Here is a 57,671-nt window from a genome sequence, read left to right as displayed (position 1 = left end):
GAGCAGGACAACTGCTCGAGGCCGCTTCACAAATGGGAACGGCATTACGAATTCCTGCAGATTCCACTCGCGGTGCTAAAGACGGTGAGCTCGTGGCTGTGGACATAACTAAATATCCAAATGACGAAAGCGGTACTCTCGAAGGCAAAGTGATCGAAGTGATCGGTAATGCCGAAGATCCTATCAATGATGTGAAGCGTGTGGCTCATCTTCAACAAATTCCGACCGAGTTTTCTGCGGCTGCTCTTCGGGAAGCCGACTCTTTACCAAGTGGAGTGACTCCCGAAGAAATTCAGGGTCGACAAGATCTTCGCGATTTGCCTTTAATCACTATCGATGGTGTGACTGCAAAAGATTTTGATGATGCGATTTACGTTAAAACCAGTCCCAAAGGTTTTCACTTATGGGTGGCCATTGCGGATGTGAGCCACTACGTGCGTCCAGGACATCCCATGGACAAAGACGCCTACGAGAGAGGGACAAGTACTTACTTTCCTAATTTTGTCATCCCGATGCTGCCAGAGAAAATTTCGAATGAATTATGTTCTTTAAAGCCTTTGGTGGATCGACTTTGTTTTGTCTGCGAAATGCAGATCGATTTTCAAGGGACCGTTGTTGATCATAAAATCTACGAAGCCGTGATGCATAGCCAGGCGCGCGTGACCTACGGGGAGGCCCAAGAGATCATCGAGGGACAACAGCATCATAAAAACCCGGCGGTGGAAAAGAATATTAAAACTGCCGCGGATTTGGCAAAAGTGCTCATGACGAAACGCTTCCGTGAGGGATCTTTAGAGCTGGAGGTTCCAGAAACTCAGGTTGTTGTGAATGCCGAAGGGTTTCCGACAGATATCATTCGCTCACAGAGAGTGTTCGCACACCGACTCATCGAAGAATTAATGCTCATCGCCAACGTGACGGTGGCGAAGCACCTTCACGATGCTGAGATTCCCGCACTTTACCGTATCCATGAACCACCAGACTCCGAAGACATCGATAAACTTCAGCGATTTTTATCAACCTTCGGCTCCAGTACGAAGATGGGTTCGAGCCAGTTGCAAAAAAAGCTGACCAAAGCTCTTCAAGAGTTTCACGGCAAGCCCGAGGGAATTGTCCTTAACATATTAACTCTGCGAAGTATGATGCAGGCGAAATATACGGGGAACAACGTCGGTCACTTCGGTTTAGGTTTTGAGTATTACACGCATTTTACATCCCCGATTCGCCGCTACCCTGATCTGATTGTTCATCGCCTTTTAAAAAGTTTAACGATGAGAGCCTATAAAACTCCTCCAATGGATGAGGAGTATATCAGTACATCGGGAACAATGCTCAGCGCTTATGAGCAGCGTTCAGTGAAGGCCGAGCGCCAAGTGATTTCGATTAAGAAAGCTCGTTTTATGCAGGAGCATCTTGGAGAAGTCTTCGAAGGGGTTGTCAGTAGCGTCGTGAAATTCGGAGTTTTTGTTCTTTTAAGACAATTCGACGTAGATGGTTTACTGAAAGTGGATCAGTTGGGTGATGATATTTTTGAATTCGACGAGGATGCCCTTATTCTCAAAGGGCGACGAACCGGGAAGACCTACAAAATCGGAGATGTTCTTGAAGTGCAAGTCGCTCGCGCCAACACCGATGAGGGACAGATTGATTTTGTTCTCGAAGGCGGTTCTCTTGACGACAGTCCAAGACGGCCGGCTCATGGAACTAAATCCTATGGAAAGTCGAAAGGAAAGAGACAGCCCGAACAGAGCGCTGCCGAGCGGGAGAAAAATAGAAAACGCTCCAACGACAATAATCCGAATCGTAAAGATAAAAAGTGGGCGGGAAAAAAGTCCGGCGGGAAAAGTAAAGACAGAGATCGGGACAGAGATCGTGATCGTGAAAGAAATCGTGATCGCGACAGAAGTGCTAAGGCGGGTGACAAACGATCCCCCAAGTTTCATGAAAAGCCCTCTGCAAAATCGGCAGCCAAGTCCAACGATAGAAATTTACAAAGGTCGAAAAAACTGAGAAGCGTCGAGGACGAGGAAAAAAACCAAAAACCCGTAGTCCCAGAGAAACAGCGTAGCGCCTTTAGTCGGTTCTTTTCGCGAAAGCCGGCAGAAGAAAAAATTAAAGAAGTGGAACGCTTTAAGCACAACTCTCCGGTGATCGATGTCGGCGCACAAAAGGGACCTAAAAAGTTCAATCTCGAAAGTCTCGATGTTAAGTCGGGAAGTAAGCCGTTTAAGGCGAGTTCACTTTTTAAAGCGAGTTCTCGACACACCGAGCGTCCCGGCGCCCACAAGAAAAAGCGCCGCTAAGGTCGCGCATCCGCGCGCGGGAAGCCTAAAAGCAAAAGGGCCAATGACGCCTCATTGACCCTTTTATTGTCATCTTGAGCGCTAGCGAAAGATCTCGAGAGATTCTTCGCTATGCTCAGATTGACGGATGTACTTCCCGGGTTTAACCGATCAGTTTCAACGCTAAGTTGGTAACGCTATTCGCTTGAGATAAAGCGGCGGTGTTCGCTTGCAACATGACATTGTTACGAGTGAGTTCAGCCGTTTCTTCAGCGATGTCCGCATCTCTGATTCTCGAATTTGCTGCTGATAGATTTTCATGGGCGATATTCAAGTTGTTGATGGTCGATACGAGTCGGTTTTGGAAAGCTCCAAGATCCGAGCGCATGGCGTTGGTGCGAGTGAGAGCATCATCGATCACCCCAAGAGCAGTTCTGGCTTCTTCTTTACCAACCGTGCTCTCCGCAGTGAGCCCTAGTGCGTCTACCGTTGAATCCGCGCGACCCGCATCGAATGTGATGCGATCTTGGAATGGATCGTTGTGCACGCCCACTTGGATATCAATAGCTCCGCCAAGGCCATTCAACAATTCTTGACCGTTGTATTCGGTGACTTCGGCCACTCGTTGAATTTCTTTTTTTAATGCTTGGAATTCCATATCAATAAAATTACGTTCAGTATCGCCGACCGTATCAGAAGCGGCTTGAACTGATAATTCACGCATACGAATTAACATATTCGAAACTTCGTTTAAACCACCCTCTGCGACTTGCGCTAAAGAGACACCATCGTTGGCGTTGCGGTTGGCTTGTTTAAGACCGCGAATCTGTGCACGAAGGTTTTCCGAAATAGCTAAACCGGCAGCATCATCAGCAGCGTTGTTAATACGATATCCCGAACTTAATCTTTTTAGATTGTTTTGCATAGCCAGGTTTGTGTTGAACAACTGGCGTTGGCTGTTCAAGGAAGCTAAGTTGGTGTTAATACGTAACGACATTATATCGCTCCTGTAAAAGTTACGACCAATCTTCCTTGAGGTCTTTCACTGTTTGAATCTTCCATCTATGAAGACTCTTGTTATTTTAAGTTTCCAGTCAAAGTTTTTTACAAACCTAAGCTACTGTATCCAATTGATCGGCAAACTATGATACGTTTTAAGTCTAGATTTGAGAAATTAGACCTTCGATCTAGTCTTTCGTATCAAGGTGAAACAATTATCTCGAAATTTTTGTGATTTTTTTAGTCAGCTCAAAATTAGACTAAAAATATTTTTTGAAAAACTCTAAAAGAGCTCAAGTTGGCAGTTACTGCGTCACTCCACCTGCGGGCATAAATGAGTCGAGCGCCGGCATTAATGCTCCCGCGGAAGGAATAAAGTTCGGGTCCCGTGTGGCAACAGGCTGTACTCTTGGCCCATCTCCTAGATTGAGAGTCACGTGGGCGTTGTCGAGGACGGCGATGATGGCGTCCGCGCTGTTGGTGGGAACATAGGCTGTGATACAGGTCCCCCCTTTTTTATCTTTTAAGCATTTAAAGCATTGCATCTCGATGGCTTCTCGGCCGGCGCTGTCGGAAAAAATATAGCGAACATTTTGCGTATGACGAAGAAGGCCGGTCGTAGCATTGTAGCTGGGATCGACGATGACGCGTGAAAGAAGGTAGTTAGATCCTTTGTCGGCTTTTTCTTGGTTGATCGATTTGAACGTGCATTTGTGATGGGTGACACGGCCGCCGTCCATCGTGTCGCGGCTTAGACTTTGTTCTTTGATAAATCGGTGGCGGCGGTCTTGGAGGAGGTGCGTGTCGAGAGCGAGCTGGCTACCGATGGGGAAGTGGGGTGCGCCGGTGGTGCTGGAGACGCGAGGGCTCGTGCTCTGAGGAGTGCGTTGAGAGGATTGGCAGCCCATAACTATTAATAGTGGCAAAACATATAAATAGGTTTTCATATCCTTAATTAAATCATGTCCCCTCTAAATTTTGAGTAAAAAAACCCGAACACTCACCAACCCTAGACCAAAAGACATGTCCGGCAGGTACGCCGATACTTTTTGAGAACCACTGCGTCGAATGCCGCAGTGGTTCTCAAAAAGTATCGGCGTACCTGCCGGACATGTTGGGGAATATGTCTGTAGGGTTAGGGATATTTGGGTCGATGTTGGGCTCACAACGACGAGGGGGGCATCTGACAGTGGCGCCAATCTTGCTCTCTGTATTTGTAAGTTTACATTTCGTAAGCCCGAAACATTTAGCGAAAGTAGATCCTATGTCTGAAACCCATCAAAAAGACGCTCCTCAAAAAGATAACCGTACCGACTTCATCAAAGAGAGTGGTCAAAAAGACAATACTCAAGATTCTCCTCTGAAAATTGAAGATCCTAAAGATTCTCAAATTGGCAATCCCGTGCGAAAAGACGGTGGTTCTCAAACGCAAACTGAATCTCAAACTGTTTAACCTTAAAAAAAACCGATTAACGAAAGTAGGAAACTATGACGAATTATAATAACGACGGTAAGAATAAAGAAGCTTCTCCCTCCGACAAGTCCAGCGCCCCTAAAGAGCAGCGTACTGACGGAAAAGTTCAAGAAAAGCAGAGCGAAGGTTCTCGTGATGAGTCTGCTTCTAAGAAGGAAGCTGCTCCACAAAATGCCGAAGCTAAAAAAGTATAGTTTAAGATTTTAATTAAGATTGAACTGAATGAAAGAGGCAGGGACGGTGTTCCTGTCTTTTTTATTTAACCGACAACTTCTTCTTCGTCTTCACGCTGAATTTGAATATTCATTTTAGGAATTTTCCGGTGAGAAGGCCCGTCCCCCTCTGTAAATATAATTTCGTTTTGCTGTAGGACAGAAGTAATTGCTGCGGTATCTATATTGACCGGTTTGCACATAGACCAGTGCTTCGAGACCGAATTTGTACAGTCCCGACAGGCCATATCTAGCAGTGCGGGGGAGTCGATCCCTTGAGATAATAGATAAGTGATATTCAAAGTCGAACTTTCCATCAAATGCCCTTCACCATCATATTTGGGCGTGATACGCGCTTTTGAAACCACAAAACTTTTACTTTTTGTTAAGCTCACGGACTGCCGACGAGATTTTTTATTCACCTCTCCGAATCGACACATATAGATTTGATTTTCGTGAGTCCCTTGTACAGTGGTGCTATTTGTTTGCCAGTCTATGGAAAAACCCTTCGGAAACATCACTGCGGATTCGATGGGGAGGTGAGAAATCCTTACGCGTGTGTTGTCGTAAAATAAAGAACAAGAGCTTAATGTAAGAAACGAGCATATATATAGTCTCAGACGCATACTTTCTCTCTTCCTCTTATAAAATTATCTAATTTTATCAAGGGATCATAGTCTAGTTGTTGAGCTAAGATCGAATTAATTCGATTTAATGTCCCCACAAAGGGTGCCTTAGTCTAGATTTACTAAAATGAGACGAAAACCTCTAAAGACTCAAAGTGAAACACCGATGAGTAATACAAGAGAAACCACTGGATGTGATATCTCTTTATGTGTCGAAGGATCGATGCGTAGGGTTCAAGGAGGATAGTCATGGGACTCAGGATTAATACAAACACAGCGGCTTTGAACGCACAAAGAAATTTGTACGGAACGAAGTTAGCACTTGATAAGAGCTTGGAGAAGTTATCTTCAGGTTATCGAATCAATCGTGCGGGCGATGATGCGGCAGGTTTGGCAATCTCAGAGAGTCTTCGCGGACAGATTCGCGGTTTGAAGATGGCATGGAGAAACGCACAAGACGGTGTCTCTATGATTCAAGTTGCCGAAGGCGGTTTGCAAGAAGTCAGTAACATCCTTATCAGATTGCGCGAACTCGGCGTACAGGGTGCTTCTGATACTATCGGACCTGTTGAGAGACAGCTCCTCAATGTCGAATACCAACAATTATTAGACGAAATTGATCGTATCGCAGACTCCACAGAGTTTAACGGAACTCCACTCCTCAGCGGAACAGGCGCAGTGCTTGATTTCCAGGTGGGAACTCGTAACGATCCAAATATTGATAGATTATCATTTGATGCCTCTAAAACAGACGCGAACAGTGCGGCCATCGGTGTAAACCTCACCACGGTTGCAGACAAAGCGTCAGCTCAAAACTCGTTAGCAGCTATTGACGAAGCGATCGTTGCTGTTTCAGCAATGCGCGCGGACTTTGGAGCTATGCAGAACCGACTGAACTCAACGATCAACAATTTGTCGATCTCACTTGAGAACATGGCCGCTGCAAATAGCCGAATCCGTGATGTAGATGTCGCGGAAGAAACGGCTGAAATGACCAAACAGAATATCTTGCTCCAAGCAGGAACCTCTGTGATGGCTCAAGCTAACCAGTCTTCTAAACACGCACTCCAATTATTGAACTCGGCCTTCTCTTAATTGAGAAGGTTGGTTTTGACTTAACGTAATGGATTGAACGCCCCCCTAAGGTGGTTCAACACCCATCCCTGTCTTTCCTGCGACTGGAGTCGTGTTTTTTTGCACGCCTCCAGTATTTTATTTTTTCTCCACCGTCAGTACTTTGTCTCAAGCGCCAAAAACCACTGCAATTTTAATAAGGGTCTAGGATAAATTTCCGAAGCGATTTTGAAATCTGTTTTTTCTTTCCGGACGCTTAAAACGCTCAGACAGGTCCTCGCTTCGCTGCGGAACTCGGTTTTAAGCATCCGGAAAGAAAAAACAGATTTCAAAATCGCTTCGGAAATTTATGGCACTGATTCTGCTTAATATAACTCCAGATGGGTCTAGGGGTTATGAAGCAATACTTTGGTTGGATATTTAAATTGGGTCTGGTCGCTTGCGGCTTTGGTATGGGTTTGGGCCGAGCTTGGGCGCAGAGTAGTGTGATTATTAATCACATTAATGATGTGACTCATTTTGAACTCCCAGAGGTTCATAGTGCGGATTATTCCTTGGTGCAAAAGTCGGATCATGTGGAGTTAGCGGTTTCTCAACTTGATGCCGTTTCGGCGAATTCGCTTCGCGGTTATAGTGATCAGTTCATTCAGAAGATTACCGTCGAGAAAAGTGCTTCGCTCAATAAAGATATTATTCGGATTTATCCTCAGAATCCAAACGTCGAGGTTTTTGATTACTTGACGGATACGCCAGTGGCGCTGTCTGTGGATTTTTATCTTGATGATCAAAAGACAGCGGCTAAAGCTCGGAAGTCGGCTCCCGAAACTGAGGAAGGTCCTACGTTGGCGGCGAAAGCCAGTAAGCGCTCTCCGTCGAGCACTGAATTTATAAAAATCGAGCCACCGAAGCCTACTAAAGTGGGGAATCAGTCAGTTCCGACAAAATTAGATTATACAAAACTCGGTAACACTCCTGATGTGATTGATCCTAAACTTAATGCTTTAGTGAAAAGTGTCACGGAAGAAGGTTTTGATCTTATTAACTTTGATGCCAATAAAGTGATTTTTAATCCAGATTCCATCATCGAAGCTCGAGGAAAACTCTTCCTCAAGTGGCCGATCCTACAAAGTGAAAGTCGGGATATTGATCAAATCACCCGAAAGAAAGTCGCTTACGAAATCGAAGACGCTGACGATAAAGAGACAAAACACGCCATTGAGCTTCACAAATTGTTCGTCGATGGACGCTATAGAGATTTTATTAAAGGTAAGAAGAATTTCTCGAAAAAGTACCCCAATTCGAAGTACGACCATATGTTAAAGTACATGCAGGCCGATTCTGTTTACGAATTATCGCGCATTGATACTTCTCGGCATTTAAAACTAGAAGCGCTCAATCTCTACGATGCTATCGTTAAAAAATATCCAGAGTCTCCTCTGGCCGAAAGAACCATTCTTTTCACGAGTCTTATTCGCACTCAAATGGGAGACCATATTGGTGCTATTCGCAGTCTTAAATATTATCAAACAAAATATTTAAAATCGCCGCTTCGATCGAATATTGATCTGTTATTAGCGCAAAATCTCTTAAGAGCTTCTGAATTTAAAGAAGCGACGGATATTTATTCGCGATTGATTTACGGAGCGGATCCCGAAATCAGAGTTGAAGCTGCCTACAATATTGGCGACGCGTTCTTTGAACGCAAAGAGTATAAAAAAGCTATTAGTCTTTACGAAACGGCATGGAAGCAATTTCCTAAAGACAAAGAACGTTATCCTAACGCTTACTTTAACAAAGCCGAAGCGGAGTTCGTCGAAGAAGATTACAAGGTGAGTTTAGAGTCGTTTAGAGATTTTCTTAAGCAATTTCCTCAACATGCCTACGCGCCCTACGCAATGACTCGTCTTGGAGAAATTTTTGAAATCGTAGGTGAGGATCCTGCGAAGTGGAGAGGGTATTACAACGAATCTGTTTTCCGTTACAAATCGACAGTAGGTGGTGCGGTCGCTAAAGTTCGCCTTTTATGGCATCAGGTCATCACCTCCGAAAATAAGCGACTTCAGTTACTTGTCGACGATATGACCAGCTACGAGAAAATGATCACGCTCCCACAGGCGGATGAATTTATGATCTTCCAGCTGACGGATGCCTATTTTAGCCGAGGCCTTTACAAAAGAGCGACGGATGAACTTTTAGCTTTCTTTAAGAAAGTCGAGCGTCCTTTGTACGTTGAAAAGTTCCAACGTCGAATCGGACGGGGTATTGCCTATCAAATTAAAGATCACATCGCCAAAAATGAACTCAAAGAAGCGTTTAAGGTTTATGAGAATTACGATGAAGTGTGGTTCAAAAAGTCCGAGCGTGTGGATTACGGATATCTTAAAGGTGTCGCTTACGAGAAAGCGAAAGTCTATCCGGCGGCGATCCAGGCCTATAATGAGTTTTTAAATAAATTCAACAAGCTTGCCGATCCCGAGTCCGTTCGTGTCTACGAGGGTTTGCCGACGGAAGATTTTATTCAGCTTCGTCTTGCAAAGAGCTACCTCGAAAATAAACAGTACGGTCTCGCTTCGGGAACGCTGACGAAGGTTAAACTAGATAAAATATCGCAAGAAGAAAAAGACGAGTTCCATATGGTTTCCGCTAAAATCGATATGAACAACGAGCGTTGGTCGGCGGCGATCGCGCATTTAGAGAAAATCTCTAAAGGTAACTTTGATATCGTGAACCTAAAAGCCGATGTTCAGGCTTCTCTCAAACAGCCACAAAAAGCTATTGATGAAATCGATAGGTATTTAGATTCAGAGAAAACCAAGAAGCAGGAGAAATTCCATCTTCTCAAGAGAAAGATTGCGTTGATGGATGACGCAAAGGCGCCAGAGGCTGAACTGTTTTCCTACATGGAGCGCTTTCACCAAGAATTTAAAGATACTGACTATAATTATGACGAAATAAAGTACAAGTTAGGCGCTCAGTGGGCTCATCAGAAAAAATTCAAAGAAGCTGAGGATGTTTGGTCTTCAATTTCCGAAGGTAATGTTTGGAAAAATCTAGCGGCGGAAGCTGTCAAAGACAAAAAATGGAACGATCAGTACAAAAAGTATATCGATCGTATCCCTGCGATGGCGGATAAAAAGGAGAATTCGAAATGAGAAATTTTGTAACTCATGATGCGGTAATGCAAAATATCTTAAAGCTCGTTGATAACTTGTCTATGAGCAAAGCGACTCTTTTGATCTCAGGCGAAAGCGGTGTCGGTAAAGAGCAACTTTCTCAATACATCCACGCGCAAAGCTTTCGTAGTAAAGCTCCGTTTATTGCCGTCAACTGCGCAGCGATTCCGAGCACACTCCTCGAAAGCGAACTCTTCGGATACGAAAAAGGGGCTTTCACCGGCGCACATCAAACAAAAATCGGTCAGATAGAAGCGGCCGATGGAGGTACGTTTCTGTTAGACGAGATCAGTGAAATTTCTTTGGATCTTCAGGGAAAACTTCTGCGTGTGATTCAAGAGAAAGAACTCACTCGCGTGGGCAGCACCAAATCTAAAGCCATTGATGTTCGATTTATCTGTACCACTAATCGCGATCTTAAAGAGATGGTAAAGCGCGGTGAATTCCGCAAAGACTTATTCTATCGAATTAATGTGATTCCCATTCGTATCCCTGCACTTCGTGAGCGCATTCAGGATATCGAACAATACTCACATCAATTTATGGAAAGAATTTGTAGCGAAAATAATTTGCCTCGCCGTCAATTCTCTAGCTGTGCGATGACCAAGCTTTTAAGTTGGAATTGGCCCGGGAATGTGCGTGAGCTCCAGAGTGTTCTCGAAAGAAGTATTTTGATGACGCAAAATACGGAGATCAAAGCCGAAGATCTTATGATCGAGGGTTATGCGGAATCTCGTATTCAATCTTTTGGCCCCGGGATGACTGTCCAAGAGGCAGAACGTTTACTTATTTTTAAAACTTTAGAATTTACAGGTGAAAATCGTACGATGGCCGCAAAGCTCCTTGGAATCAGCATCCGTACACTTCGTAATAAATTAAACGAATATAAAAAGGATGAAGTTCATGGCTGAAATATTTGATAAAACACTGAGAGCTTTGGCCACTTCGGCGAGAATGCGCCAAGTAAAGCAGAACGTAGTTTCTGCCAATATCGCCAATGCTGAAACTCCAGGATACAAGGCTAAGAAAATCGATTTCGAAGAGGCGCTGGCTCACGCGATTCGCACAGACGGGAATCATGTTGTGGAGGCCACGAACCCCGATCATTTTCCCGTTTCGCCGCGCGCTCTCGACAGCATGCAAGCTGAAATCTACGACAATCCAGAAGTGGAAGTTTCTAACGATGGGAATACCGTCGATCTTCAGCGGGAAATGTCGGACATGGTCGAAAACAACATTGCCTATCGTGCCGCGACTCAGCTGATCAATAAGAAATTAGCCGCTTTAAAGTACGCGGCAAATGATGGAGGCCGATAATGGATTTTGGCTCTGGTTTTAGAATTAGCGGTAGTGGAATGCGCGCCCAGCAGGTGCGCATGAATACGATTTCGAGCAACATCGCCAACGTGAATACGGTTCGCACTCCCGAGGGCGGTCCCTATCGCAGAAAAGACGTGGTTCTCGAAGCGACTCCAGACGCAAAAACCTTTGGTGAGGTTTTAAATCACGGCGCAGAGAGTTTAAATCGCGTTCAGGTGACAGATATCCATGTCGATACGAGCGCTCCAAATTTGAGACACGAGCCGGACCATCCTGATGCTGATGAAAATGGAATGGTGGCCTATCCCAACGTCAACTTAATGGAAGAGATGGCCAATATGATTCAGGCGACTCGGGCTTACGAGGCTAACGTCTCAGCCTTGAACGCGACCAAGGACATGGCTATGACGGCTTTGAATATTGGGGATTAATTTTTTAGGACGAATGAAGTAAAATAATCAAGAGGGTAGGTTAGACCATGGACGGTTTAAAAATTAGTGGCCAGAATGGCTTTATCAATACAAGTAAAGGTATTAACGACATCGTTAAACCGAATTCAAATTCTCCGTCCTCTGTTGACGGCGCATCGGAAACTTCATTTGCAGACACACTTCAAAATGCAGTGATGAAGGTCAATGATCTTCAACAAACTGCAGATGTAAAAATGCAGCAATTAGCCACTGGCCAAACCACAGATATCGCTGACGTTAAGATTTCCGCGGAAAAAGCGGATATCGCTTTAAGACTTATGACATCCGTCAGAAACAAAATGATCGACGCCTATCACGAAATCATGAAGATGCAGGTTTAAGGGGTAAACTGTGAAGAATTTGTTACAAACGTTGGTATCTCAATTGCGCGAGTTCTACAAGTCGCTCACTCCGATTAAAAAAATATCGGTGATTGGGAGTTTGGTCGTTGCCGTTACAGCTCTAGTGACGATCATGTTTATGGCTTCGTCGCAAGATTACGTTGTCCTTCTTAAGGATCTTACACCGGAAAAATCTCCATCGGTGATTAATATTTTAGATTCTAAAAAGATCCCCTATCAAATGAGAGACAGTGGACGTACGGTCCTTATTCCTAAAAACTTTCTACCTTCGACTCAGATGTTAATCATGTCAGAGGCGGGTAGTGGCGATTCGGCGGATAGCTTCTCTATCTTTGATAAAGCCAATTTCGGTGCGACCTCGTATGAACAAAAGATTCGCTACCAACGAGCTTTGCAGGGTGAGCTCATGCGTGCCATCAACAGTTTGGATCCAGTAGTGCGTTCCAAGGTCATTTTAGCGATTCCCGAGAAAAAAACGTTTTTGGAAGAGACTCGGAATCCGACCGCTTCTGTCGTGGTCGAAATGCGCCCGGGAAAGATGTTGACCGAAGATCAAGTTCGCGGAATTACCAACCTTGTGGCTAACGGTGTGGAAAACATGCGGGCCGAGGATGTTTCCGTGGTGGATTCTCGCGGTAAAGTTCTTTCTAAAAAATCAGATTCGTCCTTAGCGGATTCCGCCGAACTTATGGATGCTCGCCGTAAGATCGAAAACTACTTCCAAGAGCGTGTGGAATCCATCCTTACAAAAGTGGTGGGCGAAGGAAAAGTGATCGCCCGAGTCAGTGCCGAGCTGAACAATAAAAAAATCTCCATGGTTGAAGAGACGGTCGATGCGGACAAAGCGGCGATTCGTGCCGTACAGACGGAGCAGGAGTCTGTAGAAGGAAACCGCTCCAATCCTACAGGAGTGGCTGGAGCGCGAGCCAATTTGCCTGGAGCCTCTGAAGCCGGAGCTGTATCATTCAATCAAGATGTAAAGCGCGAGAGTAAAACAACAAATTACGAGGTTCCCAAAACCGTTCGCAACGTGATCGAAGGCGCCGGTGCAGTGAATCGTTTGAGCATCGCGGTCCTTGTCGATGGCGTCAATGTGACCTCAACCGATAAAGATGGGAAGGCGACGACGGAGTGGAAACCGCGGAATGCCGAGGAGATCGCTCGCTTCGAAAACTTAATTCGTAATGCCATAGGCTTTGACGAAAAGCGCGGAGATTCCGTCAAGATCGAATCGTTCCAGTTTGCCAAAGAAGACTTTACGGCCGCCGAAGAAATTTCCAGTGAAATTTATCGCCAAAAGTTGATTCGATTTGTTTTGAGCTGGGTGTTAGCGGCTCTCGGGCTCGCACTGGTGTATTTGTTCCTCATTCGACCATTCACAAGCTGGGTGACCGACAGCTTCCACGAATCGATCGACGATATGTTACCTAAAACGATCGAGGAATTGGAAGAGCTACAGTCCGTGGATAATAGTCTTCCAGGAATGTCTTCAGTTGTTCCAATATTACAAGAATCGATTGATCCGGAGAAAGCGGAAAGCGAAATTCTTAAGGATCGTATTATGACTCTGATCGAAGAAGATCAGGATAAGGCTGCCGGAGCGTTTAGCTTATGGCTTGTAAGGAGAGATGTGTAAATGAGTAGCAATAAAGCCGCCGCAAAGCTCAGAAAAGTAGAAAGCATCGATTACCGCAAGCTCAGAGGCTTCGAAAAAGCCGCCATTTTGGTTAATTATTTAGGGGTCGATGCGGCCAAGATCTTTTTTAAAAATATGGACGAAGCCGATTTAAAAAAATTGTTAGCAACGATGCACCATTATCGCATTGTTCCTATCGAGGTGACAAAGAAAGTTCTCGAAGAGTACTACGAGCTGGTCAGCGAAACTCAAGATTACATCTTCTCAGATAACGTCAGCTCCCGCGATACCATTCTTCAAGCGCTCGGCGAAGAAAAAGCCCGCGGAATTCTCGGCCAACTCGATTCAGCCAGTCGCCAATCTCGTACGCTAGAAAGTTTAGAGCTTGTGGATGCAAAATCCCTGGTGAACTTTTTGATTAACGAGCACCCGCAGACCATCGCGGTGATTTTAGCTCACTTAGAAATGGAAAAACGCGGGGAAGTTTTAAAACGTCTCCCGGAAGCCCTCCAAGGTGAGGTTGTACTTAGGTTAGCCAATTTAGATCACGTTTCTCCGGATCTTCTGGCGGAAGTAGATCTTGTACTTAAAGAAGAACTTCAAAACATCGGAACGACAGACAATGCTCACCTTGGTGGTGTATCGGTTGTGGCCGAAATGTTAAACTTAATGGACAAAGCCACAGAGAAGTCGATTCTCTCAGTCATCGAATCTCGCGATTCGGAAATGGCTGATGAAATTCGTAAACTCATGTTCGTCTTCGAGGATATCGGAAAGATCGACGACAAGGGTATTCAGCTTCTTCTCAAGGAAGTTCCCAACGACAAACTTCTTTTGGCTCTCAAAACAGCCAACGAAGATATCAAAGCAAAAGTGTTCAGCAACATATCGAAGCGTGCAGCAGAGATGTTGACGGAAGATTTAGCTTCGCTAGGACCGGTGAAGGTTTCCGATGTGGATGGAGCTCAGCTCGAGATCATCAATATCGCTCGTCGCCTAGAGTCGGAAGGCAAGATCGCAATCGCTCGCGGTGGATCGGAAGATGCCTTTGTTTAAAAAAGAAGAACAAATTGTTACTAATTACGTCCCTCAGTCCGTTAAGGACGAGAGGGCCGAGGTTAAAAAAGTCGAATTTATCGACTTTGTCGAGAACGCGCGCAAAGATAGCTTCGATCTCGATCCCCGTATTTCAGAGCAAATCGGCTTAAACGCCGTCAAAGAGAAAGAGCAACAGAGACGCTTCGATCTCGAAGTGATGAAATACGTCCAAAAGATCAAAGATGATGCTTATTCTCAGGCTTACGAAAAAGGCTACGCCGAAGGTGTGCAAAAAGGTAAAGACGAAACGATCGGTGCAGCTGAAGGCGAACTCAAAGAGACTTTTAAGACTCTTAAAAAATGGATGAGCGAACTCGAAGATCTCCGAGCTCAGGGTTACGCCGAAAACGAAAAAGAGATTATTCACTTCTCTTATTTTGTTGCCGAAAAAATTCTTATGCGTGAGATCGAAAAAGATCCCGAATTTGTAGTGCCGCTTATAAAGACAGTACTCGCTGGAGATTCCTCTAAAAAGAATGATGTTAAAGCCTATGTCTCTCGACGGGATTTTGATTTCTTAACAAATATTATTCAAAAACCTGAGTACACGGATATCGGTGCTATCAAGTTAGAAGCTAAGGACGAATTGCAGCCCGGAGACGTTGTGATTGAAACTCCTCAAGGAACAATTGACGGTACGCTTAAACAACGTTTGCAACGTATGAAATCTCTCATCAACGACAACACTCAATATGAAGATTGATTTTGATTCCTACAAACGAAAAATCGACGACCAAGATTATCTTAAAAAAACAGGATATATAACGGATGTCATCGGCAATATGGTCGTGTGTGTTTTACCGGAAGCTCATATTGGATCCGTTTGTAAAATTACTTCGCCTCTCAGATCTACATCGGTTTTGGCTGAGGTCGTCGGAATTCAAAAAGGAAAAACTCTTTTAGTTCCCTATCTTTCGATGGAAGGAATCGGGTTTGATAGCGTCATCGAGCTTGTCAGTTCTTCGAGCGAATGTAAGATCGGCCCGGGAATGCTGGGACGGGTGATTAACGGACTCGGCGAACCTATTGACGATAAAGGTCCCCTTCTCGCATCAAATACTGTTTCACTCTACAAAGCTGCGATTAATCCTATGGATCGGCGACAGATTGCTCATCCACTCGATTTGGGTGTGCGTACAATTAACGGTTTCTTAACCGTGGGTCGTGGTCAGCGTGTGGCCATCATGGCGGGTTCAGGCGTTGGTAAATCAGTCATCATGGGAATGATGGCGCGCTCTACAGAAGCTGACGTTAACGTCATCGCGATGATCGGTGAGCGTGGTCGCGAAGTGAAAGACTTTATTCACGATGTCCTCGGTGAAGAAGGCATGAAGAAATCAATTGTGGTCGCTGTGACCAACGATCAAAGTGCGTTGTTACGGCTTCGTGGTGCCTATCTTGCCACATCGATTGCTGAGTACTTTTCTGGACAGGGCAAGCAAGTTCTCATGATCATGGATTCTCTCACTCGATTTGCAATGGCGCAGAGAGAAATCGGACTTCAGGCCGGTGAGCCGCCGACGGTTCGCGGCTATACTCCCAGTCTATATCCCACGCTGTCCCGTCTTCTTGAGCGGGCGGGGTCCTTTGAATCTGGTGGTAGTATCACAGGCCTCTATACGGTTCTCGTTGAAGGCGATGATATGGATGAGCCTGTAGCGGATACGGTGCGTTCGATCGTCGATGGGCACATTGTACTTAGTCGAAAAATTGCTCAGCAAGGCACTTATCCTGCGATTGATATCTTGCAAAGTATTAGTCGTGTGATGGATAAAGTCTCTTCGCCAGATCATCTACAAGCAGCACAAATTCTGCGACGTAAACTAGCTCTTTATCGCGAATCCGAAGACTTAATTAATATCGGTGCTTATAAAAAAGGGATCAATCCCGAAATCGATGAATCTATCCAGTGTTACAACGATCTCCAACGTTACTTTAAGCAGTCGTTGAATCATCGCTCGACCTTTTCCGACTCGATCAACGAATTGATCGCCATTTCCCTAAGATACAGTAACGGCAAATGAAGAAATTCAACTACCGCCTCGACTCCTTTTTAAAGATTAAGCAGTTTGAGGAAAAAATTGCCTGGAATGAAGTACTAAAACAAGAAGGTCGTATTCTCTTATTGCGCGAGCAAATAGATACTATTCATAGGCAGATTCAAGTGTCGCGAGACACCGTGAGCCGCACAGGGACTGGTGATGGGAGTTTTCAGGTGAATACCGCGAACTTGCTTCATATGGGAATAGAGGGATTAGGTTTTCGAGTCAAAGAGATCGAAGCGCAACTTAAAAAAGAAATGTCGATCTTGCAGAAGTTAAAAGACCGTCACGCAGAGATGAAAAAAGAAGCGAAGACACTCGAAACACACAAGGACAAAAAGAAAGCGGCCTATAAAAAAGAGGTCGGCAAAAAAGATATTTTAAGACTGAGCGAAGTGGGAGCTCAGAGAATGGCAAAAAGGAAATTGGATGAATAACTATAACGATCACTTTAAAAAGTTGAAACAGAATCAGCAAAAGGCAGCTCCGCGCCCTAAGCTTCGTATCGATTATAGTTCTAACAAGCGCCAAGGGAAATTATCCTCGAGTGTGGGCTTAGGATTGATTTTAAGCCTGGCATTAGTTGCCGGTGGGTATGGTTATCTGTTTCCAGAAGACATAAATTACGTCCTCGACCATGTTGATATCGGCGTTATTAGCCAAAGTTTGGCTGCGGACACGACTCCCGCTGCGGCAACTCCTGCCGAGACCAAAGATCCTCAAGAGGAAAAAACAGGTGTAAGCGCTGCTGAGCCTAAAGGCGAGAAGGATGCGCGTAAGCCCAGCGCGGTTAAAGAAAACGCCAATTATATTGAACATTTGATCGCTAAAGAAGACGAGTTGAATTCTCGTGAGAAAAGACTCCAAGAGATGGAAGAGAAATTGCAGAAGGAGAAAGATGAGCTTCAAAAGAAGATTGATGAACTCGAACTGGCGCGGAAGAACATTGCCTCTCGTTTAGATAAGCGAGTCGCCGAGGATGAAGAGAACGTCAATAAGTTGGTCGGGGTGTATGCCAACATGAAGCCGCAAAGCGCAGCGATGATTATCACTAAGCTCGATGAGAACTTAGCCGTGAGCGTGTTAAAGAGAATGAAGAAGCAAGATGCGGGAAGTATTTTAAATTTTATAGAGCCGGCGAAGGCAAAAGTACTTTCAGAGAAATATTCGGGTTACTAAAAGGGGTTCGAGTGGTTACAGGGGCACAGGGGAAGAATAATATTTTAGTTCAAAAGCCGGGAGCTCACGCACCGGAGAAGTCTTCTTTAAAGAAGGCGGATCGTTCTTTTGAAAGAGAATTAGAGAAAACCCAAAAGAAAGCGCCTAAACGGAAAGAAGAGGAAGTCGCGGCTCAAGAAAGTCCACACCAGAACTCTCAGCAGCCCAAAACAATGAGGCCTTCTGATAAGTCAGAATCTCAGGGTAAACCTGTAGCCAAAGTGGACGCGACATCACCAGAAAAATCGAGCCCATTGATCACGAATGGAATGCCCCAAGACATCGTCGAAGGTGAGATCCAAGGAATGGACGGGATCCTTCCGCAATCAACACCGACAAAAGATCTTTTAGATTTAAATGTGACACAGAGTGAAATCATGAATATCGAAAACCCAGTTCTCGAAGGAACAGAGGGTATTGATATTTCTCAAATGGAAGCGGTATCTCCCCAGGAAGTATCGGAATTTGCGGATCTGTTAAAGCTCAATGAATCTTTGGGACTAAAAGCGCAACCATCGGTAGAGGGCGCTGCTGAAAACACGTCTATTCTTTCTCAGGACTCAGCCACTGCGGATATTCAAGTTGGCGCTCTCGATAGTTCTATCGGAAATAAAGAGGAGAACTTAAAGGATTTTTCGCAGGATGAGCAAAATTTAGCAGAAAGTTTAGCCGACGTGCGGGCCGATCAAATCGGAGTTCAGAACAAAGATAAAATTACAGATCAGTTTTCTAAAGTTCTCGAAGCGAAAGCCTCCGAGATGACTCAAGTGCAACAAAAAGAAAACTCCGACGCCGTTGTCACCAATGTGCGTACGATGATTAAAGATGGCGGCGGCGAAATGGTCATGAAGCTCACGCCTGAAGGCATGGGCACGATTGATCTAAAAGTGGGTGTTGATGCGGGAGTGGTGAGCATAGAGATGAAGGCTGATAATGCCGAAATCAAACGCGCTCTCGAAAACAATCTCTCAGAAATTCGTACGGCCTTAGAGGGCCAAAATTTAAAAATAGAAACCGTCAAAGTCGACGTGTCTGACTCATTTAAAGATATGCAGAACAACAATCCAAATCAGATGGATCAGCAGTTTGCGCGCAACTTCCTCGGCCAGTTCCGCGATGATCGCCAGGCTTTCCGTCAACAAACTATGGGAATGGAACTTGAACGATTCCCAACATCGGCGAATGGTCCGCAAGGACTTCATCCCGCTCAAACGCGTCCTGCAGGGAATGGTCGTTTGAACGTGGTGGCTTAAGGAGTAGAAAATGAAAGTCAATAGTCAGCCTTTTTCAGCAGCAGCAGATTCCGCGAAGGCGGGCGCTCCTAAAAAGAATTCCAATCAGCCCAGCGTCGGTGAAGTCGCCAACCAGATTTCTGGAAACGAGATGACCAAAACGGGTCGGGCTATCGAAGGAAAGGGAAATCCCAAGCTCGATAAGGATGCGTTCTTTAAACTGATGCTCACTCAAGTGAAAAATCAAGATCCGATGAATCCATTAAAAGAGCACGAGATGGCGGCACAGTTAGCGCAATTCTCATCCTTGGAGCAAATGTCGAACATTAAAGAGGTGCTCACCGACATGAACAAAAACCAGGTGAGTAATACTCAGTATCAGTCGCTGGATCTCATGGGTAAATATATTTCGGGTGACAGTAGCAAGATTGATCGCGCCAAAGGTGATAAAAAACACGAGATCAGTTTTGATCTCGCCGATGAAGCTGATGTGGTTCAGATTTCGATCACCGATCCTAATGGGAACATTGTCAAAGAGATGGAACTCAATCATCAGCAAAAAGGCCCAGTTAAAATCAGTTGGGACGGAAACGATAAGGAGAACAAAGTTCTTCCCGCAGGAAACTACAAAGTTTCTGTGCAAGCCGCTTCGGAAACCAAAGGGAAAGTGAATGTGAACACCCAGTTTAAAGGGCAAGTGACGGGTGTGAACTTTACAGACAAGGGGCCTATCTTAATGGTGGGCGCGCGCGCGATTGCGTTGAAAGATGTAAAGACAATTGAGATGAAGGAAGCGGGAGTAGATAAAGCGGGTCCGGCGAAACGTTCTTTAGGAATGGCAACGCCTTCGTCGTCTCCAATGGCTAAGAGTGCGCCTTCAATTTTGGGAGGAGAACAAAACCTCCCGATCGACTTAGCGGCTTTTGATGCGAAAAACTTAACAACAAAACTTAAATAAGAATTAAAAAAATAAAATAATAGAAAGTTAAAAGAGGGGGAGTTAAATGGGAATCACGTCGTCAATGACAACAGCGGTAGCGGGCCTTGCGGCCAACGGACAAGCTTTAGGGGTTACTGCGGATAATATCGCGAACGCGTCGACCAACGGTTTTAAAACAAGTCGTGCCGAGTTCCAGGATATGATGAGCCGTAGTATTCACGGGGCTTACAGTGGGATGCAAGTGGGTCGCGGATCCAAGGTGGCTTCGGTGACACCGGTCCTCGCTCAAGGGAATATCGATAATACCGGTCGCGATACAGATCTTGCGATCAATGGGAACGGTTACTTCGTTGTCGATGGGCCCACAGGACGTTCTTTTACTCGCAACGGAGAATTCCACTTTGATAAAGATGGATATTTGATGACCACAGACGGTTATAAACTCAAAGGATTTGAGATTAATGATACCGGTGAACTTACAAATAAAATGACGGATATGCAAATCCCTCGCAGTTTAGTTCCAGCGCGCGGAACTAAGCTTGTTCGCTTTGATATGAATTTGGACTCTCGTATGCCAGCAAGCCCTGATAAACAGATCAATCTTGCGGATCCTTACAAATCGGCAGACTTTACGACGGGTGTAGAAGTGCATGATAGCCAAGGGACTAAGCATTTACTCACTCTTGCATTCGTAAAGAAAGCTGAGGGTCAGTGGGAGTATAAAGCTTTAGCAAAATCTTCGGAAATCGCGGGTGCAGATCCTGCTCTTCCTTACGCGGAAGTGGCCTCAGGGGAAATGACGTTCACTCCCGAAGGTAAACTTCAAGAGGACAAGTTAAATCAAAAGAACTTCTCTTTCGTCGGCGCTATTCCTAACCAAGACATCACGTTTAACTTTGGTGACTCGATCGCCACGGGCGGAACGGGCCTCAAGGGTGTCAGACAATTTGGTCACGTGTCGGATTTAATGTCTTGGTCTCAAGACGGAGCGGGTGCAGGAACTTTAACGGGTGTTTCTTTCAGTGACGAGGGTGTTCTCACGGCGACTTACAGTAACGGGGAAGCCCAAGATTTAGCTCAGGTCGCTGTCGCGAAGTTCGAAAACCCCGAAGCTCTGTTTAAAGTGGGTAATAACAAGTTGAAGGAATCCAGAGAATCGGGAGGAGCCGCCATCGGTGCAGCGTCTCACGGTGGACGCGGTCAAATTCTAGCGAGCGCGCTCGAGAGATCCACAGTCGATCTCGCCAGCGAATTCGTAGACATGATCAAGACTCAGCGAAACTTCCAAGCCAACGCCAAGTCGATCACCACCGCCGACGAAATGTTAGCCGACGTGATCAACATTAAGCGATAATCGTTGATGCGATAAACAGTTCAACTAGAAAGGGGCCGCAAGCCCCTTTTTTATTTATAGGTAACAGTTCCCTTTTCGTAAATCATAGGTGACAGTTGCCTTTTTGTAGCGCAAAGCAAAAAATCTGGGATTTGCTAAATCATTCATCGGCACTTAATAAGTCCGATGCTTTAATTTTAGACATATCAATGTAATAAACAAAAGTAGTACCATAAATAAGTCTAGTTTTTATTCCACATTTATTATGATTTTCAATTCTAACTTTACATGAATATGTATTGAGTGAATTCTGCTGAGGTCTTAAATGTTAAAATAATATTTCTGGAGCCCATATGAATACTATAAATTTGTTATTGATATTTTTTTTGCACCAATTTTTAGTTACGGGCAATTAGCAAATACTGCTGATGTCGATATTATTAAAACTACCATAAATGGCAAACGACAGAACTTAGCCGTTGATAGAAGTTGTGTGAGTGTCGGGAGCGATTATTATTGCACTACGGATGTGGATCTCTATCTAGGTGACTCTGTGGTGCTACAGTACGGCTTTAACGCTGCTCATCCGGAGGGGTTTGGGGTAACAACTTACACGAGCCCGATGCCCGCGGGTTGGAATATTTTAACTGATTCCTGTTCGGGTAATAGTGCTCCTCCGCCAACAGGCAATACCTTACATTGCGTCGTAGATGCAGAATTTAATGCAACTACATTAGGTCCAAGTACGTTAGAGTATCAGGTCATAGAAACAGTCGGTTCAAACGGTGTTCAAAATTACTATGTCACATTAAATACTTTTGTCCACGAGCCCTGCGCAAAATGCGATGTGAAAGAGGCGGGATCAATTATTGGAGTCACTAAGCAGACTCTTTCTGAGCGCATTCCAATTGTAGGTACTGATTTTTTTCTGAACTATTCCAGTGACTACACTTCAAGTTACGCTACAGATCATACTGGCATAGGTACAATTCCTGAATTTAATAGGCATCTTTGGACCATTTCCCCGCAACATCATTTTCAAATATCGAATATGAAATTATTCAAAGGGGACGGTGAGAGCCAGGTCATGCGCCAGATTCGCGGTGTTACTTTTGTTCCACCGCTAATTACACAGCATGAATCAGTTAGTCCTGATGGAAAAGAGATATATTTTTTCGATACCTTTTCCGGAAGGCACTTGAGTACAAAATCCGCATTAACAGGAGTATTGAAATATCAATTCACATACAGCGGTGATAAGTTAATTTACATTGACGATACTTTTGGTAATCGAACGACGTTAAATTATAACGGATCAGGCAACTTGATAAGTATCGTTGCTCCCTACGGGCAAACAACTACTGTTGCGGTCAGCGGTACGGGAAGAATACTGTCTGTGACTAATCCCAATGGGGAAATCTATTCTTTGACTTACAAAACAGGTACAAAACTCCTAGAAACTTTTACAAAACCCGGCGGCCAAATTTCTACTTTTTCGTACGATAGCAATGGCCGCCTGATACAGGATTTGAGTTTTGGGGGAAATAAGTGGGAATTATCTAAAACAGGAACTGATAAATCTGGATCGGTTTCTCAGGAATCTAATTTAGGTACAGAAACAAACCATTACATCACACATTCCGGCGGAACATTGTATCGTAATTCGGTGGAACCCGATGGATTTTCAACTAATTACGTAGAGGAGTCTGATGGTGACATAAGTATCGCAAACGTCATCGAATCGAGGTTTAATTCTGTGGCCAGGGATGAGAGATTTTTCGGACAATTAAAGCGCATTTCTTCCGAGACTCATACGATTGGATCTAACATTAAATCCACAACCTATGGACAGAGTGTGACAACGGGTATCATCGATCCGCGATTCGCTCCATGGCTTCAGTATTTTACGGAAACGAATACTCGCACGGTAAACTCCAAAACATGGACCAATTTTTTCGACAAAGCCACTCGGACTTTCACAGATACCTCTCCTGAGGGGGCAATCGTCACGACCGAGTTAAATGCCAACGAACAACTCGCAAGTCTTCAGGTGGGATCCGATACGCCGTGGGACTAAACCTATGACGGCAATGGACGCTTAAGTAATAAAAAACAGGGATTAAACCAGAATTCCCTCACCTACACGTACAATGGATCTGGATACTTGTCCTCGATTGCAAATGCGCTCAGCGAGACTACTTACTTCGGTTATGATCTTGCTGGACGCGTAACCTCTATTACGCTGCCAGATTCCCGTGTGATCAGCAAAACATATAACGCCAATGGAGAGTTAGCGAGTATTACCCCGCCAGGCCGCCCGGCTCACGCATTTTTATATAACGCCTACGAAGAGCTTAGTGACTATCATCCCCCCTCCATCGGCGTAAGCATCCCGAAGAACACGACGTACACCTACAACGGTGATAAAAAAGTGACGTTAATTACATTACCTAACTCCACCACGATCGGGTTCTCATACAATTCAACGACGGGAAAACTAGCCACAAAAACCATCGCTGCAGGAAATTACGTTTACCAATACGATTCGACAACGAAACAGCTAGAAAAAATCGTATCGCCGAACGGACCAGCCTCAGTTTTCGATTATTACGGCCACGGAGTAAAAGATGACGAGCAACGAAGAAATTCCGACAACTATCTCTTTGGAAAAGTGGCCTTCACTTTTGACAGTGAGCACAGAATTAGCTCTCGGATCACGCAGCCAAGTTCTTCGAGTGGCGCGTCCACAATAAATTATTCATATAATGATGACGACGAATTATCCCAAGTCGGAGATCTAGCTCTTACTTATAGCTATCCATCGGGCCGCTTAAGCACAACGACGATTGGTAATATCACCGATACGAGAACATATGATGCAAACGGAAATCTCTCGACTTACACGGCCACCTATACTCCGACCAGCACGGTGCTTTATAGCTATGCTTTGACGAGAGATGTCACGAGCCGCATTATCGGGAAAAGCGAGAACGTATTAGGTACTACGACAAATTACGTCTACTCCTACGATTCAGCCGGCCGACTAACAGCAATGTCTGTAAATGGGTCCACAACAACAACGTTTACTTACGATAATAACAGTAACCGCACGAGCGGTACAATCGATAGTGTCGCATTCAGCGCGACCTACGATGACCAAGATCGTATCCTCACTTATAACTCCAGAACCTATACCCACAACACGAATGGGTATTTAACGGGGATCCAGTGGACACCATCTACAAGCAGTAGTTTTGTCTACGATGCCATGGGGAATTTAAAGCAAACCACCTTAACGAGTGGAGCAGTCCATACGTTTGATCACGATGGACTAGACCGTAGGGTTACAAAAAGTATCGGAGGGACGCTCCAATGGCGTGCAGTTTACGAAAACAATCTTAGAATTGCAGCTTATGTAAATAACACCGCGGGCATTTTAGCGAAAGAATTTGTGTACGCAACGAGATTGAATGTCCCAGATTACATGATTAGCGGAGGAGTTAAGTACCGTATCGTAACGGATCATCTAGGATCCCCGCGATTGATGGTAAAAACCACGGATGGTACAATAGCCCAACGCATGGATTACAACGTGTTGGGTGAAGTAAAAGCAGATACTAATCCAAGCTTTCAGCCCTTTGGATTTGCCGGAGGTATTTACGAGCCTGGTGTGCAGTTAGTGAGATTTGGAGCGAGAGATTACGATCCACGCAACACTGGGCGATGGACTACGAAGGATCCGATTAGATTTGATGGTGGAGATGTAAACCTTTATGGCTATGTGCTCAGTGACCCTGTGAATTTTATTGATCCTCAAGGTCGAGCTGCAGTTTTATTACCTGTAGTTGCTGTTGTGGGAGGGGCGATTGTCGGTGGTGCTATGGCTGGCTATGACATGCTTTTTGGTCCACCAACTGTTTCAGAAGTGGAAAATAACAATAGCAATAACGTTAATGATTTTTTAAATGATAAACTGGGTCCGCAAGATTTACAAAAATGTATGCCATTTCGTCCAAGACCAGCAGGAGGAGATACTAAGCATCCTTTAGATTTAATTTCACCTCCGCAGCATCCCGCTAGACGTGGGGCGTAAGTGATGATTAAGTTAATAATTATAAACAGAGAGGTTAAAAATTAACAAATTATCGCCTTCTAAAAAAATTTTGATTTGGTCATTTGTGGGTTTGATTTGTGCTGCAGGAACTTATTATGGTTGCTCTAAGTATCGAGAAAGCCAAAAACCTAGTAGTGTTATTGCAGAATAGCTGACAGTATTCGAATTCTTTATATCAACGACATAATTAAGGGCGCGAAGACATGAATAAAATAAATAACATGTACGTATATATTAAGCTCTACGATTTTAAGTTTGAGCCGGAAGAAATTACTAAAATATTAAAGCATAAGCCTTCTAAAGATTATCTTAAGGGTGACAAGGTAGAGTTTGGGTCAAGACTTAGAAAATACAACGGCTGGCACTCGCAGAAAACTAACTTAAAATCCGCTGAACTTAATAAGCATATTGAAAAGATATTTAAAATGATTCCACGTCATATTAAAATTAAAAATGCTTTAAAGAAATCAAAAGGTGCACTTGTTGTAGTTGTGCACATTAAAGATGAATTTAGACCTGTACTTTCTATAGATAAAAAACAAACAGCAGTAATAGGCAGCTTGGGACTTGATATCGAAATAGATTATTATCCTTAACGGAGTCCAATCGCGAGATCCTCAGAATTTTTAAATAGCAAAAGTACGACCAGTCTTTCCGATTCACATCGAGTCAAGTGTCTGTGAATGGTTTGATCACAACAACGTTTACTTACGATAGTAACAGTAGTCGCACCGGTGGTACAATCGATGGGGTCGCATTCACAGCGACCTACGATGATCAAGATCGTATTTTAACTTATACTTTAGGACATATACCCATAACACGAACGGTTACCTCACTGGGATTCAATGGACTCCAACGCCGAGCAGTAGTTTTGTCTACGACGTCATGGGGAATTTAAAGCAGACCACACTCCCAAGCGGCGCAGTCCACACTTTTGATCACGATGGATTAGATCGAAGAGTCACAAAGAGCATTGGTAGCACTTTACCGTGGCGAGCAGTGTATGAGGATCAACTCCGCATCGCGGCTTATGTGAACAACACTGCTGGTACTTTAGCTAAAGAGTTTATATACGCCACCCGAATCAATGTTCCAGATTACATGATTACCGGAGGAACAAAGGACCATATCATAGCCGATCACTTAGGATCTCCTCGTTTGATGGTGAAACCGATGGATGGTACAATAGTCCGACGCATGGATTACAATGTCCTAGGAGAAGTGAAGGCAGATGTAAACTTGCGTCGGATTTTATAAGATTAAATTTTTTAAGAAGCATCGCTTTAAAATACTAGCTGCAATATTGCTTCTGCTCCTCATTTTTCTGGCTCTGAGCTGGGCTGTTGTTACAAAACTGGAAAACGATAAATATGACATTTATGACAGGCTTTATCTAAAACCCGGGGAGTATAAAGGCGGGTATCCCCAACAGTTTTAATAGGTGAAAATTTAACCTCGGTGTTTTAGGGACGTTCAATTCTAGCTGTGCCTTGGTCTAGAGCGCGGTGTCGTTTGAGGGAAATTTTAGACCATTCAGCGGCGGAGAGTGTTTCTTGAGATGATTCACGTAGCGAAAATTTAACGACACGAATAAATTCGAAGGGAGTTCCCCCGTTTTCTTAAAAGAAACCCTCTTTCCCGGAGGTCTTGCATGTTAAGAAGTGTCATCTACGTTACTGTCGGTCTTTTTATATTGGTCAATATCGCCAGTGATTACTTTCTTTATAAAGACAGTGAGCTTGCGAAAGAGACCAGTCGACAAATTCCTCTCTCTCAGCAGAATCTCGATTCGGTATACCGCCTTAGAGAAGCCCTTTTTGATGCGCGCCACGCCGATATGAGTCGGTGTTCGCTGGGGCGGGAATTCGAGGATCTCAAGACTCAGCTGGAGCTGTCGGGAGACGGCACCGAGCTCACTTCCGAACTTGTTACCCAGTGCTCTCAAGTGAGCCGCACCGAAGATATCGATAAGCTGATCCAGACGACCGATCGGCTCATTATGGCGGAGACTCGAAAAATTTCTAATCTCGGTCGAGAAGACGGCCTCGCAAACTCCGGCGTGTCTCATAAGTTGCTCTTTTTGAATTCTCTGGATATTTTTATGGTTCTTATATTTATGTCGCTTTTCTTCTACGAGCGGCGTCGAGCGACAACCCTGAATCACACTTTGGGTATTACGCTCTTAAATTTTGAAAAAGCCAACAGCCAACTTCGCGAGATCGCACAGAGAAACGAATCGAAAATTAAACGAATCGTTCACGATCTCAAAAATCCCTTGGGGACCATTAGTGGATTTGCTGAACTTGTCGCCAGTGATCCCGCCAATCGCCATTCGGTGATCGAGGCGACTCAAGTGATCCAAAGGGTTTCTAACACGACGTTGTCTTTGGTGACCAGTTTGCTGAGCGAGCTCCACGAGAATCAAAGCACTCAATGCGTGGTTGAATTGAACAGCGTTCTTCGAGAGGTTCAACTTCTTCTCAGTCCTCTCGCAATAAAGAAGGGCCAGTCTATCGAGTTTAAATCATCAGAATCAGTGGGTTTGGTGAGGGCCGATCCGCTGAAGTTGAGAGATGTCATAATGAATATTTTGAGTAACGCGATTAAGTTTTCTCCACGGTTTTCCTCGATTCGAATGTCGAGCCGATCTCATCGTGGGCAATTGATCGTCGAAATTCAGGATGAGGGTCCTGGGTTTAGCAAAGAGGATCTCCAAAAGGTGTTTCTCCCTCATGCGGAACTTTCGGCAAAGCCCACGGGCGGGGAGAGTTCCACGGGACTTGGGCTCTACTCGGCCAAAACATCATTGGATGAAATGGGCGGCCGTATTCGAATTGAAAGTGAATACGGAAAAGGCGCTACCGTAATTCTAGAAATTCCCGAGTATTCAAGTTCACTCCCATTTGTCAGCGCGGAACGCAAAAAGCTTGAGTTTGAGCATCAAGCCAGCCTCTGAACTCATTGAAAAAAACGGTTTCGGAAATAAGACACTACGCGAACATTATCTTTTAATTATCTATTTTAGCTGGGCTCTTTTTGCGCTATAGTTGCCGGTGTAATGAATCGTTTTGACCTCAAGGAGTTCCATTGAAAACCGTAAATCTTATAGTCCTCACTGTCGTTGTGGGCCTATGCACTCTCCGCTGCCAACTCTCTCCACAGCTCACAGACTCTCGTGATCCCCACTTGATGGATCGATCCCACTTCTTTTTGCATTACCGCCCGCAAGCGAATGCCAATCGTTCGGTCTATCTCGACAATCGTCAAATTGAAATTGCAAGGCTCAATGATATCGGTGAGTGGCTTCCTCCAGGACGTCACGATTTAGATATTGTAGACAGTCTCACCGGGACGAAGATTAAACATATTGATCTCTCCTTGCAGGAGTGTACGGAACAGCATTTGACCATTAACGAATCTAATGGATCCCTCAAAGAAAACGCGGAATTGAAACCGGTGAAAGATGCCAAACGCTGCCCCTCTCTTCGCCAGCCTTAGCCCGAGATTCGTGCGATGATCGCTCTGTGTCTTTTTCTACTGTCGGCATTGTCCTCCGCCTATGGCACAATGCCCGAATACAACTTTTTCTCGGAGGAAGAGACGACGGAAGTTTCGACATCTCGTCGTATCGATTCCGAATACTTTTCGGATATTCTCGCGTACCGAAACGATATGCAGAGCGAATACGGCTTTCTTAAAAGCGAGAGAGCCTTCTTCTTTAACGTGGGGAGTTTGAGTCGCAGTCGATTTTCCACTCTCCATCGTTTAAAGATCCAGCAGCAGGTGAGCGATGGAGTTCGGGTTCAACTGGTCTATCTCGGTAACGATAATTTAGAAGAGCAGCTTAAAAATTTGGTGTTAGAGGCCAGCTTCAAAATGACGAACGGCATTCAACTGATTGGTTATACCCAGCTGAGTGGTGCAAAGAAATATAATGATTTTGGTGCAGCCGTGGAGGTCGCGGTGGATGAGGGTCACACCTTGCGCCTGTTTACGACACTGATTGATCCATCTTTCACGCTTCGCACAGAGGAGTCCGAGCGAGATCTAAAGTCTTCCACCCAATACGGATTCGTTGGTCGGTGGCTTCACACCACCGAGGAAAATTTCGTCGAATATTATGGGACTTTGCAAAGTCCATTAATTCGTGTTCATGACGATCGGAACACACGCTATGAGTATAAGGAATCTCGCCTGGGACTTCGAGGTCGCTTCGGTCAAGAGCGTATTATCAACTTCGACGTGAGATATGTATCTCGGACGGAAGGCCTCATCGATCCCTTGAGCTCGAGCGCGGATCAAGGGATTTGGACCCGTCGAGGCTTGGATTTACTTTTACAGAACGAGCGTTCGTCGTGGATTTACGGTGTGGCTGGCCATGTGCGACGATGGGAGCATAATTCGGAGACTCTCAATCAGCAATTTATCCTGCCTCATGTTTGGTACCGTTCCCTCAATGCCTTTAGAGATAAAGACGAATGGCGCCTCGGGTACGAAGTCACCCTTTATCGGATGAGCGGAGAAGGGGCTCTCTTTCCGCCGACAGATTTGGTGAAATACCAAGAGCACCGACTCAATGCACGCTACACCATTGCATGGAGTGAGTTTTGTCATTTACACCTCACCGCCAGTGGTGACGTGGATTCATTCTCTTGGGAGGGTGGGAACGGACGCCTCGAGTGGTACTTTTAGCTCCGTCCCATTGTGCGTTTAAAGATGATCTTCAATAACGTCGGGCCCCATTTTATCCAGTGTCGAAGGCCACTGAATCACAGCCACCACCGGATGATTGTTCGGAATGAGATCTCTAGGGACGACGAGAACGTCTCCGCGGGTGGCGTGCACCTTTTGCGCGATGTCGTCGAGAATATCGTCATCGGTGTGATCGGTATCTTTATCATGAACATAAATCAGCGACTTTGCAAAATCGACGCGTCCAAAGATTTTAACATCTGAGGCGACGATGAGTCTTTCGACGTAACCGTGCCTTGCCGCTTGTGAGATCTCCATAAGGTCGTAAGACACGCAAGACGGATCTTTGACATTCGCGATCTCGCTCAATAAAAAGTTGTGGTTAATCTGAGTATCAATGATCATAATATCGCGAATGGTCTTGTGCGCGACGGTTTCTCTTTTTAAGTTGAATCGGTCGGAGATGGCCATCGGATACAAGTCGTGATCTTTCAATTGAGATTTTAAAAATTTGCGATGTTTCGCTGGCGCACAGAGAAACAGCGTGTGCTCTCGCTCGACATCCATCTCTTTAATCTTGTCGCAAACCCATTTTAAAACTCGCTTCGATTGCTGGAACTGGACTTTTTTGGCGCCCGAACTTGAAGCATCCGGATCAAACATAAAGCGTTCCTGAGTTTGGTAGATGTACTCTTCCACCAAATTATATCCATTCTTGTTTCCAACATAGAGATACCCGCGGGCGTTGTCGGAGCCAAAGAAGATATAATCAAAATCGCTATTCAGAGCCTCAAAGAGGGGCTTTACATGAAAAGTTTCCGCGATATGGCAGTAGGGAAGTGTGGAGGTAGGAACGCTGACGATTCTCATCATGTTTGCGGAGCGAAAGATGCCAATATGATCCTTCACCGACATCAAGAGCTGTGGGTTATCAAAAAGATTTTTGATAGGTCGTAAAAGATGATCCAGCTCCGTGGGCGGTATTTCCTCTCCAATTTGGTTTTGGCAGGTGTCGAGGTGCTCTCGAAGTTGCTCTTTGCATTGAAGAATACTTTTTGGTCGCGGCATAAAAATAGAGATATGTATCCCTTGTTCGGAATCAAAAATATCGCTGAATTGGTTTTTAGATTTTCTCATTTGAACTCCCTTATTGTTTCACCCCTATTACCTTATCGGAGGATTCAAAAAAGTGAGAAATGCATAAATACGAAGGCTCCCATCGTATTAAGCGATATTCGGGACATTCAGTCGTTTCAAACTTGCAACCAGTAGAATGGCGAATGTAATATAAGCCAGCTCTGATAAAAGGAGTTGAGGTGCGCTATGAATTCTTGGATCAACTATCATCACTTGTTTTATTTCAAGACGATCGCCGAGGAGGGCTCTGTCTCTAAAGCGGCGGAAAAGTTAAGAGTGGGTCAGCCCACCTTGTCCGCCCAACTGAAGCAGTTTGAGGATGTCATTGGTTTCCAGCTGTTTGAGCGCCGGCATAAAAAACTCACACTCACAGAGCATGGTAAAATTGCTCTCGAATACTCTAAACAGATTTTCCGGATGGGCTCGGAGATGTTGGAGGTCCTCAATGACGGGCGGAAGCCTCATCGCCCGACCCTTCAGATTGCTGCGCTCGACAGCATACCTAAGCAAATTGTAATGCAAATGGTAAAGAAGGCCCAATCGATTTCTCCCTGTCAGATTACATTGCTTGAGGGGAAGTCCGAGGATTTACTCAACGGTCTCCTCTCTCACAAGATTGACCTGTTCGTAACCAACTTTCTACCCCAAGGTATCGAAGCGGTAGGGCTCTACGTGAAGTCCATTGCGAAAAAACATGTCGCGTTCTATTCTGCTCCTAAATTTAAGCATCTTCGTAAGAATTATCCTCAATCGCTTTCAGAGACGCATATGATATTGCCAACCTACGATAGTCAACTCAGGCAAAGTATTGAGCACTGGGCGAAGGTCAACCAACTCTCTTTGAACATAGTTGTCGAAAGCCAAGATATCGCGATTAAGAAACTGATGGCGGTCAACGAAATGGGAGTGATTGCCGCGGCCTCGCACACGGTGACGAATCAGCTTCTGCGAGGTGAATTGATCGAAATTGGTAAACTGGATGGGGTTTATGAGGAGCTGTTTTTAGTGACCGCAAATCGAAAGATCGAAAACCATCTCGCTGCAAAATTGCGGGACTCCTTCGTTATATAGATTAAAGCACTGCAATCGAGTATTTTTATCCATTTTAAAAAAGGGAGACTTTGAAGGTAAGGTGGATGAAGTTTTTGGGAGGTGATCGTGATGAAAATCCATTACAAAAATTTAGAAAAATCGGAGCTTGCAAATAGTGCCGTCAGCGACCGCTTGTTGCCGGTCTGTGAAAAATTCCCGTTGCTCGCTCCAAAAGATCTGAGTGTCACGTTAGAAATGCAAAACTCCCCTCGACAAAGTGGGCCGGATGTCTTTCGCGTGACTTTGTACATACCCAGGGGCAGATACTCCGGTGTTAAAATCGTCAAAGCGGATGCCAATCTCTACAGAGCCCTCGCCCTGATCTCGGACCTTCTCCTCGAAAAGTTAAATAACATTAGGGACAAGGATCGCGTAAAATCTCGAGCGAAAGCCCGAAAAGTTTCCAGACGAAGTGTGCCGGACCTTGATTTAACAAGTTAGGAATTCCATACTTGGCGAATGCCTCATGCCGAATCCCAAGGATATTTATTTCGTGGTCTTGTCTCAGCTCTATTGTTTAGTTTGATAGTTTCCTGCGCGGCGACTCAAAAACAAATGGTGAAATCGATTCTTGAGCCTTATGTTCCTCCAGGGAAACTGGCCATTGTTTTGGTTCCTCAGATCATTAACTGTGTGATCTCCCATGAGGCCAACAAGAAGCAAACTCTCCCGTTAGGATTTAGTTACGAGATCGTTGAGTCTGGCTCCAAACTGATGGCTGTAAATTATAAAAACGAGTTCCATAAAAAAGATTCGGCAAAAAATAAAGATTTTGAAACTTGCACTTCAGATGCTGTTGCGGAGACGAACAGACTCATTGAGTACTCCGCGGAGGAAATGAAAAGTTTCCATCAACTTAAAAACCTCAACTACTCTCATATTACTGTGGAAGGGGTATTTTTAACACGAAGTAATGTGAAAGCGGTGATGTCGGTGTTAAATCGAAAAGAAAATAAAGTTTTCACCCATGTAAATTCTCTGATTCGAATCAATTCGACCTTGGACTTAAACTATCTTTATCACTTTGGTGCCGACGTGACTTGGTTTTCCTGCGCGAAAGATGATGATTGTGTGACCAAAGCGGGCTTTTGTGACTCCTACGCGGTGAACAGAGAATTCAGCTCCGAAGCCGATCAGTTTTTAGAGGAAAACATTCAGAAAAAATACAAGAGTTCGGATTGCCCGGTCAGTCGTCCAGAAGAAGCAAAGTTGCCGCCAGCAAATTGTATAAAAAACACCTGTATTATCGAAAGATAGCCGAGATTTTATTTTAACAGATCTTGGATGATCATGTCCGCTAAAACTTTGTTCGCAGCGCCTGTGGGATGCCCGTCTGCGAGCGAGGCGGGGCCTTCAAAAAATCGAAAGATTCTGAAGCTAGAATAATCGATGACGTTGAGACCTTCTGCTTTAAAAGCATCCTTGAGCTCACGATAGTCAATACTGGCGACCGGATTCGGGTATAGCACAATCGAAAATAGATTATCGGATCCAAATTTGCGGTGATATCGCTGTTCGAGAGTTTTAATGAACCTAGCAAATATATGGTACTTGCTCGAGGTGATTGGAGGGAAGTCGATTTCGAGAAGTTGGGCCAAATTTGATTGAGTCAAAAGAGGTGCTATAAGTGCTTGGATCGGCTTATGATCGCGATGAATTCCTTTAAAGATGAATTGATGGGGAGAGACCTCTTCGTAATATGCACGTGTGCTCCCGGCGTGGAGCTTTCTCATAGTTCCGAAGAAACGTCGGATGTGATCGAAGTAAAAGACATAGATTGCTCTGCCGCCGATTGGTTGAACGTTTTCAAACAAGTGATCGAAATCAATTCGTGCGGCGATATCAGCAGGGGAATGGCCTGAGCCTCCCAAATTGTAGACATTGAACGTATCTTGTCTTTCATTTAATAGCCAAGGTAGAGTCTCTTTATCGGCTAACCAGTCTCCCCAAGTGAAGGAACATCCTAGAACGAGCAGATGCTTTTTTCGGTGAGTGGTGTCGAGATCCCGAGGATGGGTCAACCGACGACCACGAGAGTCAGTAGACTCTTGGATATAATATACGGGGTCTTTTGTATCGGCAAATCCGACTGTAGATGTTACGTTTTGATTGGGCTCATAGGCGAGTATCCCTTGGGCGTTAAAGTATGCGATATCTTTACTCTTGTATTCGAGTTGACGATATTGAACAAATAGAGGATCAGTTGCTCGCATTTTAAGGAATGGATATTTTTCGATATAAAAATTAAATCTTTCTTTCAAAACTTTTCTTTTGAAAAACGTCTGGTCTGGATTTTGTTTTAATATTACGTAAGCAAGGCACTCGAGCATAGCGAGCAGGGAAATAGTAATAAAAAGAGTCGCTACTACGGAGTATCCTATTTTTTTATTTCGGTGGATCATCTTACGTCGAGCAAACCCAACCCCCATTGGATGTTGGTGTGGTTTGGCGTGTTCCTGGGGGACAGGTCGTTCCGGCCGAGAAGCTTTTCCATTCGGTGCCGTCGCAGAATTCCATATTTTTTAATGTGGAGTTATAGCGAAAAGCCCCTTCGGTGACGGTCGAGCAGGGCAGGACCGCAGCGCCAGCGAGGCGAATTTCTCCACTCACCTCCAGTCGCGCTTTCGGTTCTGTTGTGCCAATTCCCACATGGAAGTGAGGCTCTTTAGTGATCGAGATGGCTACAGTCTTATCGTCCGCGGGAGTGGTGGTGTCAGAATAGTGCCTTACAATTTGAAAGGATTCCTCAAGAGGCGTTCCGCTTTCTTTTTTATGCCCAAGCATCCAAGAGTTTTTGATGAGAGAGCCTTGATTGTCGCCGAGATAGAGAGCAGACCATGTTTTGCTATCGTCGGCGTTCCCGCTAATTAATAAATTGGATGGGCCCGAGGGATTATTCACATGTAAATCTGCTGCAGGCACTAAAGTATTAAGGGCCACTTTTCCACCGCTGTAGTAGATATCCGTGATGCTCGACGAGCGTTGCCAAATGCCATCCGTCATTCGCGAGAGGGCCACGCAGCTTCCGAGAGTCCCTTCTTGGTTTTTGTTGATACGAATACCGATAACTCGCGGAGGAAGAGTGGCATTACCCATGACGCTTTTATTGGCCTTGAGTTGAAACACTAAAGATCCCTGACCGGAGTTGGATGAGCTGGTGTTGTCTCCAGGATTGTAGACAAAGCCCATCTTCGAGATAGAAAAAGAGTTGTTCGCGTAAGGCGCATTGATCACGTATTTGGTGCTGCCGTCAGTATTTCGGATATCGATTAAGTTTGTCGAGGCATTGATTCCGAGTTTTACGTTTTTCAATGTTTCGGTGCAGGCGGCTGTTTGGGTGAGATGAGCTCTGACTTCCTCGGTAAAGTTGTCGGCTTGGCTGCGAAACTCGACGAGGTTTTTGGATTCGCTCATGCTCTTATAAAACTTGTATCCGCCAAAACCTCCGGCTCCCAGGATAAATGCGATAATTGTTAGACTCACCTTATCCACGAGGGCCTCCGTTTTTAGATTCTAAATTTTTTGAAAGTTGGTTTAAATTATCCATGATCTCCACCAAGTGATCCCCCTTGCGGAGAGTTCGCTGCGATCCGTATTTCCCTTGTTTGAGGTCGTCGATCAGAGTCTGGATCGCTACGACGGGCCCAAAAATTTTATGGCTCATTTGAATAGAGAAAACGAAGATCAGAAGCGCCAGGACAATAATCAGAACACCTATGATGAAATGACTTTCGATGATCGATGTCGTTGCGGCGGAAATCATTTCGGAATCGAGTTGATAGACAATACCAAGGGTATGAATTTTGTCGATCACCAGATAAAGGTTTGCGATAAAAAGAGTTAAAAGAATTGTAATAAATCCGATGGCAATCCATGTGGCCATTTTGAGCTGTTGCTCGGGCCGAACAACGAGATTCCGTAACTTACGATGCTCTTTACCCATACACCCATCCTTGCTGCTAAAGGTATCCATTCTTAGATACCTCTATTTTCTAATTCTTTAGGGAAAAGTCTATAGTTTTGTGAGTTTCAGATTTTTTTAGTTCATTTTGTGGTTATCGCATTGTCTTCAAAGAGAACATCATCAACTGCAACTGTGCCTATTTTACTTTCGCGATTTTTCCGGACTTGAGAAGGTCCAAATACTCTTCTAGCTTAATGCGAACTTTATCACGCAATAAAAAGCATCCGATGACGTTCGGAAATGCCATCCCTAAAATCATCAGGTCACCAAACTCCATAATGTTGGTGGAAGTGGTGATGGAACCCATAAAGATCACAATACAAAATAAAATCTTGTAAACCATGGAGTACTTTTCACCAAAGAGATAAGTAAAGCACCTTTCGCCATAGTAAGACCAAGCGATTACAGTTGCGTAAGCGAAGAGAAAAACCACTAAGCACAATATCCAGGGGAAGGAGTAGTGGGCTTGTCCAAAAGCTTTAGAAGTAATTCCTGCACCGTTTTTTGCGTGAATGAGATCAATGTAATCCGGATTGTCATAAGCGCGCGTCACGACAATCACCACGGCGGTGAACGTGCACATCACCACGGTGTCGATAAATGGCTCTAAGATGGAAACAATTCCCTCCTGAATCGGATGCTCCGTTTTGGAGGCCGAATGAACGATCGCGGCCGATCCAACGCCGGCTTCGTTGGAGAAAGCGGCTCTACGAAAACCGATCACCAAGACTCCCAAAAATCCACCATAGATGGCGTTCGGGCTAAACGCTTCACTAATGATCGTGTTTAAAGCCCAAGGTATCCGCTCGGAATAGTAGATTAAAACGTAGGTCATCATGCAAATAAACAAGATACACATAAAGGGCACGACTTTGTTTGCGACATTCGCAATACTTTTAATTCCGCCGATGATCACAAGTCCAACGAGAGAGGTCATGATCAATCCGTAGAGCCATCCGTAGTCATTAAAAAATGGAAAAACTTGCGAAATAGTGAGCATGGATTGATTGACCTGGAATGCTCCTCCACCACCCATGGATGCAAATACGCAAATGACAGAAAAGATAATTGCTAAATATTTCCCTAAAGACTTTAAACCTTTTTCCTCGAGACCTTTTTCTAAATAGAGCATCGCTCCACCCATCATGTGACCATCAGGGCGACTTTCGCGATAGATTTGAGCCAAACTACACTCGACAAATTTGGCCGTCATTCCTAAAAATCCTGCGACGACCATCCAAAAAGTGGCGCCCGGTCCGCCCGTAGCGATGGCAATGGCCACGCCCGCAATATTTCCCAATCCGAGAGTTGCGGCGAGCGCCGTAGCTAGCGCCGAGTAGTGACTGACTTCACCTTCGGAACCTTTTTTATCATATGCTCCGCGAGTTAAGTCGATGGCGTGTTTAAAGCATCGAACGCAAACGAATTTATATTTAAAAGTAAAATAGAGAGAACCAATACCCAGCCAGACAACGACGAGGGGGAGGTCATAACCTTCTAAGAAAAAAAGGGTGTTAAAGAAGAAGATCGATCCAACGATGGCATTGACGTATTCAATAATAACATTGGCAAAATTCATAATATCACCTCGAGCTCTTCGTGGAAAAATGCCCTCTATAGTGGCGTAATGGTTCGATTCTCACCATACAATGTTACCGACAATAGTGTATATGATTTTTTAATCAACAGAGCGGGGCATGCTAATTGCTTTTACGACGGGTTTAAATTGCTTTCGACAAATCGAGGTGGATGGATGAGCAAATTTTTCGTGATGGCATTTTTTCTTGTGTCTTTTTCGGCGATCTTTCACGGGACATCTCTGGCTCAAGAGCAAACTCAAGAACTGGCAAAGCCCATCTCCAAATCCGAGCCGGAGCTTACGAAAGTTCGAAAAATTCCCAATAGCAAAGATGATCAGGCCACGGAAGAGGTTCTCAACGGAATTCTCAAAGAAGCCGGCTGGTTTCCAGAACTGACCATTCGAATCAATAACGGCCTAGTTTTCATTGAAGGAACGGTGAAAGATAAAACTCATTTGGACTGGCTGGTGGCGACGGCCGATCGACTTCCCAGTGTCCTCGCCGTGATCAACAAAGCGAAAGTGCAAGAACCTGCCGTTTCGGACTTTACTCCGGTAAATCAGGAAATGCGTCGCCTGATCGAGATCACAAAAAAGAAAGTTCCACTCCTGGGCCTCGCACTCCTTTTGTTAGTGATATTCTTTTTTTCGGCGGGATTTATCGGGCGATTCAATCGCACTTTGTGGGGAAGATATATCAGTAATCCTTTTCTCGTCTCCGTGGTCAGCTTCGTCAGTCTTTTGCCTCTTTATGCGATCATGATGTACATCGTGCTTGCAACCTTAGGGCTCTCGGGCTTGGCATCCACCATTATTGGTGGAACGGGCATCCTGGGAATCGTGATGGGTTTTGCTTTTAAAGGGATTGCCGAGAACTTTCTCTCGGGAGTCCTGCTTGCCATCCGCAGTCCATTCACCAAAGGGGATACGATCACTGTAGGAAGTTACACGGGTGTGGTTCAAAATTTAAATATGCGTGGAACGACCGTCATGGACAGTGATGGGAATTTGATTCTGATTCCTAATGCGATCGTCATCCAGTCGGTCGTGGTCAATACGACGGCGAATCCCAAAACGCGCTACAACTTTGTCGTCGGCATCGGATATAGCGAATCATTGAGTGCGGCCGAAAAAGTGATCTACGACGCGCTTAAGAAAATTCCAGAAATTCTGGCCGAGCCGCCACCCCTCATCGTCGCCGAAAGTATGGGTTCGTCGTCAATAGTACTTAAGGTCTTTTTTTGGATTGATATTAAAAAATCGAGTGCATTGAGAGTCAAATCAAAGGCCATTGAAATCTCAAAAGCGGCTTTAATGGAAGCCGGTATTGAACTTCCTGATGATGCTCGAGAGGTGATTCTCAAGCGGGAGCCTAAAAGCTCTGAAGAGCCTAAGGTGACCGTCCAATCCGTGGCTAGTGCGACGGAGCCTCCTCATAGAGAGCATCAGGAGAAGGCGATTCAGCGTCTCGCGTTGGAAAGTCAACTTCCAGGGAATGAAGTGGATAAAGATTTGTTGCGGTAGGGGTTAAAAAGAAAAAAGCCAGCTTCAAGCTGGCTTTTTGAGTTTATAATTTCCTCTAGAAATTATTTTACGAGAGTTTTGAATTCTTGGCCTGGGCGGAATTTAGGATACCAAGCTGCAGGAATTTTGATTTCAGAACCAGTTTGAGGATTACGGCCTTTACGAGCTTTTCTTTTCGCTTTTGCGAATGTTCCAAAACCAACAAGCTTCACTTCGTCACCTTTTTTTACAGATTTTTTGATGATGTCGAGAGTTGCATCGAGAAGACGTTCTGCTTGTGCCTTTGTGCACTCAACATCATTCGCTACTTTTTCGATGAGTTCTGCTTTGTTCATTTTTGACTCCTTTTTATGTCAGTCATGTTGTTATCGTTGGTAGCATTTGTATTGCTTAGGCAGATTCAATAGATTTTTGTTCGCGCGGTCAAGGTAATTTCTACAAAAAAACATAGAACCTGTGTCTTAGAAGTGTCGCGTCTTGGGAGTTAGTACAGTCGACCCTGCAAAGTGCGAAAAAACCCTGCAGAAAAACTCTGCAGGGTACAAGGGGGGTATCGAAAACTGAATTCTTAAATGGAACTTATAATTTTAGCGAACAACTGCGGAGGCAAACTCGTTACCCTCGTAGAAGGCATGCCAGTTGTTAACTCCGCCGGTGGTGATGAACTGCAAACTTCCGGCGTTAATTAATAACTGACCGTTAGCGTGTGGAGAAACCGTAGCCGTAAATGGGATTGCGATTTCTGAAGCCAATTGGTTGTTAGAGATCTGATAGACCCCAGCATGCCAAATGCCCTCGGCCGTCGTGTTACTTGTAAAACGAACTTCGAGGTAAGCAGGTTCGTCTGCTAAATAGTTGAGATAGTCATCGAGCTCGTCGTCTTCGTAGTTGGCGAAGTCATGAGCCTCTTCTAAGAAGAGTTTATATTCTGTTTCGTCCAAAATCACATTTTGACCTTGGAAAAAATAACCATTCGCCGGTGTTACAAACCCTGCTGGGATATAACCCTGGTAATAGTTGGTCGGTACGGTACCGTTCTTTTTCTTTTTAGAGCAGCCAGTGGCCGCCACACCAAAGATTAATAGTAAAAGCGTTAGATATTTCATAAATTCCCCCCTGGACATTATCTACTATCTCTATATACACGAGCTGTGCCATAGCCGTTCGACGAATAGATTTGAGATGGAGAGGGGTGTTGGGTTTGAGGGAGTTTTTGGATTGAACAGCTGTAATCTAATTCGACAGATCCTGAGCGTTAGCCGAGGATCTCACCTTTATAAAGTAGAGAGAAACCAAAAGTATCATTATGAGACAAATCCAACTGGATATACTGAGAGAACCGATGATCGGTCCGCGGTCATCATCTCTAAAGAACTCAACGACTAGTCGACACATAGAATGCAGTAATAACCAGAGAGCAAATAATCGACCGGGAGAGTTCTTCCAGCGTTGTGATTTTTCGATCCCTAAAATAATCAAGAGTAATCCGAGCTCAAGCCCGGCGGCGTACAACTGGGTGGGATGCCGATAAGAAATATGAATCCCCGTTGTATCGCTGTACTCTTGGAATCCGTAGGCCCAGGGTAAATCGCAATACCGACCGTAACAGCAACCCACTAAAAAACAGACCAGTCGTCCTAAGGCGTAGCCGAGGGAAGCCACCGGTGCGAAAAAGTCCAGCCAGTGTTTAAAGGATTCTTTCTTGTGACGGAGGGTGAGCGCTCCGCCAATGAAAGCACCAATAAACCCACCCCAGTAAACGAATCCGCCATTCCAAAAAAAGAAAACACGCAGGGGATTTTCAATATAGTACGAGGGTTCTTCGTAAATCACATGAAGCCCGCGCGCTCCAAGACCGCCACACACCAACGCCACCATAAAGACATCCAGAGTGGTTGAGATCGATAGCATTTTTTGATCGGCTCGATAATAGGACCACAAGACCAAGCCCGTGAGTATTAAGCTTATAAAAATTTGATAGGTGGGAAGGATGGTCGAACCTAATTCAATAATAGGTAATGGACCCGCGATGACGGTCACTTACGCCTTCTTCATTTTCTTTTCGTTCAGCGCGCGCATCACTTCCATCAAAAGCATTAAACAGATCCCCGTGACGATGGCGATATCTGCCACATTAAACGCGGGATAAGACCACATGCCTTTGTAGTGAAAGTCCAAAAAGTCGACGACAAAACCGTGCCAGAGGCGATCGATATAGTTTCCGATGGCGCCACCAAAGATGAGCGATAAAGAAATAATGGTGAGTAAGTCGCTCATTGGGGTGGAGCGAATCATAAATACAATAATGAGAGCGGCGATCGGCGGAACGGAAAGAAAAAAGAGGGTACGAAGAGTTTCGTGGGCGTCTCTTAAAAAACCAAAAGCGGCGCCCGGATTACGCACATAAGTGATGTTAAAAAAATTATGAATGACCGAGATCGATTCGCCATGCTGAAATTGGGTGTGGATATAGATTTTTGTGAGTTGATCCAGACAAATGACAAATCCACCGAGCGCCAACAAAATAAGGTATTTCTTCATACAAAGATCATTGTAAAAGCCGCATCCAAAGTCAAGATGCGGGCTCAGCGACGTATGGTTTAAATGGGTTATTCGATCGGTGTTTCGGGCTGGGGAGTGTAGTAACTGATCTCCAGGCGGTGATTGACGGTCAATTCCGAAGGTTCAAAGCGGGGATCTTGGGCGCCGTAGGAGCTCATATGGAAACGAGCGACGTCGATGTTTTGGGACTTGAGATATTCATCGAGGGTGTCGAGCATCTGATCCGTCTTTGACTTCTCTAGTTTTCGCGAATTCACAGAAAATGTATGGGCGTCGATATTGGCATGGAGATCTTTATTGGCTTTCAGGAACTTGATGGCCAAGTTGAGTTGCTGCTTTTGCGTGGAGGTAAACTGAGTTGTAGAGTTCTCACCGTCATCGAGATTAATAATCTGAATGCAGCGGTTATTCTCCAACTGGCCGGGACAGTAACGCTTCTGAGAGAGATTCGTAGACGTACATGCCACTAAAAATAAAGCCGGAACACAGCTCCATCGGAGAAAAAGTTTTAACGCCATAATTCCTCTCAGGTTAAAGCTTCCGCACATTTGGGGCAAACTTTAGGGTGAGCCGCATTTGTTCCTAATTCGTCGTAGTACCAACAACGAACACACTTTTCCCCCGTTGCCTTTTGGCAGATCACGGTGCGCGCTCCTTCGTTCACAGTGACTTTCGAGACGATAAAGAATTCGGGAAGATTTTTAAAATATTTTTTAAGAATCGTAAGCTCGGCATCCTTAGAGGTGAGATTGACTTGAGCTTCTAGGCTTGAGCCAATCACCTTATCGCGCCGCATGTCCTCGAGCTGCTTGGAAACTTCCGAGCGTAACTGAAACAGAACCTCGAAGTCTTTCGCGATCGTTTCGTTATGCCAATTTTTATTGGGCTGTGGGAAATCCGTTAGGAACACACTCTCGGCAGATTTACCGACGAAGTGCGAGTGGGTCTCTTCGGCCAAGAAGGACGTGATCGGTGCCATCATACTCACTAGCGCTTGAGTGATTTCGAACAAAACGGTTTGAGCGGCGCGACGGCCTTGACCAGTAGTTTTCCAGGTGTAAAGGCGATCTTTAAGAATATCTAAGTAATGCGCGGAAAGATCTACGGTGAAGTAGTTATTGAGGGCGTGATAGACTTTAAAGTATTCGTACTTTTCGTAGGCTGCCGTCACAGTTTCAACCAGTTCATTGAGACGCGTGAGAGCCCATTGATCCAAAGGTTGGAGATCTGCATAAGCCACGTAATCTGTGGAGCGATTAAAATCGCTAATGTTGCCAACTAAGAATCTAAACGTATTGCGATACCGACGGTAAGTTTCCGAGATGCGCTTAAAACCCTCTTGGCTAAAGTTCATGTCTTGACCGTAATCCTGAGACGACGTCCATAGGCGTAGCAGTTCGGCACCGCTGGATTTGATGAGGTCCATAGGGTCGACGTAGTTTCCTAAACTCTTACTCATCTTGCGGCCGTGCTCGTCGTTGACAAAATTATGTGTGAGCAAAGTCTTAAACGGAGCATGACCTTGGGAGGCCACTGCCGAAATCAAACTGGTTTGAAACCAACCGCGATGTTGGTCACTGCCTTCGAGGTATAAATCGGCAGGCATAGTTAATCCATCGCGACGGTTTTGAACCGCAGCATGAGACGCTCCGCTATCAAACCAAACATCAAGGATGTCGGAACCTTTTTTCCAATCATTCGCACCGCACTCGGGGCATTCCGTATTGCCGTCGAGAAGTTCCTCTGTCGATCCTTCGAAGTAGGCCTCGATACCGGCGCCTTTCTCCATAAGATCCGCCACGTGATTGATCATGTGTTCGGTCATGTGAGCGTATTCGCAACTTTTGCAGTAAAAGACGGGGATTGGAACTCCCCAGTTGCGTTGGCGACTAATACACCAATCCGGGCGAGCTTCGATCATCGCCGTGAGGCGCTTTACACCCCAGTCGGGAAAGAAGTTGGTCTTTTCGATTTCTCCGAGAGCCATTTTGCGAATGTTATAGTTGGAATCATCCATGCGGATAAACCACTGCGAAGTGGCGCGGTAGATCAAAGGCGTTTTACTGCGCCAGCAGTGGGGGTAGCTGTGTTCGATGGTCTTCATGGCGACCAGGCGACCGCTCTCTTTAAGTCGTTCTACGATGAGAGGATTTGCTTTGAACACGTGAGTTCCTGCGTATTCAGGAACTTCGTCGGTATACTCGCCACGATCATTGATGGGGCTGATGATCGGAAGGTCGTAAACTAAAGAGACTAAGTAATCATCATGTCCATGTCCTGGGGCTGTGTGAACCGCACCGGTTCCGGCATCGAGAGTGACGTGATCCCCGAGAATCAATTCGGAATCACGCTCATAGAACGGATGAGTGGCCTTCCCGCCCTCAAATTGAGAGCCGATAAATGTCTTTCCCGTATCGGTGAGTTCCACGCCGGTTTCTTTTTCGAAAAATTCTTTCATCTTACGAGCGATAAGGAAGTACTCTTCGCCCGCCGAGAAAAAGGTGTATTCGAAATCTTTATTAAAAGCGATGGCCACGTTGCTTGGAAGTGACCAAGGAGTGGTGGTCCAGATGACAATATTCACCGGCTTGTCAAATTTTCCGAACTTGCTCTCGGGAGCGTACGGGAATTTAACGTAGACCGACGGACTTTTGTGGGGAGCGTATTCGATTTCCGCTTCGGCCAGTGCGGTTTGTAGAGCATAGCACCAGTACACGGGCTTTTTACCGCGATAAAGTACGCCATTTTTTAAAATGCGCCCGAGTTCTCGAACTTCTTCCGCTTCGAACTCCTTAGCGAGGGTGAGATACGGATTTTCCCAATCCGCAATAATGCCTAAACGTTGAAACTGTTCGCGCTGGTGAGACACCCACTTGAGGGCTTCTTTGCGACACAGTTCGCGAATCATTGTGGGCGTGGCTTCTTTGGCTTTAGCTCCGAGATCTTTAATGACTTTATGTTCGATAGGGAGACCGTGACAGTCCCAGCCCGGAATAAATACGGCTTTGCGCTTTTGTAAGTTTTGATACTTGATCGTAATGTCTTTAAGGCACTTGTTCAGAACGTGACCCATGTGAAGCCCACCGTTGGCGTAGGGTGGGCCATCTTGCATTGCGAAGATCGGCGCGTCTTTACGACGAGCGATCATTTTTTCGTAAATTTTATTGTCGAGCCAACGCTTGACGGTCTCAGGCTCTCGTATCGCCAAATCAGCCTTCATCGGAAAGTCTGTTTTAGGTAAATTGATAGTATTCTTGTAATCGATTTCCTGAGCCACGTTCTACCTCTTCAGTGAAGTCATAAACTTAGTCTTTGCTCAGTAAAAACGCAAGGCCGTCGTCGCCTCGTCATGCTGAGGACGTTCGTCATCCTGAGCGAAGCGTACAGAATGATGTGGGCTATTCCCAGCTTGTGATTTTCTTATGAGCGACGGACACCATCATGCGGAGGGCTTCTTGCGGAGAGCTTAAATTAAAGCGCTCTTGAATATCCTGCACGAGGCGTTGAGTGGTCTCATCGAGACCGATATGGGAGGATGTGCTCTCCATCGTAATACTTTGAGCGGTATTGATCGTCGTTTTTTGAGTAAAATTTGTCGCTGAGTTTTGAGATGCAAAATGGGCACTCCCATGACCTTTGGGAACTGACGTTGGAATCGGCGGAAGTGGAATATGAGGACTTTGGTGGCGCGAGTTTTGAACCGAAGTTTGCAGATTCTGGGGACCATCATCAAATTGAGCGATGTCCTTTTTTAAACTGGTTAATTCTTCCATAAATTTCTTGGCGCTATTCGGGGCATCGGCATCAATTGTATTGATGCCTTGGCGTTGCGCGCGCAGGTACATGTTGACCAAAATGTCAGGCGTTGAGGCGACCTCTTTTACGCTCTGGGGTTGGTGTTGAAGCCAATCGAAGGCCTTACCCAACGTTTCTTTGGTGTAGGCTTGGGGTGCTAAAAAAGACATCGTAGGGTGTTAAAAGAAATCAAAAAATTTGTCACGCTTTTAAACGCCCCGGACTAGTTGGGGTAAAAAAGGAGGTCGACGGGTATAGCCTTATTTTCAGGCACTCCGGCCTCAACTAATTCCTCTTTGCTTAGAGTTAATTTTTGTTGTCCTTGAGCGGGCCAATTGAAAAAAAGCTGAGCGGAAGATCGCGTCGAATCTTTCATATAATCTGTCCATATCGGCAGCGCTGCTGTGGCGCCCGAAAGCTTGACAGGGGTATTATCGTCATAGCCCACCCAAACTACACTGACGAGATCGGGAGTAAACCCTGCGAACCATGCGTCTTTGTAGTTCGAGGTCGTTCCCGTTTTTCCTGCGGCCGTCTGAACAAAGCCCCGAGCCCGAGTTCCAGCGCCGGTTCCCGTTCGTAGGCCTTCCTCCATCATTGAAATCAGCGAGGCAAAATTTTCTGGTTTTAGAACTTGTTGAGGAGGAGAATCCTCTGGCGTGTAAAGAGTTTCGCCATCTTCATTTTGCACTTTGCGCACAAATTTCAGTGGAATTTTTAGACCCATGCGCTGAATGGTTGTGTAAACGTCTAAGACCTCTAAGGCCGTAGCCTCAAATGCTCCGAGGCTCAACGCGGGCACTGGGTCGAGCCTAGAAGTGATCCCTAACTCACGTGCGACGCTCACAATCCGAGGTAGGCCTGTCTGGATCGCCAGGCGGGCCGTAGGAATATTCAGTGACTCTTTGAGAGCGTAAAATGCGGGAACCTTCTCGGAAAAAGTATTGTCGTAGTTTTTTGGCTCCCACTTTTGTTTTCCGTATTTGTAGGTGTAGGAAGTATTTTCGAGAGTTGTCATCGGAGTAAATCCATCGGTGTCCGCCAAAGCCGTCAGAAAAACAATAGGTTTAAATGTCGATCCAATTTGTCTTTGGCTCGAAAGCACACGATTGTAAGGGGTGCGACGATGATCTCGTCCACCGACGAGAGCGACCACTTCGCCCGTGACAGGGTCTGCGGAGACGAGTGTTCCTTGCAGTGAGTGAGATTTATGTTCTTGATGATATTTGGAAGAGCTTTCCAAAGCGTCGAGATTTTTTTGCACCGCTTTCTGTGCAAAGGCTTGGGCTTCCAAACGAAGGGTTGTAAAAACTTTGTATCCGGAGAGATCTTGAGAAAAATTCTTTTTTAAATCCTGCACAACGGCATCGACAAAGTAAGGCGCGGTCTCCTTGAGCTCCACGGTCGATCGAGTGGGCAGAGGGGCTTCGGATGCCAGTTTAAAATCTTCTTCGAGAATTCGATTCTGCTCGAGCATATCGCCGAGTACTTTTTTACGACGAGCCAGAGCGTTTTCGGTTTTAGTAAAAGGATTGTAGCGACCGGGGTTATTTAAGACGGCCGCCAGTAAAGAGCATTCGGCAAGATTCAGGTGCCGAAGATCTTTATTAAAATAATATCTTGAAGCGGCAGCATAGCCCCGCACTTGATAATTTCCCTGCTGACCTAAGTAAATGATGTTGAGGTAAGCTTCTAAAATCTCGTCTTTCGGGATTTGAGCATCGACCACAATGGCGAGAACAATTTCTTTGATTTTCCGTCGAATTGTTTTGTCTGATGTGAGCACCTGGTTTTTGACAAGCTGTTGAGTGATGGTGCTCCCGCCTTGAGCCGCCCGTCGCTGGGTCAAATTCACGAAAACGGCGCGTAAAAGGCCGCGCGTGGAAATCCCCCCGTGCTCTAAAAACAACGGATCTTCGACGGCAAGGACGGCATCGATGCAATGACGAGGAAACTTATCAAGAGTCACACGCTCTTGCATCACGGGTGATTCGCCCAAGTATTGAGCAAAAAGTTGAGGGAAAAGCGATATGGCCGACACGCTCTTGTATGCTTGAGTTTTAGGATCGACTTCGACCAATACCAGGATCTTATTGAGCTCATCGGTGGCGACAATCTGGAGGCGTTGAGCCTGGTGATTAGAAAAAGCGATGCATTTGACCGCATCCGAGTTGAGAGAGGTGCAATCGCCGCCAGTTCCTATAGAGTAGTCCGCAGATTGAAGGGTCGATCCCCAAGATTTCTGCCGGTAATTTTGAGACGTAAATCGAGAAATGAGCAGTTCTTCATCAAGTGTTTGCCCGAGCTGCAATTCGAAGGTGTCTGAAAAGAATTGGGTGGGGGAGAGAAAGGTTTTTTTAGCAAAACTTTCCTGCACAATTTGATTTGTTTTAACGAAAATAATAGTTCCGGCGACAACAATGGTGACAATGACTATGATAGAGAGCGTCAGTGCACTGCCAATCAGCCACTTAAATAGCTTGCGAATATGCATCGCGCTTGACTTTACGCGTGCCTATGCGTTTAGTCAATTTATGCGATTAAACCCATTCCAAATAGAGAGTCTATCTAAGCGAATCATCAACCATCTCGAAGAGAAAAAGCTCATTACTTTTAGAGAAAGTAAGGAGAAAACTCTGCGACGAGCTCTCGAAATCATTCAAAGTGATTTCGACGAAGAAAAACAGCTCGAAGCCGAAGTGAATGCCAAACTCGACGAACTCGAAAAGAATCCTCAGGAAGGATTTGAACGCCACAAAATGTTCCGAATGCTCAAAAGAAAAATGGCTGAGGAAAAAGGAATTGTTCTATGATTATTAGTGAAGACCGCCAAGGGCACTTAGCTCGCATACTTGTCGACACCCTTTGGGGCGAAGAAGTTATCGATTTTGATGAAGATCATGAAGATGTCATCATCCGCCACATGAAAATGGCCATCTCTCAGTGGGTTCAAGAGCAAGGGGATATGGACGAGATCGTCCGTCACAAAATCTCGGCACTTCAGCGAGGTGTGGGCGAAGGAACGCCGGAGTGGACTGTTCTTTACAAAAAATATATGCAAGAAGAGATGGCTCGCAAAGGTCATCGCTAATCACTTGCGATCAAATTCAATACATTGGAGCCTTTTGATGAAGTTCTTGTCTTTAGTATCAATCTTTATATTTTCGACGGCTGCATTCGCAGGAGATATCGAGTGGAACGGAACCTATCGCATGGAAGGTTTCAAATTAGATAATGCTGAACTCAATAATTTAGATCGAAATACGCAGTACGCTCTTCACCATTTGGTGCTCCGACCAAAAATTACGGCGTATGATGGCGTTACGATTCATGGACGTTTTGATGTTCTCAATAACAATAGCTATTTGAATTCTTCCGTCGGTCAGTTTTTTGGTTCGGGCTTAACTCCTCCGACTCCGGCGGCGGCCGATCCTCTCCAAGGTTCAAATACGCTTTCCAATCAACAACGTGCCGAACTCATCACTGTCAACGAGCTCTACCTCTCTTATGTTCATGATTTTGGTTTACTCACAGTGGGTCGTGCTCCTCTGCATTTTGGTTTGGGGATGAGTTACAACGCGGGAACTGGAGCCTTTGATCACTGGTTTGATAACCGGGATATGGCTTCCTACAAATTTTTCCTTACAGGAAACGTGTCCTTCACGCCGATCATTGCAAAAATGGCTGAGAACAACATTGCTTATGGTGATGATGTCGATGAGACCATGTTAAAAGTTGAATACGAAAATCCCGAGACCGAATTGATTTTGGGAATACTCTATCTTATTCGCAAATCGGGCTCTCACGGAAATGATACGAATCCGGGAGCCGTGGGCGGCGCTGCCTTAGGTGGTCAGTTCAATGCAAAGTACGCGAACCTCTTTTTCCAGCGCTGGATTGGAAACTCTTTTAAGTTTGGTCTCGAGGCAGGAATGCAAGAGGGCGAAACCGGAATAAATAACGGAGCCGCTGCGGTGGAGCTCGATGGGTTCGGTCTCGCTTTAGAGTTAGACTATATTCCTAAGGAAGGAAACTTCCATGCGGGATTAAAAGCCGGTGTTGCGACCGGGGATGATCCCGAGACGACAAATGTGTACGAAGGGTATATCTTTAATCGGAACTACGACGTGGCGATGATCATGTTCAATCACCCCGTGGGGGGTTATGATATTTTTAGAACGTCTTCCATTCGCTCAACGACTTTGCCGGTCTCCGAGCAAGTGGATACAGAAGCATTAAGCAACGTGATTTATTTTGCGCCTTACTTTAAATACAAATGGTCCGACAAGTTCGATTCTCAATTAGGATTGACATATGCGTCGTTAAACAGCGATCCTTTAAATGTGGAAGTCGACAAAGCTGTCGGATTCGAAGTCGATGTGACTTTGACCTACAAACCTTATGACGGCATCCAATGGGTTAACCGAGTGGGTGTTTTTGCTCCCGGCTCTGCATTTGAGGGCGGAACCAACCAGTTCGAAACCAAAACTATATATGGTTTAGAAACTAAAGCCGCGATCACCTTTTGATGATAGCACTTTAAAAGCAACACTGTACGACAACGTGATAGCATCTTAGATAAGCACCAGAGGCAGTGGCGGTTGTTAGGGGGGCTGGGGGAAACTCCGGCCCTTTTTGTTTTTTACCCAGTTCCAATCTTAAGTTATTCATTTGAAATGAGTCTTTGAGGACGCGGGCTCCTTGCCCTCGCCCGTTTTTTCGGGCAGGAGTCCCGAAAATCGCCTCACGCTAACGGGAGGTCCTCAAAGACTCATTTCAAATGAATAACTTAAGATTGGAAGAGTCAAAGAACCGGCTGTTATTGGGGGGCTCGGTCGTCCTGAGTGGAGCGAAGGATCTTTTGGGGCTTTGAAGGTTCCAGGTTCCTTTAAGGTTCCAGGTTCTTTGAAGGTACGGCGATCCTTTTCGCTGATTTTTTTTAGTGGAAGGTGGTGGGGTGGTTGGGGGATGTTTTGGGTTTTTGTGGGGGCTTGGGGGTTTTGGATTTGGCTTGGGTGGCTTTGTGTCGGGAGTAGAGGTAGTAGGCGATGAGGGCTATGGCTAGGACGCCGAGGATGATGAATACCTTGGAGTAGGTGGGTTTCTTTGTTTTGTAGATCTCTGGATTTTCCATAAGAACTTATCGGCATTGGGCTCCATATCTTGAGGGAGATGGAGCCTGCAGCTTTTGAGATTAGGCGGCGTCGTCTTCGTCTTCGTCACCGGGAGCTTGTTCGCCGTTCTGTGTGGTCGTGTCGGCGCCAGGAGCGGACTCTTCGGTCTCGAGTTCATCGAGGGCTTCGGCGTTGCTCGTCGGATCCACCGCAGCCGGAGCGGCCTCAGGAGCCACTGGTGCAGGCGAGGGGCCCACCGCGGTGCGAACGGCGTCCGCAGGAGCTGGAACAATGGCTTGAGGATCTGTCGATGCTAAGACAGGAGCTTCGGCGGCTGGTGCTGTCACCGGAATTTCACCGACGGACGGTGGGGCCATGCGTGTCGGCAGAGCTCGCAACATTCTATCGGGTGAGTAGGGGTAAGCGAAAAGGCTGTTATCCATGCTTGAGTGAGCCGATAACAAACGGAGGTGCGAAAGCATCGCCAGGTAACGTTTTTGCTGCTCGGGAGTGATGGATGTGCGGTTGTTGTTCATAGTCATCATGATTTCCATCTGGGCCATTGATAAGTTAAAAGAGCGAGCCGAACGAATCCGAATAGTATCAATACTATTCGTGTGGTCACCGCTGCGACGGGCTCTCATGAGATCCGCCAGTTGATTGCGTTCAGAGACGCGAAGTCCCGCTAATCTTGCGTGAAATTCGTTATTTTGAGTTGTGAGTGCTTGAGCCGCTACATCAGCTCTTTCCTTTAAAAGGATTTCGTTTTGAATGGCCGATTGATAGATCGTATCGATCTCATCGAGACTTGCGGCGGCTTGCGGGGTGGCTAACAAAGCATTTCCGGCGGCGGCAGGATGGCGTCCTTCGTTAGAGTCCGAATAAAAATAATGGAACGTGGTTTGGCTCAACAAAAGAAACAGGAAAAAACCTGAAGTTAAAAAGCGCTTCATAAACTCCCCCTAGAGAATCTGTGTTCGCTACCTTATTTACAACAATCGGGCCACCTCCAGATCGCGCTTACGTTTTGCGGAGAGTTCCAACTGTAAAAAGATTAGTCACCCGTTCATCAGAAAAACAATACGACTCAACGTCGGCGCAAAGCGCGCGAAAGCCGGTGGCGGGACCATTATGGTTGCTTTTTTGGTGGGAGCCAGACTCATTGGCTAAGAAAGGATTTTAGGCAGGCTGTAGAAAGTGTCGTTAGACGGCTTTTACCTGGGTTGGCGCTGGGCTGAGAAATCTTGAGTCTATTTCTCGAGCGGGTTCAGCGTCTCACTTAGCACTTTTCCCTTTCGGGTCAGGGCTAAGTCCCCCCTGATGTCTAGTAGGTATATCAAGGTGATACGTATATTAGAAATTCATAATTTTTGTGAGTTCGATAAGAATGTCTTATAGATGAATGAAAGGCTAAAAACCGCTCCCAGAGGGCTTTTTGAGCCATCCAGCGACCGAAAAACGCTCTTTTTTTGTGAATTTTACCTCGTGGGGGAAAAGAGCACTTAAAAAAAGCACGCAGCGGTTAAAGGCAGGGGTGATTTTTTCAACAACAACCTCTTCGTCAGTTTCACTAAAAATGTGTAACTCTCCTCCATCTTCTGCGATCCAAGTTGGATTCATATAGAGGAGAAACGAAATCGTGCGATCATCCGATTCGTGAAAGGTATCTCGGTGTTTATCATAGTGAGTGTGAGCTGGATAAACTGCGTAGTGAAACTCTCCCTCGCGCAAATTGAGATATAAATGTTCGTTAAGTCCATTTCGTAAATCCTCCATGGCTTTTAAAAATTGGATTTGGGCAGGGCTTGTCGAATCTAACCAAAAAATAAAGTCACCGCGCCTATCGCTTTGGAGATGACGAGCGCGCCCCGTGGTGGACTGAATTAACGATTTTTTAATCTGAAGTGATTTTAAATCGTTTAAAAGTTGCTGAGTTAAGCTCGAGGGAAAAAGCCTATCAGTAACAATGTACCCCTTGTTTTTGAGAGCCTGGGCACAGATTTGGAGATCAGAGGGGTCAATAGTCATGCGTCATTAGAGGCGTATCGCCATCGGTTGTCATTGCCTAATTTCAGGACCTTGATTTTTCGGGGGGAGGTCTCATCTTTAAGCCAGAGTAAGAGGTGCCTATGATAGACGACATTAAAAATTTAGATCCCAAAGACTCCAGAGATAACGTCCCACCGAATTCCGATGACGGGCAGAAGCCCATGCCTTCTCTTGATGATCTCCAAAAAGAATTCCAGGAACTCGTGCGTAAAAAGTTTGGCTCTGGAGTCCATGTGATTGCTGTCGATAACCCTCCGCCAGTTTCTCCTGGGCCTGATAAATCTGAAAAAGCTAAAAATCAAATTCGTGATTTTAAACTGACACCGAAAGACATCGTTGAGCATTTAAATACCTTGGTCATCGGCCAGGAGAATGCAAAGAAATCGTTGGCGATTGCCGTCGCCGATCATTATCGTCATATCCAAGCCGAAGCGGATGGAGATGTATCTCCGCACTTTCAAAAGCAAAACGTTCTCCTATTAGGACCGACCGGTGTGGGTAAAACGTTTTTGGTGCGTTCGATCGCAAAACTGATCGGCGTTCCATTTGTAAAAGCCGACGCAACTCGCTTTACCGAAGTGGGCTACGTGGGTGCTAACGTGGACGACGTCATTCGAGATTTAGTCCAGCAAGCCGACGGAGATATATCGCTCGCCGAAAACGGGATCGTCTATGTCGATGAAATCGACAAGATCGCCAGTTCTCCAGGAATGATGGGGAAGGATGTGAGTGGTCGAGGAGTTCAATTTGGCTTTCTTAAACTTCTCGAAGACACGGAAGTCGACTTGAATAATGGAGGAGACATTGCCTCTCAATTTAAAAACATGATGAGTCTTCAAAAGAAGGGTAAAGTATCCAAGGAAATGATTAGCACTAAGAATATTCTCTTTATCTTTAGTGGGGCGTTTCCAGAAATGAATAGCATCATTAAAAAACGCGTCAGCAATAGCGGAATCGGTTTCCATTCGACACCGGAAAGTAAATCCGACGATCGAGACAAGGATTATTTAAGTCTCGTAAAAACCGAAGACTTAGTTAAATTTGGTTTTGAACAGGAGTTTATTGGTCGTTTGCCGGTAGTCACTTCCTGCCATCCTCTGACCGAAGATAATTTGTTCGAAATTCTTAAAAATTCCGAAGCTTCGATCATCAATCAATACGTGAGAAACTTTGATCACTACGGTGTGAATTTGAGCTTTAGTGACGACGGGCTCAGAGAGATCGCTAAAATGGCATACGAGCAAAAAACCGGAGCGAGAGCTTTAGTCAAAGTCTGCGATCAGGTTCTTCGGGATTTCAAGTACGAATTACCCAGACCGGAAATCACTGATCTAACGATCACTCCAGAAGTGGTGTTCAATCCGCAGGGACTTTTACAGTATTTAGTGTCTCAACCGGCGAAACATTAGACGTTTCGGGGAAGGCGCACGTAGAGTCTTGCGCCTTTAATTTTTCCCTCGGCGACGATGTTACTGACATTGAGATCGCCTCGATAGATTTCAACAATCGAACGTATAATCACGGAGCCGAGTCCCACAGAAATACGTTGAGGGTGGGATCCCTGACCACTTTTTGATCGGGTGAATCTTTTTTGCCCGTAATTTGCAATTTGTTCTTCGGAGAATCCAGGCCCATCATCGGAAATATCGATCGCAAAGAAGTCTTCATCGCAAGAGAGCCGGATGCTTACTTTTTTATTCGTGAAGGCAAAGGCATTATCAAGTGCGTTTCTAAATAAACGGTGGAGAAGCTTTTGATCTCCGGAAATGATGTAATCCTGAGAAGGGAGAAGTAGCTCGTAGGAGGCATGAGCATGCCGTTCTTCGGCGGCATCAGCTTCGTCTTGAAGGAGGTCGTTCAGATTCACTTCGGTAATTGTCGTGCGATATTTCGGCTCCGTAACGAGCCCCAGGAATAACAGATCCTCTACGAGAGAGGAGAAATAATCGATTTCTCTCATTGTCCCGGCCAACATATCCATTCTTTTCTCGGGTGCAATTCGCTCAAAATTGGATTGCAGAGTCTCTATGGAAATTTTAAGAGAAGCGATTGGAGTTCTTAGGTCATGGGCCAATTCGCTCAGTAAGTGCTTTCGAGTTTGCTCGACGGTCTTAAGATTGATCACCAAGTTTTCTATTTCTCCGGCCATTGTATTAAACCGAAGCCAAGTGGCTCGGAACTCATCCCCAGAATCGATCGGGATACGAGCTTTGAGATTCCCCTGCTGGAGACTTTGAATCACGGTATCAGCCATTTTCATCTTCGCGCGAATCGTGCGAAAAACGTAAGCCAACGTTGCTAATACTCCCAAGATGACGGCGATCGTGAGAATCGTAAAATTGATGATAAAGCGTTGTTTAAAGAGTGCAGGAATGTTTCGCGTGGATTTGATGTTGATAAATTGCGGTGGGTTGCCCTTAAGTTCGAAAGTGTATTCTCGGTGAGGTGGCGAGGGAAACAGTGAAAACGGCGGGGGTGGGGTCGGGCGGTTGAGATCAAACACGGGTCCTATGGGCTCAGAGCTAATAGTAAAGTCCATCCATTTTTCTGTCGCCGAGTTCTCTAATCGTTTTAGAAACTCCAACCGACGCTCGGGCTCAATATCATCAAGAATATATTTATAATATACGAGTTCACGCGGGCCGCGACCCAAGGAAGATTCCCAGTTGATCAGGTTGATGAGAGTCGTGCTGACGTAAGCGAGAAAAAGAATGGCGAAGGTAAGGACCACCGTAAAGGTGAAATACCTCCGCGCAACTTTAGTGGGGATCGTGTGCCGTGAGCCTATAGCCAATACCGTACTCCGCTTTTATCTTTATATTCTTAGCGCCCGCTTTTTTGAGCTTAGCTCGAATATGACTAATATGCGAGTCCACGGTACGATCCGATGTGTCTTCGGAGCCCTCGAGTCTTTGTATAATCATCTCTCGAGTAATAATCGATTCAGGATGTTCTGCCATGTATTTGAGAATATCAAACTCACGACGATTGAGGGTGACGGGTTGACCATTTAAAAGAACCTTGCGCTGATCAATTTGGATGAGAAGATCTAAAAATATGAGCTGGTCTTGCGAGCGCGGTCGCTTATGGAGATGAACATGAATCCTCGCCATGAGTTCTTTTTGGCTAAAGGGCTTACGCATATAATCGTTGCCCCCCATTTCAAAACCTTTAATCACATTGTCCTCGTCCGTTTGCGCCGTTAGAAAGATAATAGGTGCTGAAACTCGGTTGTCCCGCAGGTGTTTGCAGAAGTTAAGGCCACTGCCATCAGGAAGGCTCACGTCGAGAATAGCGAGATCAAACGGATATTCGCTGGCAAGTGCTTCGGAGTCTTTTATATTTTTACCCCAAGTCACTTTATAGCCCTCAAATTCGAGAGCGGTTTTTAAACTTTCACCTAAGAATGGATCATCTTCTACAAGCAGAATGCCTGCCATATAAACCTCACGAGTTCAGAAACGGATTTGCAACATCAACTTTAGGTAGGCTCCGTAGCCTTGCCTTCCTTATTTTAACTCACTTTAGAATAACGAGGAATCATTTAAAAATTATGGAAATTGCGCGCCATGCTCCACAATTCGACTTGTCTAAGGTGGAGTTATGACTGAATGGTAGGACGAATTTGCTTCGAAAATTTTTGGAGCACTTATCCGACGGCAGTTGGTCTTACTATATATATGATGTGGATCTCTGCTATTTTCTGCTCTTGAAATTCTAAAGAGACCGAAGTGTCTCATTTTGATTCGGGTGTCTACTTCTCACTTTGCACCCGTCTAATCTGTGGACAGCTTCTGTTTATGCGATTTCACCCAGTAGCTTTCGTTTTTCGTCATCTTTCAGCAACTTAGAGTTTTGGCATCACCTGGCACGGGTCTTGGATAAGAGTATTGCAAGAAACAATTAATATTTTGGGGGAGGTCCATATGTTTCAGGTGAAAAAGATAATTTATTGTATGATCGCGGTAGTAGCAGTTACAGCTTGCGGAAGTAAAAAGAAATCTTCTAGTCCAGTCGCAACTGCACCAGGTGTTTATCAACAAATCAACGGTCAGTGCTATCACAGTGCTAACTTGTCAGTGGTTGTCGATATGTCACTTTGTAACCAGTATAACAACCAGTACGGGAATCAGTTCTACACGAACAACTTAGGTCAGTGTGTGAATCGTTCTACAGGCGCTATCGCTCCGAATCCGTCCTACTGCGGAACAGGGCAAAGCAACCAGTATATTCCTAACGGAGCTGGTGGTTGTATCGATCGTTACACAGGACAAGCTGTGAATCCAAGCCTTTGCGCTAACTTAGGTGGATCACAGTACTACAATAACGGTTATGTTTGCGTAGATCGTTACACTGGTCAGCAAGTGAATCCTTCACTTTGCCAAACTGGAAGCTCTGGTGCTCAATGTTACGGGTACTTCTACTTCTACGCTGAAGATGAATACGGTCCTTATATCGTAGACACTTTCTGCTCTGGTCGTGATTGCTCTGGGTTCGCTCTTTACGAGACACAAACGAACCAGTTACGTTACTGCCAATAATTAGCAGCAAGTTA

At 45.3% G+C, this 57,671-nt stretch carries 55 protein-coding genes (1 of these 55 running past the window's edge); 34 read left to right on the top strand and 21 right to left on the bottom strand.

The features are described from left to right. Nucleotides 1–2,303 carry the 3' portion of a ribonuclease R gene (gene rnr / locus K2Q26_01910; GenBank protein ID MBY0314245.1) on the top strand. The gene continues 250 nt to the left of window position 1, outside the view, so only the last 2,303 of its 2,553 coding nucleotides appear in the window; the start codon falls outside the window, past its left edge; its stop codon occupies nucleotides 2,301–2,303. A gap of 142 nt (nucleotides 2,304–2,445) precedes the next feature. Here the strand turns inward: rnr and K2Q26_01905 are convergent, their stop codons facing one another. Then, nucleotides 2,446–3,279, bottom strand: coding sequence for a flagellin FliC (locus K2Q26_01905; GenBank protein MBY0314244.1), 834 nt, complete (start codon nucleotides 3,277–3,279; stop codon nucleotides 2,446–2,448). 307 nt (nucleotides 3,280–3,586) lie between these two features. Continuing rightward, nucleotides 3,587–4,228, bottom strand: coding sequence for a hypothetical protein (locus K2Q26_01900; GenBank protein ID MBY0314243.1), 642 nt, complete (start codon nucleotides 4,226–4,228; stop codon nucleotides 3,587–3,589). A 317-nt stretch (nucleotides 4,229–4,545) separates the two neighbouring features. Here K2Q26_01900 and K2Q26_01895 point away from each other — a divergent pair, with 317 nt between their 5' ends. After that, complete coding sequence (locus tag K2Q26_01895; GenBank protein ID MBY0314242.1) at nucleotides 4,546–4,734, top strand: hypothetical protein; 189 nt, start codon at nucleotides 4,546–4,548, stop codon at nucleotides 4,732–4,734. Between the two features lie 35 nt (nucleotides 4,735–4,769). Further along, on the top strand, nucleotides 4,770–4,949 hold the full coding sequence (locus tag K2Q26_01890) for a hypothetical protein (protein MBY0314241.1): 180 nt from the start codon (nucleotides 4,770–4,772) through the stop codon (nucleotides 4,947–4,949). Between the two features lie 65 nt (nucleotides 4,950–5,014). Here the strand turns inward: K2Q26_01890 and K2Q26_01885 are convergent, their stop codons facing one another. Next, nucleotides 5,015–5,593, bottom strand: a complete 579-nt coding sequence (locus K2Q26_01885; GenBank protein ID MBY0314240.1) for a hypothetical protein — start codon at nucleotides 5,591–5,593, stop codon at nucleotides 5,015–5,017. Nucleotides 5,594–5,842: 249 nt separating this feature from the next. On the opposite strand from K2Q26_01885, the gene K2Q26_01880 reads away from it, so the two are divergent. The 22 genes from K2Q26_01880 (at nucleotide 5,843) to K2Q26_01775 (ending at nucleotide 30,300) form a co-directional block, all read left to right on the top strand. After that, the gene (locus K2Q26_01880) at nucleotides 5,843–6,688 is read left to right on the top strand and encodes a flagellin FliC (protein MBY0314239.1); all 846 of its coding nucleotides are present in this window, start codon (nucleotides 5,843–5,845) and stop codon (nucleotides 6,686–6,688) included. 374 nt (nucleotides 6,689–7,062) lie between these two features. After that, the gene (locus tag K2Q26_01875; protein MBY0314238.1) at nucleotides 7,063–9,819 is read left to right on the top strand and encodes a tetratricopeptide repeat protein; all 2,757 of its coding nucleotides are present in this window, start codon (nucleotides 7,063–7,065) and stop codon (nucleotides 9,817–9,819) included. Beyond that, on the top strand, nucleotides 9,816–10,751 hold the full coding sequence (locus tag K2Q26_01870) for a sigma-54 dependent transcriptional regulator (protein MBY0314237.1): 936 nt from the start codon (nucleotides 9,816–9,818) through the stop codon (nucleotides 10,749–10,751). The genes K2Q26_01875 and K2Q26_01870 overlap by 4 nt, the downstream gene beginning before the upstream one ends. Then, nucleotides 10,744–11,157: a flagellar basal body rod protein FlgB gene (flgB, locus tag K2Q26_01865; protein MBY0314236.1), complete on the top strand. Its 414-nt coding sequence runs from the start codon at nucleotides 10,744–10,746 to the stop codon at nucleotides 11,155–11,157. Before K2Q26_01870 ends, flgB begins: the two co-directional genes overlap by 8 nt. Next, entirely contained in the window at nucleotides 11,154–11,591 is a 438-nt protein-coding gene (gene flgC / locus K2Q26_01860) for a flagellar basal body rod protein FlgC (GenBank protein MBY0314235.1), read from the top strand. The genes flgB and flgC overlap by 4 nt, the downstream gene beginning before the upstream one ends. A 47-nt stretch (nucleotides 11,592–11,638) precedes the next feature. Next, nucleotides 11,639–11,971 (top strand): flagellar hook-basal body complex protein FliE, encoded by a 333-nt coding sequence (gene fliE / locus K2Q26_01855; GenBank protein ID MBY0314234.1) that lies wholly within the window; start codon nucleotides 11,639–11,641, stop codon nucleotides 11,969–11,971. 10 nt (nucleotides 11,972–11,981) lie between these two features. After that, entirely contained in the window at nucleotides 11,982–13,628 is a 1,647-nt protein-coding gene (gene fliF / locus K2Q26_01850; GenBank protein ID MBY0314233.1) for a flagellar M-ring protein FliF, read from the top strand. Next, a complete protein-coding gene (gene fliG / locus K2Q26_01845; GenBank protein MBY0314232.1) occupies nucleotides 13,629–14,684 on the top strand; it encodes a flagellar motor switch protein FliG in 1,056 nt (351 codons plus the stop codon). Further along, nucleotides 14,677–15,429 carry a hypothetical protein gene (locus K2Q26_01840; protein ID MBY0314231.1) on the top strand — a complete coding sequence of 251 codons (753 nt, stop codon included), beginning with the start codon at nucleotides 14,677–14,679 and terminating at the stop codon, nucleotides 15,427–15,429. The genes fliG and K2Q26_01840 overlap by 8 nt, the downstream gene beginning before the upstream one ends. Next, nucleotides 15,419–16,750, top strand: a complete 1,332-nt coding sequence (locus tag K2Q26_01835) for a FliI/YscN family ATPase (GenBank protein MBY0314230.1) — start codon at nucleotides 15,419–15,421, stop codon at nucleotides 16,748–16,750. Before K2Q26_01840 ends, K2Q26_01835 begins: the two co-directional genes overlap by 11 nt. Further along, nucleotides 16,747–17,205 carry a hypothetical protein gene (locus tag K2Q26_01830; GenBank protein ID MBY0314229.1) on the top strand — a complete coding sequence of 153 codons (459 nt, stop codon included), beginning with the start codon at nucleotides 16,747–16,749 and terminating at the stop codon, nucleotides 17,203–17,205. Before K2Q26_01835 ends, K2Q26_01830 begins: the two co-directional genes overlap by 4 nt. Beyond that, complete coding sequence (locus K2Q26_01825) at nucleotides 17,198–17,947, top strand: hypothetical protein (GenBank protein ID MBY0314228.1); 750 nt, start codon at nucleotides 17,198–17,200, stop codon at nucleotides 17,945–17,947. The genes K2Q26_01830 and K2Q26_01825 overlap by 8 nt, the downstream gene beginning before the upstream one ends. A gap of 11 nt (nucleotides 17,948–17,958) precedes the next feature. After that, nucleotides 17,959–19,239, top strand: coding sequence for a flagellar hook-length control protein FliK (locus K2Q26_01820; protein MBY0314227.1), 1,281 nt, complete (start codon nucleotides 17,959–17,961; stop codon nucleotides 19,237–19,239). Between the two features lie 10 nt (nucleotides 19,240–19,249). Next, nucleotides 19,250–20,176, top strand: coding sequence for a flagellar biosynthesis protein FlgD (locus tag K2Q26_01815; protein ID MBY0314226.1), 927 nt, complete (start codon nucleotides 19,250–19,252; stop codon nucleotides 20,174–20,176). A gap of 46 nt (nucleotides 20,177–20,222) precedes the next feature. Next, nucleotides 20,223–21,512: a flagellar hook protein FlgE gene (locus K2Q26_01810; GenBank protein ID MBY0314225.1), complete on the top strand. Its 1,290-nt coding sequence runs from the start codon at nucleotides 20,223–20,225 to the stop codon at nucleotides 21,510–21,512. A gap of 472 nt (nucleotides 21,513–21,984) precedes the next feature. Beyond that, nucleotides 21,985–23,568, top strand: a complete 1,584-nt coding sequence (locus tag K2Q26_01805; GenBank protein MBY0314224.1) for a hypothetical protein — start codon at nucleotides 21,985–21,987, stop codon at nucleotides 23,566–23,568. A gap of 87 nt (nucleotides 23,569–23,655) precedes the next feature. Continuing rightward, on the top strand, nucleotides 23,656–25,584 hold the full coding sequence (locus tag K2Q26_01800; GenBank protein ID MBY0314223.1) for a hypothetical protein: 1,929 nt from the start codon (nucleotides 23,656–23,658) through the stop codon (nucleotides 25,582–25,584). A gap of 224 nt (nucleotides 25,585–25,808) precedes the next feature. Then, nucleotides 25,809–26,201: a DUF4279 domain-containing protein gene (locus tag K2Q26_01795; GenBank protein ID MBY0314222.1), complete on the top strand. Its 393-nt coding sequence runs from the start codon at nucleotides 25,809–25,811 to the stop codon at nucleotides 26,199–26,201. Nucleotides 26,202–26,493: 292 nt separating this feature from the next. Beyond that, nucleotides 26,494–26,865, top strand: coding sequence for a hypothetical protein (locus K2Q26_01790; GenBank protein ID MBY0314221.1), 372 nt, complete (start codon nucleotides 26,494–26,496; stop codon nucleotides 26,863–26,865). 394 nt (nucleotides 26,866–27,259) lie between these two features. Then, a complete protein-coding gene (locus K2Q26_01785; protein ID MBY0314220.1) occupies nucleotides 27,260–28,564 on the top strand; it encodes a HAMP domain-containing histidine kinase in 1,305 nt (434 codons plus the stop codon). Nucleotides 28,565–28,695: 131 nt separating this feature from the next. Further along, nucleotides 28,696–29,106, top strand: a complete 411-nt coding sequence (locus K2Q26_01780; protein ID MBY0314219.1) for a hypothetical protein — start codon at nucleotides 28,696–28,698, stop codon at nucleotides 29,104–29,106. 15 nt (nucleotides 29,107–29,121) lie between these two features. Then, nucleotides 29,122–30,300, top strand: coding sequence for a hypothetical protein (locus tag K2Q26_01775; GenBank protein ID MBY0314218.1), 1,179 nt, complete (start codon nucleotides 29,122–29,124; stop codon nucleotides 30,298–30,300). An 18-nt stretch (nucleotides 30,301–30,318) separates the two neighbouring features. Here K2Q26_01775 and K2Q26_01770 read toward each other — a convergent pair whose 3' ends face one another. After that, nucleotides 30,319–31,437, bottom strand: a complete 1,119-nt coding sequence (locus K2Q26_01770; GenBank protein MBY0314217.1) for a hypothetical protein — start codon at nucleotides 31,435–31,437, stop codon at nucleotides 30,319–30,321. Nucleotides 31,438–31,623: 186 nt separating this feature from the next. Between K2Q26_01770 and K2Q26_01765 the strand changes: the two genes are divergently transcribed. The 3 genes from K2Q26_01765 to K2Q26_01755 all read left to right on the top strand — a co-directional run bounded on the left by K2Q26_01765 (nucleotide 31,624) and on the right by K2Q26_01755 (nucleotide 33,786). After that, nucleotides 31,624–32,508 carry a LysR family transcriptional regulator gene (locus K2Q26_01765; GenBank protein ID MBY0314216.1) on the top strand — a complete coding sequence of 295 codons (885 nt, stop codon included), beginning with the start codon at nucleotides 31,624–31,626 and terminating at the stop codon, nucleotides 32,506–32,508. Between the two features lie 87 nt (nucleotides 32,509–32,595). After that, nucleotides 32,596–32,970, top strand: a complete 375-nt coding sequence (locus K2Q26_01760; GenBank protein ID MBY0314215.1) for a hypothetical protein — start codon at nucleotides 32,596–32,598, stop codon at nucleotides 32,968–32,970. Nucleotides 32,971–32,988: 18 nt separating this feature from the next. Then, the gene (locus tag K2Q26_01755; GenBank protein MBY0314214.1) at nucleotides 32,989–33,786 is read left to right on the top strand and encodes a hypothetical protein; all 798 of its coding nucleotides are present in this window, start codon (nucleotides 32,989–32,991) and stop codon (nucleotides 33,784–33,786) included. Between the two features lie 8 nt (nucleotides 33,787–33,794). Here the strand turns inward: K2Q26_01755 and K2Q26_01750 are convergent, their stop codons facing one another. The 4 genes from K2Q26_01750 to K2Q26_01735 form a co-directional block, all read right to left on the bottom strand. Then, nucleotides 33,795–34,790, bottom strand: a complete 996-nt coding sequence (locus K2Q26_01750; protein ID MBY0314213.1) for a hypothetical protein — start codon at nucleotides 34,788–34,790, stop codon at nucleotides 33,795–33,797. A gap of 142 nt (nucleotides 34,791–34,932) precedes the next feature. Next, nucleotides 34,933–36,021 carry a hypothetical protein gene (locus tag K2Q26_01745; GenBank protein ID MBY0314212.1) on the bottom strand — a complete coding sequence of 363 codons (1,089 nt, stop codon included), beginning with the start codon at nucleotides 36,019–36,021 and terminating at the stop codon, nucleotides 34,933–34,935. Further along, nucleotides 36,014–36,472: a hypothetical protein gene (locus K2Q26_01740; protein MBY0314211.1), complete on the bottom strand. Its 459-nt coding sequence runs from the start codon at nucleotides 36,470–36,472 to the stop codon at nucleotides 36,014–36,016. Before K2Q26_01740 ends, K2Q26_01745 begins: the two co-directional genes overlap by 8 nt. A 157-nt stretch (nucleotides 36,473–36,629) precedes the next feature. Beyond that, nucleotides 36,630–38,072: an alanine:cation symporter family protein gene (locus K2Q26_01735; protein MBY0314210.1), complete on the bottom strand. Its 1,443-nt coding sequence runs from the start codon at nucleotides 38,070–38,072 to the stop codon at nucleotides 36,630–36,632. Between the two features lie 174 nt (nucleotides 38,073–38,246). On the opposite strand from K2Q26_01735, the gene K2Q26_01730 reads away from it, so the two are divergent. Then, a complete protein-coding gene (locus K2Q26_01730; GenBank protein ID MBY0314209.1) occupies nucleotides 38,247–39,596 on the top strand; it encodes a mechanosensitive ion channel in 1,350 nt (449 codons plus the stop codon). 62 nt (nucleotides 39,597–39,658) lie between these two features. Here the strand turns inward: K2Q26_01730 and K2Q26_01725 are convergent, their stop codons facing one another. From K2Q26_01725 to K2Q26_01690, 8 genes are all read right to left on the bottom strand, one after another. Further along, nucleotides 39,659–39,931 (bottom strand): HU family DNA-binding protein, encoded by a 273-nt coding sequence (locus tag K2Q26_01725; GenBank protein MBY0314208.1) that lies wholly within the window; start codon nucleotides 39,929–39,931, stop codon nucleotides 39,659–39,661. Between the two features lie 252 nt (nucleotides 39,932–40,183). Then, a complete protein-coding gene (locus tag K2Q26_01720; GenBank protein MBY0314207.1) occupies nucleotides 40,184–40,702 on the bottom strand; it encodes a hypothetical protein in 519 nt (172 codons plus the stop codon). Nucleotides 40,703–40,829: 127 nt separating this feature from the next. After that, complete coding sequence (gene lgt, locus K2Q26_01715; GenBank protein ID MBY0314206.1) at nucleotides 40,830–41,636, bottom strand: prolipoprotein diacylglyceryl transferase; 807 nt, start codon at nucleotides 41,634–41,636, stop codon at nucleotides 40,830–40,832. Further along, a complete protein-coding gene (lspA, locus tag K2Q26_01710; protein MBY0314205.1) occupies nucleotides 41,637–42,137 on the bottom strand; it encodes a signal peptidase II in 501 nt (166 codons plus the stop codon). A gap of 68 nt (nucleotides 42,138–42,205) precedes the next feature. Continuing rightward, nucleotides 42,206–42,676 carry a hypothetical protein gene (locus K2Q26_01705; GenBank protein MBY0314204.1) on the bottom strand — a complete coding sequence of 157 codons (471 nt, stop codon included), beginning with the start codon at nucleotides 42,674–42,676 and terminating at the stop codon, nucleotides 42,206–42,208. A gap of 8 nt (nucleotides 42,677–42,684) precedes the next feature. Then, nucleotides 42,685–45,435 carry an isoleucine--tRNA ligase gene (gene ileS / locus K2Q26_01700; GenBank protein MBY0314203.1) on the bottom strand — a complete coding sequence of 917 codons (2,751 nt, stop codon included), beginning with the start codon at nucleotides 45,433–45,435 and terminating at the stop codon, nucleotides 42,685–42,687. A 121-nt stretch (nucleotides 45,436–45,556) separates the two neighbouring features. Next, nucleotides 45,557–46,123, bottom strand: a complete 567-nt coding sequence (locus K2Q26_01695) for a hypothetical protein (protein MBY0314202.1) — start codon at nucleotides 46,121–46,123, stop codon at nucleotides 45,557–45,559. Between the two features lie 53 nt (nucleotides 46,124–46,176). Then, on the bottom strand, nucleotides 46,177–48,447 hold the full coding sequence (locus K2Q26_01690) for a PBP1A family penicillin-binding protein (GenBank protein MBY0314201.1): 2,271 nt from the start codon (nucleotides 48,445–48,447) through the stop codon (nucleotides 46,177–46,179). Nucleotides 48,448–48,487: 40 nt separating this feature from the next. On the opposite strand from K2Q26_01690, the gene K2Q26_01685 reads away from it, so the two are divergent. Genes K2Q26_01685 through K2Q26_01675 form a run of 3 tightly spaced genes read left to right on the top strand, consistent with a single transcriptional unit; the run spans nucleotide 48,488 to nucleotide 50,482 of the window. Continuing rightward, a complete protein-coding gene (locus K2Q26_01685) occupies nucleotides 48,488–48,766 on the top strand; it encodes a DUF507 family protein (GenBank protein MBY0314200.1) in 279 nt (92 codons plus the stop codon). Continuing rightward, entirely contained in the window at nucleotides 48,763–49,044 is a 282-nt protein-coding gene (locus K2Q26_01680; GenBank protein ID MBY0314199.1) for a DUF507 family protein, read from the top strand. Before K2Q26_01685 ends, K2Q26_01680 begins: the two co-directional genes overlap by 4 nt. Before the next feature lie 37 nt (nucleotides 49,045–49,081). Then, nucleotides 49,082–50,482 carry a hypothetical protein gene (locus K2Q26_01675; GenBank protein MBY0314198.1) on the top strand — a complete coding sequence of 467 codons (1,401 nt, stop codon included), beginning with the start codon at nucleotides 49,082–49,084 and terminating at the stop codon, nucleotides 50,480–50,482. Nucleotides 50,483–50,892: 410 nt separating this feature from the next. Here the strand turns inward: K2Q26_01675 and K2Q26_01670 are convergent, their stop codons facing one another. The 3 genes from K2Q26_01670 to K2Q26_01660 all read right to left on the bottom strand — a co-directional run bounded on the left by K2Q26_01670 (nucleotide 50,893) and on the right by K2Q26_01660 (nucleotide 53,095). Continuing rightward, nucleotides 50,893–51,087 (bottom strand): hypothetical protein, encoded by a 195-nt coding sequence (locus tag K2Q26_01670; GenBank protein MBY0314197.1) that lies wholly within the window; start codon nucleotides 51,085–51,087, stop codon nucleotides 50,893–50,895. A gap of 60 nt (nucleotides 51,088–51,147) precedes the next feature. Then, nucleotides 51,148–52,020, bottom strand: a complete 873-nt coding sequence (locus K2Q26_01665; protein ID MBY0314196.1) for a hypothetical protein — start codon at nucleotides 52,018–52,020, stop codon at nucleotides 51,148–51,150. A 457-nt stretch (nucleotides 52,021–52,477) separates the two neighbouring features. Further along, on the bottom strand, nucleotides 52,478–53,095 hold the full coding sequence (locus K2Q26_01660) for a 2OG-Fe(II) oxygenase (GenBank protein ID MBY0314195.1): 618 nt from the start codon (nucleotides 53,093–53,095) through the stop codon (nucleotides 52,478–52,480). A gap of 101 nt (nucleotides 53,096–53,196) precedes the next feature. On the opposite strand from K2Q26_01660, the gene K2Q26_01655 reads away from it, so the two are divergent. Next, nucleotides 53,197–54,525: an AAA family ATPase gene (locus K2Q26_01655; GenBank protein MBY0314194.1), complete on the top strand. Its 1,329-nt coding sequence runs from the start codon at nucleotides 53,197–53,199 to the stop codon at nucleotides 54,523–54,525. Here the strand turns inward: K2Q26_01655 and K2Q26_01650 are convergent. Continuing rightward, nucleotides 54,522–55,847: a HAMP domain-containing histidine kinase gene (locus tag K2Q26_01650; GenBank protein MBY0314193.1), complete on the bottom strand. Its 1,326-nt coding sequence runs from the start codon at nucleotides 55,845–55,847 to the stop codon at nucleotides 54,522–54,524. The two genes, K2Q26_01655 and K2Q26_01650, sit on opposite strands and share 4 nt — an antisense overlap. A gap of 28 nt (nucleotides 55,848–55,875) precedes the next feature. Next, nucleotides 55,876–56,556, bottom strand: coding sequence for a response regulator transcription factor (locus tag K2Q26_01645; GenBank protein MBY0314192.1), 681 nt, complete (start codon nucleotides 56,554–56,556; stop codon nucleotides 55,876–55,878). A 486-nt stretch (nucleotides 56,557–57,042) separates the two neighbouring features. On the opposite strand from K2Q26_01645, the gene K2Q26_01640 reads away from it, so the two are divergent. Next, nucleotides 57,043–57,657: a hypothetical protein gene (locus K2Q26_01640; protein MBY0314191.1), complete on the top strand. Its 615-nt coding sequence runs from the start codon at nucleotides 57,043–57,045 to the stop codon at nucleotides 57,655–57,657. Nucleotides 57,658–57,671 lie beyond the last annotated feature (14 nt).

The sequence above is a fragment of the Bdellovibrionales bacterium genome, assembly GCA_019750295.1.
Lineage (GTDB): Bacteria > Bdellovibrionota > Bdellovibrionia > Bdellovibrionales > JAGQZY01 > JAIEOS01.
This window is presented reverse-complemented; position numbering and strand designations above follow the sequence as displayed.

Coding starts and splice junctions, on each gene's coding strand:
- K2Q26_01905 (MBY0314244.1), bottom strand. CDS start 3,279: ATGTCGTTACGTATTAACACCAACTTAGCTTCCTTGAACAGCCAACGC.
- K2Q26_01900 (MBY0314243.1), bottom strand. CDS start 4,228: ATGAAAACCTATTTATATGTTTTGCCACTATTAATAGTTATGGGCTGC.
- K2Q26_01895 (MBY0314242.1), top strand. CDS start 4,546: ATGTCTGAAACCCATCAAAAAGACGCTCCTCAAAAAGATAACCGTACC.
- K2Q26_01890 (MBY0314241.1), top strand. CDS start 4,770: ATGACGAATTATAATAACGACGGTAAGAATAAAGAAGCTTCTCCCTCC.
- K2Q26_01885 (MBY0314240.1), bottom strand. CDS start 5,593: ATGCGTCTGAGACTATATATATGCTCGTTTCTTACATTAAGCTCTTGT.
- K2Q26_01880 (MBY0314239.1), top strand. CDS start 5,843: ATGGGACTCAGGATTAATACAAACACAGCGGCTTTGAACGCACAAAGA.
- K2Q26_01875 (MBY0314238.1), top strand. CDS start 7,063: ATGAAGCAATACTTTGGTTGGATATTTAAATTGGGTCTGGTCGCTTGC.
- K2Q26_01870 (MBY0314237.1), top strand. CDS start 9,816: ATGAGAAATTTTGTAACTCATGATGCGGTAATGCAAAATATCTTAAAG.
- flgB (MBY0314236.1), top strand. CDS start 10,744: ATGGCTGAAATATTTGATAAAACACTGAGAGCTTTGGCCACTTCGGCG.
- fliE (MBY0314234.1), top strand. CDS start 11,639: ATGGACGGTTTAAAAATTAGTGGCCAGAATGGCTTTATCAATACAAGT.
- fliG (MBY0314232.1), top strand. CDS start 13,629: ATGAGTAGCAATAAAGCCGCCGCAAAGCTCAGAAAAGTAGAAAGCATC.
- K2Q26_01835 (MBY0314230.1), top strand. CDS start 15,419: ATGAAGATTGATTTTGATTCCTACAAACGAAAAATCGACGACCAAGAT.
- K2Q26_01830 (MBY0314229.1), top strand. CDS start 16,747: ATGAAGAAATTCAACTACCGCCTCGACTCCTTTTTAAAGATTAAGCAG.
- K2Q26_01825 (MBY0314228.1), top strand. CDS start 17,198: ATGAATAACTATAACGATCACTTTAAAAAGTTGAAACAGAATCAGCAA.
- K2Q26_01815 (MBY0314226.1), top strand. CDS start 19,250: ATGAAAGTCAATAGTCAGCCTTTTTCAGCAGCAGCAGATTCCGCGAAG.
- K2Q26_01810 (MBY0314225.1), top strand. CDS start 20,223: ATGGGAATCACGTCGTCAATGACAACAGCGGTAGCGGGCCTTGCGGCC.
- K2Q26_01795 (MBY0314222.1), top strand. CDS start 25,809: ATGAATAAAATAAATAACATGTACGTATATATTAAGCTCTACGATTTT.
- K2Q26_01790 (MBY0314221.1), top strand. CDS start 26,494: ATGGGGAATTTAAAGCAGACCACACTCCCAAGCGGCGCAGTCCACACT.
- K2Q26_01785 (MBY0314220.1), top strand. CDS start 27,260: ATGTTAAGAAGTGTCATCTACGTTACTGTCGGTCTTTTTATATTGGTC.
- K2Q26_01775 (MBY0314218.1), top strand. CDS start 29,122: ATGATCGCTCTGTGTCTTTTTCTACTGTCGGCATTGTCCTCCGCCTAT.
- K2Q26_01770 (MBY0314217.1), bottom strand. CDS start 31,437: ATGAGAAAATCTAAAAACCAATTCAGCGATATTTTTGATTCCGAACAA.
- K2Q26_01765 (MBY0314216.1), top strand. CDS start 31,624: ATGAATTCTTGGATCAACTATCATCACTTGTTTTATTTCAAGACGATC.
- K2Q26_01755 (MBY0314214.1), top strand. CDS start 32,989: ATGCCTCATGCCGAATCCCAAGGATATTTATTTCGTGGTCTTGTCTCA.
- K2Q26_01740 (MBY0314211.1), bottom strand. CDS start 36,472: ATGGGTAAAGAGCATCGTAAGTTACGGAATCTCGTTGTTCGGCCCGAG.
- K2Q26_01735 (MBY0314210.1), bottom strand. CDS start 38,072: ATGAATTTTGCCAATGTTATTATTGAATACGTCAATGCCATCGTTGGA.
- K2Q26_01730 (MBY0314209.1), top strand. CDS start 38,247: ATGAGCAAATTTTTCGTGATGGCATTTTTTCTTGTGTCTTTTTCGGCG.
- K2Q26_01725 (MBY0314208.1), bottom strand. CDS start 39,931: ATGAACAAAGCAGAACTCATCGAAAAAGTAGCGAATGATGTTGAGTGC.
- K2Q26_01720 (MBY0314207.1), bottom strand. CDS start 40,702: ATGAAATATCTAACGCTTTTACTATTAATCTTTGGTGTGGCGGCCACT.
- lspA (MBY0314205.1), bottom strand. CDS start 42,137: ATGAAGAAATACCTTATTTTGTTGGCGCTCGGTGGATTTGTCATTTGT.
- K2Q26_01705 (MBY0314204.1), bottom strand. CDS start 42,676: ATGGCGTTAAAACTTTTTCTCCGATGGAGCTGTGTTCCGGCTTTATTT.
- K2Q26_01695 (MBY0314202.1), bottom strand. CDS start 46,123: ATGTCTTTTTTAGCACCCCAAGCCTACACCAAAGAAACGTTGGGTAAG.
- K2Q26_01690 (MBY0314201.1), bottom strand. CDS start 48,447: ATGCATATTCGCAAGCTATTTAAGTGGCTGATTGGCAGTGCACTGACG.
- K2Q26_01685 (MBY0314200.1), top strand. CDS start 48,488: ATGCGATTAAACCCATTCCAAATAGAGAGTCTATCTAAGCGAATCATC.
- K2Q26_01680 (MBY0314199.1), top strand. CDS start 48,763: ATGATTATTAGTGAAGACCGCCAAGGGCACTTAGCTCGCATACTTGTC.
- K2Q26_01675 (MBY0314198.1), top strand. CDS start 49,082: ATGAAGTTCTTGTCTTTAGTATCAATCTTTATATTTTCGACGGCTGCA.
- K2Q26_01670 (MBY0314197.1), bottom strand. CDS start 51,087: ATGGAAAATCCAGAGATCTACAAAACAAAGAAACCCACCTACTCCAAG.
- K2Q26_01665 (MBY0314196.1), bottom strand. CDS start 52,020: ATGAAGCGCTTTTTAACTTCAGGTTTTTTCCTGTTTCTTTTGTTGAGC.
- K2Q26_01660 (MBY0314195.1), bottom strand. CDS start 53,095: ATGACTATTGACCCCTCTGATCTCCAAATCTGTGCCCAGGCTCTCAAA.
- K2Q26_01655 (MBY0314194.1), top strand. CDS start 53,197: ATGATAGACGACATTAAAAATTTAGATCCCAAAGACTCCAGAGATAAC.
- K2Q26_01645 (MBY0314192.1), bottom strand. CDS start 56,556: ATGGCAGGCATTCTGCTTGTAGAAGATGATCCATTCTTAGGTGAAAGT.
- K2Q26_01640 (MBY0314191.1), top strand. CDS start 57,043: ATGTTTCAGGTGAAAAAGATAATTTATTGTATGATCGCGGTAGTAGCA.